Here is a 56,569-nt window from a genome sequence, read left to right as displayed (position 1 = left end):
CAGCTCCGCGAGCAGGTTCGTTTCCATCTCTTGTGACTCCGGGCAGGCTCCCGGCGCGGCGACGTGCCGCGTCGGGACTGCCTGCTGTGCGTCGCAGAGATGGACCCGTTACTCCCCTCAGTCGGCGGGGCGGGCCTCGGCTGTTTGGGCCGCCGAAAGCCTGGCTGGGTCGGCGGCTGGTGGCGCCGACAAGACACATGATGCAACAAGCCGGCGCGCGAATATGCCAACGTTTGTGCGGTCGCCCCGGTGAGTCCAGGAGGTCCGGTCAGGTACAGGCGGCTCAGTGCCAAGGCGGACGCGTCCGGACGCGACATGGGCCAATCTGGGAATCGTCGTGGTCCACAAACTCAGTACCGAAGGCCTGTGGTGATTTGACAACCGACGCACATCGCTTTCATCGGCTTGTGTGATTCCGCAGGGGCGGTTAGCCTCATTGCATGAACGCACATGCTCAGAATGACGACGGATTGGATCCCACTGAAAAGAAGTTCCTCGGCGCAATCCGCCACCATCTCGCGGGATGGCGGACCAAGATCGAAAAGGACTTTGGAAAAGAAGCTTACGATGAGGAGCTCTCGAAGCTTGCTGGCGACCCGGTCTATTCAAAGTTTGCGTTCGACTGCCCTGAATATGTACTCGTCCGCTTGATGGGTCGCATGAGCATCAGTGTGGGTCGGCGACTAGGCGAGATTTACGACAAGATCCCCCGGTTCGTGGCGTCTGCGCGTTTTGACGTCGCGCCTGAAAATGTCGCTGAAAAGTTCAACGGACTTGAACTTGACATCGGCCTTCGATATGAGCTTCTTTCCGACGAAGATAAGGCCCATTTGTCCGCCGTGCTGGCCAAATATGGCGCCGACGGATCTGAGACTGGTGTAGGGATTGAGATACGGTACAACTTCAATCCCAATGACAGCGCCCGACTGCGCAAAGATGTGGATATGGCTGGGTACGTGCAAGCCGAGGGCCTATTTCCTCTCTACCTCATCTACTCCGCAATCAGCCCGCGCGACGAAGCGATCGCACGGCTAACTAGAGCTGGGTGGCACTTTCTTCAGGGCGAGGGAGCTTCTGACTTCACCACTCAGCTCTTCGGTGCGGATTTCCTGGGCATCCTCGAACGACCAGAGGTGCGAGACAGAGTGCACGTAGAGGTACGCGAACTCATGGCTAGCATCTTCACTTCGCACGCATTCGCGCAGGTTGCTCGTGAACAACCTGCGGTCGAGATTACTTCTTAGCGTAGACGATCGACTCGAAGAGATTTTTGCCGCTGTGGCGTCGGCGGAATCTGTGTACGTCAAACGTGCGGTAGCCAAGGCCCATGCGATCGACAATTTCACCTAGCATCACGTCAGTTTCGACGTAGATGCCTTTTATCCATGAGTTCCCAACCACATACGCGAGGCGAGCGTCCTTCGTAAGGATTGGCTCCATCTCTTCAATTTGCGCAGAAAGGCGATTGAAGTAGTGCATCACGTAGTTGGCCATTAGATTGTCTTGCGCCCTTATTGCCTCAGCCACGGGGCCCACAACGGCTGCAACCGCAGAATTCCTCGGCGTGAAGATCCCCTTGGACAGCTCTGAGGTCGCAGTGCCCCAAGTGCCGCCGATGGTTCTCTTATCAAGCTCCGACGCTTCCTTCGCGGTTTTCATCAACCCCAGCATAAAAAGGTGAGGCCTCGTATTCCATACGTAGCTATACCGATTCGGGTATGGCGGTGACGTAATAACCGCTGATACGCGGCGATCCAACTGTAGGTTGGACAGGTCAGTGCTGTTCTGGTGATAACAGCGGGCGCTTCCGCGCAAATGGGCTCCAGATGCGCGCAGTTCCTCAAGATCGTCAGCGATCCGGCCAACATGGCTGCTGAAAATTGCCCAAACATCAATGTCATGGTTGCTTCGGTCAATAAAGTGCAACTGCAACCGCCCGAGCGTGACATTGGTGAGGTCTGGTACGAGAACTCCTGCAAGAGCAAGCAGGAGGAGGCGCCTTAAATGAGAGTCTTCGGTCGCGAAGATGGCGCGCCGTAAGAAGAGGAGCTGAACGAGCACATCGGGTCGCCACCAACGGGTCGCATTATGTATTGGCGGAATCGAGAGCCCGTTTACCTCGAGGTCGTCGAGTGACACTCCTTCAGCTTCTGCTACGGCAGCGCTGAGACGTGGTAGTTCATTGCGCAGACGCTCAGGAGCCACCCCCCATTCGAGACTTGCTTCATTAACGAAGTGGAGCAGCGGATTGATTTCGAAGCCAACAGCGTCTCGACCCTCAAGCTTGGCCTCAATGAGAGTCGTACCGGCACCAGCGAAAGGATCTAAGACGGTCTCATTGTCACGGACTCCTAGACGCTCCATCATCGCCTGAACGAGTTCCGGTCCGAAGCTGGGCGTTAGCCTGAACCAGCGATGCACCTGGTTCGCGAGACCGTTTAGGAAAGTTGACTTGGAGACGTGAATGTCGTCGTAACTTACAAGGTCGGCAACAGCCGCTGCCTCTCGCTCGTCAGCTTGAAGGTCCAATGTCAAATTCTCATTCATTCTGTTCCGGCCTTAATACATTGTGCAGAGTAGATGTTGCTGTCGTCTCAAGCTCAGAGACAGTGGAACCATATCGCGACGCCACGAGTTAGTAAGCAACACACGTTAAAAAAGGGACAGCCTGTGGGGCTGCCCCTCCCAAATTGGTGCCGCTTGTCCGAATCGAACGGACGACCTACTGATTACAAATCAGTTGCTCTACCGACTGAGCTAAAGCGGCGATGTCGTACTTCTCTTGCTCAAACCGTGTCCGGCTTGTCCCACAGTTTACGCTCGGGCCAGTCTAAAGCCTTGCCGCGCTTAGCCTTCTGGCTCGTCACCACAACAACCGCGTCCGAGTTACAAGACAGTTGCTCTACCAACTGAGCTAAAGCGGCATGGGTGACGCACCGGCGGCAGCGCCGCGGTGGGGGGATTCTAGCGCAGTCGCGCGCATTCCAGCGACTGTTGCCGGGCGGCGCCGCTGCGCTGCTGCACCTGCGCAGGCTGTGCGGTGCCGGCCAGCTGCCCGTCCAGCCACCACTGGCCGGCATCACCGCTGGCCACCAGGCGCGGCTGGAAGCCGGCGGCCTGCACCGCAGCGATACGCCGCTCGGCGCCTTCGCGGTTGCGGTACTGGCCCAGCGCCACGGCGTTGGCATCCTCACCCTGGCTGATGATGTAGTAGTCGCCCAGGCCCGCAGCGACGATGCGCTTGACCGTGGCCTGCGCCTCTTCGCGGCTGGCGGCGGCCGGCAGCAGCACGCGGTAGCGGGCACTGCCGCTGGCGGCCGGCTGCTCGCGCAGGCGCGCCTGGCTGAGCAGCGTGCCGGCCCGGCCCTGCGCTGCGCTGGCGGCGGCACGATCGGCGAACGGACCCAACGCGATGCAGCGCGGCGGCTCGCTGGCGGCAGGCGCCTGCGCGACCGGCGGTGCGACCGGCGCCGGCGCTGGCGTCGGGCTGGAGGTTGCTTCCGCAGCCGGCGCCTTGGCCGGCTCGGCTTGCGGCGTGGCCGGCGCGGCAGGGGCAGGAGTGGACGCCACGGCGGTCGCCGCTGCGGGGTCGCGCTCCACCAGTGCTGGCGCCGGTGCCTCCGACGATGCCTGCGCGGCCACCGCCGCATCGGTGCCGCCGGGCACCCAGCGCAGTTCCGCCACGCCGGCGGGCCGCGGTGGCGGCGCAGGCTTCTGCGGCGCATCGCGCAGCAGCCACCAGCAGGCAACGCCAAGATTGAGGATGGCCAGAACGACGATCAGGGCACGGGTGAGCATGCGCGGATACTAGCCTGCAGGCTGGTGCACCGCCCAGCGGGCGAGGCCGTCCAGCACCAGCGAGGGGTGGTAGTCGGCGCCGTCCAGCAATGGCATCAGCGCGGGCGCGCCGCCACCGTGCACCAGCAGCGACGGCATCACACCCAGCAGTGCCTGCGCCTGCTGCGCACTGCGCTCGACCAGCGCCACCGCAGCACCATCGCAACCGGAGGCGAGTGCGTCGGCGGTGTCATTGGCAAACTCGCTGTAATCGCCGCCACTGGCGGGCAGCTGCACGGCGCGCGCATGCAGTGCTTCGCGCATGGTGGTGGGTGATGCGGCGATGCGGCCGCCGTGATGCTGGCCACGGGCATCGAGCAGGTCGATGGTCAGCGCCGTGCCCACGCCCACCACCAGCACCGGGCGCTGCGCCTTGGCGGCGGCCAGCAGGGCAAGGAAGCGATCCACGCCGAACTTCTCCGGGCGCGCGTAGGCGATGCGCACGCCTGCGCATTCGGCGCTGGTGCGCACCACATGCACGTGGTCGAACCGCCGCTGCAGCTGGTCCAGCATGGCGCTGGTCAGCGAAGGTGCGGCCACGCTGGCGACGAACGCCGTCGCGCCGCTGGGCAGGCTGTGCGGCGGCTGCCCGGCCATGCCTTCGGCGCCATGCGCCCAGGCCTGTACGTCGCCCGCGCGATCCCCCTGCAACGGCGCGAACTTGAAGCGCGAATTGCCAAGATCGAACAACCAGTCGCTCATGCCGCCCTCACCGTGACTTCGCCGGCATGCAGGCGGCGCTCGCAGCCGTCGATGCTCACGCGCAGCGCGCCGTCATCGGCCAGGCCCAGTGCGGTGCCGTGCTGCCACTGCCCCTCCAGCTCGACGCGTACCTCGCGGCCGGCCAGCATGTCGAAGGCGGCGTAGCGCGGCAGGAACGGGGCCAGCCCTTCGCGGTCGAATTCCTCCAGCGCCGGCAGCAGCCGTGCAAGCACGGCGGCGACAACGATGTTGCGGTCGACCGGCGCGCCGGCCAGTGTGTCCAGATCCACCCAGGGCTGGGTGATCTGCTCGGCGAACGAGGGCGGCATGTGCGTGTTGATGCCGATGCCGATCACCGCGCGGGCCGGACCGGCGTATTCGCCGCCGCCCTCGGCGAGCAGGCCGACCAGCTTGCGACGGCCATCGACGATCAGATCATTCGGCCACTTCAGCTGCGCCTGGGTGAAACCCAGATCGTGCAGCGCTTCGGCCACGGCAATGCCGGCAACCAGGCTCAGCCCCGCCAGCCGGCCAAGGCCCCCGGAGAACAGGCGCAGCACCGACAGATAGACGTGGGCCGCCAGCGGCGAGGCCCAGGTGCGGCCGCGCCGCCCCCGCCCTCCGGTCTGGCGTTCGGCCAGCAGGACGCTGACCCCGCGCTGGGGCGCGCTGCACCGCAGCAATTCGGCATTGGTGGAATCCACCGTCCAGGCCACCTGCAGGTCATGCAGCAGGGACAGGGCATCGGCCGGCAGGGCGGCACGGATGGTCGCCGGGTCCAGCAGCTCGACCGGGCGGGTCAGGCCATAGCCTTCGCCGGCACGGCCCTCGATATCGACACCTGCGGCCCTAAGCCCTTGAATGCGCTTCCAAATTGCCGCCCGGGTCTGGCCCAGCTCACGAGCCAGGGCGTCGCCGGACAGGCGACCGGCAGCGAGTTTGGCCAGCAATTGGCGATCGTCCACGGCAGCTTCCACGAAGTCAGGACGGAATTATGCGGGAAAGCCGCCAGCGACGCCCGCGACGGGGCCGGCAGCGAGCTTCCAATCCGGCGCCGGGTTCGGGCTAGAATCGGGAACTCACCTTCCCTTAACGTGGATGTCGTCAATGCGCCGTTATGCCCATTGCCTGATCCTGCTGACGATGCCCTTCGCGGCGTCGGCCACAGCAGCACTGGATGACAGCCGCGGCGCCTGTGTGTCCTCCAACGGCGATGCCGCCTCGCAGCGCGCACCGACGGCGTCGACCACCACGGCCAAGCCTGCTCCGGCACGCCCGGCGGCCAGCAGCGCCACCAGCACCGGCGGTGGCGGCAGCGATGAGGACATGCTGCAGCGGCTGCGTGCGCCGAAGTGGCACAGCTACCTGCCGGGAATGTTCCGCTGATCAAGTCGTTGCTGCAGTGGCTGCGGCCCGCACCGCGGCCGATCGAAGACGCATACTGGGATGAGGCCTGCCGCCGTGCGGCATGGCTGCAGGGGCTTTCCGACGAACGACGCGCCCGGCTGCGCACGCTGGCGGCGCGCTTCCTGCATGAGAAGACCATCACCCCGATCGGCAACCTGCAGCTGCAGGCCGCCGACGGCGTGCTGCTGGCGGCCCTGTGCTGCCTGCCACTGCTCGAGTTCGGCGAGGTGGGGCTGCAGGGCTGGTCGCAGCTGATCGTGTACCCCGACGCATTCCGCGTGCATCGCAGCCACATGGATGCGGCGGGCGTGCTGCACGAATGGGACGACGAGCTGATCGGCGAATCGTGGGACAGCGGGCCGTTGATCCTGTCCTGGGCCGACGTGCAGGCCGATCTGGCCGCACCGCACGAGGGCTACTGCGTGGCCGTGCACGAGATGGTGCACAAGCTCGATGCGCTTGACGGCGCGATGGACGGCACACCGCCGCTGCCGCGTGCTTGGCAACGTGAGTGGGCTGCTGTCTTCCAGCAGTCCTACGATGCGTTCTGCGCGCAGGTGGATGCCGGCCAGGAGACGCTGATCGACCCGTATGCCGCCGAAGCACCGGAGGAGTTCTTCGCGGTCGCCAGCGAGTACCACTTCTCCGCCCCGGACGTGCTGGCCGAAGCGCTGCCCGATGTTGCCGCACATCTGCGGCGCTTCTACGGTGAACCGCCGGCGCGGGGCGGCTGAGTCATGTCATCGGTTCGCCGGGCATGGCTCGGCGCTACCCGCATTCGCCTCGACCGGCGGATCGAAGCAGGCCCGCCCTACGGGCCCGGCGGCAGACGCACTTCGAAGCGGGCGCCTTCCAGTTCGCTGGAACGGCCGACCGCCAGTTCGCCGCGGTAATCCTTGATCAGGTCCTGCACGATCGACAGGCCGATGCCGTGGCCCTGCACGCGTTCGTCGCCACGTACGCCACGCTGCAGCACCTTGCCGATATCGTCCGGCGCGATGCCCGGGCCGTCATCGTCCACGGCCAGCAGCAGGCCGGCGCGGCGTGCATTCGGTGCCGGCAGGGGCTGCGCGGTCAGCAGGACACGGCGCTTGGCCCACTTGAAGGCGTTTTCCAGCAGATTGCCCAGCAGTTCCTGCAGGTCACCCGGCTCGCCATGGAAGCGCGCGGCCGGATCGATGTCGAACTCGCACAGCACGCCCTTGGCCGCATAGACCTTTTCCAGGCCCCGCACGATCTCTTCGGCGTTGGACTCGATCGGCAACGGTGCGGAGAACAGCTTGTGGCCCGACGACGCAGCGCGCGCCAGCTGATAGGACACCAGGTTGTTCATGCGTTGCAGCTGCACGTCCAGCTCTTCGCGCAGCGCGCCATCACCGGCACCGCTGTCCATCTGCGTGCGCAGCACCGCGATCGGCGTTTTCAGGCTGTGCGCAAGATCCGCCAGGGTGTTGCGCTGGCGTTCGAGGTTCTCGCGCTCACTCTCGATGAAGGCATTGATGCTGTCGGTCAGCGGTTCCAGCTCGCGCGGGTGGCGCTCGCTCATGCGCTCGGTCTCGCCGCGCTGCACCTTGGTCAGCTCGGTGATCACGCGACGCAGCGGACGCAGGCTCCACTGCAGGATGACGGTCTGCAGCAGCAGCAGGATCAGGCCGATGCCACCCAGGTAGAACCAGACACGGCTGCGGAACACCCGCAGCTGCGCACCGAGCGCGCGCGAGTCTTCCATCACGTAGATGGTGTACGGGAACTCGGTGGCGGGATCGGCATCGGCGTCCCACACCAGGCCCAGGCCGTAGCGGTACACCGAGCCCTGGCTGCCGTCGATCTGGATCATCGGCAGCGGGCCTTCGAATACCTCCTGGCGTGGCGCAAGCAGACCGCCGCCGACGGTGGGCAGCATCGGGCCTTCGGCCGACATTGAATTGCCCTTGCCGTCCGGCATCACCACCTGCAGGTAGAGACCGCTGCCGGGCACGTCGAAGCGCGGGTCCGGTGGCTGCTCGCGGATGTACAGCGAACGATCGCGGGTGAAGTCGATGCCGGCCGCATAGGCGGTGGCGTAGTTCTTCAGGCGCTCACGCAGGTTGGCCCTCGCCGTATCGGCGAAGGCGGCGTCGAGCGCGTAACCGGCCAGGGCCAGGAACGCGACCAGACCCACGGACGCGGCGAACAGCTGGCGCGCCTGCAGGGAGCGCGGCCGCCAGCGTCGGAAGAACCACAGACGGCCGGACATCGTGCAATCGCCAGGGTGAGCCGGCTCAGCCCTCGTTGCGCGGGATCGCGAAACGGTAGCCGCGGCCGCGCACGGTCTCGATCGGCTTCAGCTCGCCGTCCGGGTCCAGCTTCTTGCGCAGGCGGCCGATGAACACTTCCAGCACGTTCGAGTCGCGGTCGAAGTCCTGCTGGTAGATGTGCTCGGTGAGGTCGGCCTTGGAGACCAGTTCACCGGCATGCATCATCAGGTACTCCAGCACCTTGTACTCGTAGCTGGTCAGGTCGACATTGCTGCCGGAAACGCTGACCGTCTGCGCGGCAAGATCCAGTGCGACCGGGCCGCATTCCAGCGTCGGCTTGCTCCAGCCGGCGGCGCGGCGCAGGAGCGCGTTGACGCGGGCCAGCAGCTCTTCGACGTGGAACGGCTTGACCAGGTAATCGTCGGCGCCCTGCTTCAGGCCCTCGACCTTGTCCTGCCAGCTCGACCGCGCGGTCAGGATCAGCACCGGGAACTTCTTGCCCTCGTCACGCAGCGCCTTGATCAGCTCCATGCCCGACATCTTGGGCAGGCCGAGGTCGATGATGCCGACGTCGAACGGGACTTCGCGCCCCATGTAGAGGCCTTCCTCGCCGTCCTGCGCAGCATCGACGGCAAAGCCTTCGCGCTTGAGCCGGGCTGCCAGGGTCTCACGCAGCGGGGCTTCGTCTTCGACCAGAAGGATACGCATGAACTCTCCCTAGTGTCCTGGGTGTGGCCCGGAGGCCAGTGGGGTACGGGTTGATAGCGACAACTATCCCTGTTCAGGGGTTATCGCCGCGTAGTGAAGACATATCCGACCGCGGCGTGCGCGGCTGTGAACGCGACGGGGCGGGGTCGTCCATGTAGCGGACCCGGCCCCGGTCGTCCATGTACTTGACCCGGTTGATGTCACGACCATCGAACGGCACCCGTTCGGCGCCCAGGATGTGGCCACCGGTGGTGCGCTGCACGCGGCGCACGGCATCGGACAGCGAGCGCTCGTCGCCACGGCCACCCCGCTCGCTCCGCTCCATCATCTCCGCCCGGCCGTGTTCCGCACGCGGGGGCTGCTGTGCCATTGCCGACGACAGCGGCGCAGCCGCCAGCACCACGCAGGTGGCCAGGGCAATGCGGCAATGGAGGGGAGCGGAAGACATCGATGCGATCCTAGCCGAGCACGGCGATTCGTTCAAAAGTCGTAAATCCGGGAACCGGGTGCGGGACCCGGTCTTTACAATTCCTTTGCAAATTCTTGGTTTGGGGCAGTGAATCCGATCTGAACTTTTCCGGGCGAACCGCAGGTTTGTTCATCTAAGTGAACATTCGGGACGAATCGGCCGGCGTTGTCAAGTCAGGAATGTGACGGACGTCACGCAGCGGCACGGTCAGCGTCGCGCTCGGTGACGGCAAGGGCCTGTTCGACCAATGTCCAGTCGGCGCCTGGACGGTGCGCACCCTCGCTCAATACCTGGCGGAACGCGCGCCCACCGGGCTGCCCATGGAACAGGCCGAGCAGGTGACGGGTGATGTGCTTCAGGGCCATGCCCTCGCCCAGACGGGCCTCGACATACGGGCGCAGCGCGCGCAGCAGGTCCGCGCGCGACCGCAGCGGCGTACCGGTGTGCAGCGCTTCCAGCTGATGCAGCAGATAGGGATCGTGGTACGCGGCCCGGCCCAGCATCACGCCATCGACATGGCCGGCCTGGGCCTGCACGGCTTCGAGGCTGGCCAGGCCACCGTTGAGCACCACCGGCAGTGCGGGCCGCTCCTGCTTCAGGCGGTAGGCCCAGTCGTACTTCAGCGGCGGAACCTCACGGTTCTCCTTGGGCGACAGGCCCTTCAGCCAGGCATTGCGCGCGTGCACCACCACCATCGCTGCACCGGCAGCGACCTGGCGATCGACGAAGCTGGCGAACGCCTCGTACTCGTTGTCCTCATCCACGCCCAGACGGCACTTCACGGTCACCGGGATGTCGACCGCATGGACCATCGCGGCCACGCATTCGGCCACCAGCGCCGGCTCGCGCATCAGGCAGGCGCCGAAGCGGCCCGCCTGCACGCGATCGGACGGGCAGCCGCAGTTGAGGTTGACCTCGTCGTAGCCCCAGTCCGCGGCGATGCGCGCGGCCTGCGCCAGCAGGGCCGGATCGCTGCCACCCAGCTGCAGGGCCAGCGGCTGTTCGCTGCGGTCGAAGCCGAGCAGGCGCTCGCGGTCACCATGGATGACCGCGTTGGCGTGCACCATCTCCGTGTACAGCCGCGCCCCGGGAGCCAGCACGCGGTGGAACACGCGGCAATGGCGGTCCGTCCAGTCCATCATCGGGGCGACGGACAGGCGCAGGGAATCGGCGTAACGGGCGGTGGCGGACGTCATCGGGGCGTTGATCGTGGAGACTGGCATTGCCAGTGAGATCAATAGTTTACACCGGGTTGCTGAATGGCACCGGAGATCAGCCGATCGGCGGATTCGCCCGCAGCGCCCGCCCTATCCACCCGCGGGTCAGGACCCGACGGTACGTACCAGACCCTCGCCGCGGCGAATCCGCGCACCGGACAGCGCATGGCTCCGCTCTACAATCGGGTCATGGCTACCGATCGCCCCCACTTCTTCGACCCCACCACCGAACAGGGGGTGCTGCGCCTGTCGATCGCCGGCGCACTGCTGCTGGCGCTGACTGCGGTGGTGTTCGGCCTGCTGGCCAATTCCTCGCTCATCATCTTCGATGGCATCTACGGGCTGATCGATGTGGTGATGACCTGGCTGTCGCTGCTGGTCGCGCGCCTGATCGCGCTGTCGACCAATACCGATGCGCTGCAGTCGCGCCTCAACCAGCGCTTCACAATGGGCTTCTGGCACCTGGAACCGATCGTGCTGGGCGTGAGCGGCACGCTGATGATCGGTGCGGCGCTGTATGCACTGGTCAATGCCGTGGACGCGCTGATGTCCGGCGGCCGCCACATCGCGCTGGGGCCGGCGATGATCTTCGCCGCGCTGTCCCTGCTGGCCGAGGCAGCGCTGGGCGTGTTCGTGCTGCGCGCCAACCGCCGCATCGGGTCGGAGTTCATCGCGCTGGACGCGAAGAACTGGATGATCGCGGCCAGCATGTCGGCCTGTTATCTGGTCGCCTTCCTGGGCGGCGCGCTGGTGCGTGGCACTGCGTGGGACTGGATCGGGCCGTACATCGACCCGGCCATCCTCGCCTTCGTCTGCGTACTGGTGATGATCGCGCCGCTGGGCACGGTGCGGCGGGCATTGGCCGGCATCCTGCTGGTGACCCCACCGGAGCTGCAGGCCCACGTGGACGCAGTGGCGCGCACGATCGTCGCCAGGCATGGCTTCGTCGAACACCGAAGCTATGTGGCGCAGGTGGGACGTGGCGAGCAGATCGAGCTGTTCTTCGTGGTCCCGGCCGACGATCCGCCGCGGCCCCTGCGGGAGTGGGACCAACTGCGTGACGAGATCGGCGATGCACTGGGCGAAGCCTCGCCGGACCGGTGGCTGACCATCATGTTCACCACCGATCGGGAATGGACGATCTAGACAGGCAGGACGATCGGTCAAATTTCTCGGACGGTCTGTCACCCATCGTCCTTGGAAAGCGGGCAAAGTAGGCTCCAACGCACTACCACCCACTGACCAGGAGCATCCCGATGTCCATCGAAAAGGTTCTGTACACCGCCCAGGCGACCTCCACCGGCGGCCGTGAAGGCCGTTCCGTCTCCTCCGACAACGTGCTCGACATCCAGCTGTCGACCCCGCGCGAGCTGGGCGGCGCGGGCGGCCCGGGCACCAACCCGGAGCAGCTGTTCGCCGCCGGCTACTCGGCCTGCTTCCTGGGCGCGCTGAAGTTCGTGGCCGGCCAGGCCAAGGTCGCGCTGCCGGCCGACACCACCGTGACCGGCAAGGTGGGCATCGGCCAGATCCCGACCGGCTTCGGCATCGAGGCCGAGCTGACCATCAACGTGCCGGGCGTGCCGCGCGAGCAGGTTGAAGCGCTTGTGCAGAAGGCGCACATCGTGTGCCCGTACTCGAATGCCACCCGCGGCAACATCGACGTGACGCTGATCGTCGCCTGACCGCAAAAAAATGGGCGGATACCGGTCGAAACCAGGCATCCGCCCATCCCACCCCGGGTGGGCCCCGGCACGCGGCCGGGGACGCATTCGCTTACTTCTCGCTGGTGATGAGCTGTACGACGCTGGAGAAATCCAGCTTGCCGCGCCCGGCCTGATGATTCATCGAATACAGGTTGCGGGCCACTTCACCCAGCGGGATCGAGGCGCCGACACTCATCGCCGCTTCCACTGCCAGGCCCATGTCCTTGAGCATGAGGTCGCTGCCGAAGCCGCCGCTGTAGCCACGCGAGGCTGGCGCATTCTCCAGCACGCCCGGCCACGGATTGCACACTTCGGTGGCCCAGCTGCGGCCGGTGCTCACCGCCATCATCTGCGACAGCACCTTCGGGTCCAGACCGTGCGCCACGCCCAGTGCGATGGCCTCGCCGGTGACGGCCATGATCACGCCCAGCGCCATGTTGTTGCACAGCTTGGCCACCTGGCCGGCACCACTGGCGCCAACGTGGAAGATGTTCCTGCCCATCGCCTGCAGCACCGGGCGCGCACGCTCCAGTGCATCCTCTTCACCACCGACGATGAAGGTGAGGGTGCCGGCCTGGGCACCGGCCGTGCCGCCGGAAACCGGCGCATCGATCATCTGCAGGCCGCGTGCAGCCGCCGCTTCGGACACCTTGCGGGCGCTGGCCGGAGCGATCGTGCTGCAGTCGATGACCAGCGCGCCGGCCGGAATCGCGGCGAGAATGCCGTCATCGCCGAGGTACAGGCCTTCGACGTGGCGACTGGCCGGCAGCATCGAGATCACCACCTCGGCGTCGGCCAGGGTGTCACGTGCTGACGACGCGGCACCGGCACCGGCGTCGACGGCGGCCTGCACGGCGGCCGGCACCAGATCGAACACGCGCACGGTGTGGCCGTTCTTGACCAGATTGGCGGCCATCGGGCCACCCATGTTGCCCAACCCAATGAATGCAATGCGGCTCATGCCAGGCTCCTTTCAGCGGCAGGGGTACCCAGGTCGGCCAGCGGATGCGCGGCATCGGCCCAGGGCGAAGCGAAGAACGTATCGGCCCACAGGGCGCTGGCTTCGGCCAGCGTGGCCGGGTTCCACGACGGCGTGCGGTCCTTGTCGATCAGCAGCGCACGGATGCCTTCGGCGAAATCGCCGTGGGCAGCGCAGTGCAGGGCGACGATGTACTCCAGGCGGTAGACCGCAGCCAGATCCTGGCCCGCACTGCGGCGCTGCAGCTCGAACGCCAGCCGCGCCGAACCGGGCGCGCCGGCCGCGAGGGTCTTCTGGGCGGCCTGCAGCCAGGCATCCTCGGTCTGCAGGTGGGCGATGCCTTCGACGATGGCATCGAGGTCATCGCCGTCGCACAGTGCGTCGACCTTCGCCGCGTTGGCCAGCAGCGGACCGGTCGCGGCATCGCTGGCATACGATTGCAGCAGGTGACCCAGGCGCTCGTGGTTGCTCGCGGCGTCGCGCGACCAGGCCACCTGCAGCAGTGCATCGAACACATCGCTGCGGCGCGCTTCGGCCACGTGCACGTCGGCCAGGCCGGCATAGATCGCATCGCCCGGGTTGAGCAGTGCACCGGTCAAGGCCAGGAACAGGCCACCCTTGCCCGGCACGCGCGGCAGCAGCCAGCTGCCACCCACGTCCGGGAACAGACCGACGGTGATCTCCGGGAACGCGAGCTTGGAGCGCTCGCTGACCACGCGGTGGCTGGCACCGGACATCAGGCCGATGCCCCCTCCCATGACGATGCCATGGCCCCAGCACAGGATCGGCTTGGCATAGGTGTGGATGAGGTAATCCACGCGGTACTCGACGTCGAAGAACTCGGCCGCGTAGTCGTTGTCGCGGATATCGCTGCGGCCGGCCTCGCGGAATGCACGCATGCTCTGGTACAGGCTGTGCAGGTCACCGCCGGCGCAGAACGCCTTTTCACCGGCGCCCTGCAGCACCACCATCGCGATGCCGTCGTCGTCGGCCCAGGCATTGAGCTGCTTCAGCAGCAGGTGCGCCATCGGCAGCGAGAAGCCATTGAGCGTGCGCGGCGCGTTCAGCGTGGCGATGCCGATGCGCGCGCCATTGCCGGCCACGCGCTCTTCGAACAGGACCGGCGCTTCGTCGGCGACCGTGGTCATGCGTTCTTCCACTGCGCGGCGCGCTTTTCCAGGAAGGCGTTCACGCCCTCGACCTGGTCGGCGGTATCGAACAGATCGACGAAGGCCTCGCGTTCGGCCACCAGCGCCGAGGCGTGGGTGCCGGTGCGGGTGGACTGCACCAGCGTCTTGCAGGCCGCGATGCTGGTCGGGCTCTGCTTGCCGGCCTTCTTCGCCCATTCCAGCGCCAGCGCCTTGGACTCGCCCTTGCCGACCTTCTCCTCGGCCAGGCCGATGCGCAGCGCGGTCTCGGCATTGATGCGCTCGCCCAGCAGGATCATGCGCTTGGCCCAGCCCTCGCCCACCAGCCGTGGCAGGTTCTGGGTACCACCGGCGCACGGCAGCAGGCCGACGGTGGCCTCCGGCAGCGCGACCTGGGCGTGGTCTTCGATGATGCGCAGGTCGCAGGCCAGCGCGCATTCCAGCCCGCCGCCCATCGCATAGCCGTTGATTGCGGCGATCGACACGCCGCGGAAGCCGGACAGCGCCTCGAAGGCTTCGCCGAAGCGGCGTGCGGCCTCGCGCGCGGCGGCCTTGTCGCCGGAGGCGAACTGGTTCAGATCTGCGCCGGCGGAGAAGAACTTTTCGCCGTCACCGGTAATCACCAGCGCGTAGATGTCGCGGTCCGCATTGAGCGCAGCCACCAGGTCGCGCAGCGCGGACAGGCTGTGCACGGTCCAGGTATGCGCCGGCGGGTTGTGCAGGGTGACCACGGCGGTGTGGCCATCGGCCTCGACCTTCAGGCCCACGTGCTCCTGGGTACGCCAATCCTTCATCGCAGTTCCTCTTCGGTGTTGAGCAGGTGACGGGCAACGATCACCCGCATGATCTCGTTGGTGCCTTCCAAGATCTGGTGCACGCGGCAGTCACGCAGCAGGCGTTCGATCGGGTATTCGCGGATGTAGCCGTAGCCGCCGTGGATCTGCAGCGCTTCGTTGCAGACAGTGAAACCGGCATCGGTGGCGAAGCGCTTGGCCATTGCGCACCACACGTTGGCGTCGCTGGCGCCGGCATCGAGCTTGCGCGCGGCGGTATGCACCATCTGCCGGGCGGCCACCAGCTGGGTGACCATGTCGGCCAACTTGAACTGCAGTGCCTGGAACTCGGCCAGCGCCTTGCCGAACTGGCGACGCTCGCCCATGTAGCGGCGTGCGGCATCCAGCGCGCCCTGCGCGGCACCCAGCGAACAGGCGGCGATGTTGATGCGGCCGCCATCGAGTCCCTTCATCGCCAGCTTGAAGCCACCGCCTTCCTCTCCCAGAAGGTGGCTGACCGGCACGCGGACGTTCTCGAAGGTGATGCCCCGGGTGGGCTGGCTGTTCCAGCCCATCTTCTCTTCCTTGCGGCCGAAGCTGATGCCCGGCAGATCCGACGGCACCGCGATGGCGCTGACGCCGCCGGCACCGGCACCGCCGGTGCGCGCCATCACCACCAGCAGTTCGGTGGCGCCGGCGCCGGAGATGAAGGCCTTGGCGCCGTTCAGCACGAAGTGGTCGCCATCGCGCACGGCGGTGGTTTTCAGCGAGGCGGCATCGGAACCGGCGCCCGGTTCGGTCAGGCAGTACGAGGCCAGCTTGATGCCCGCCGCCAGATCGTTGCCCCACGCGTCGCGCAGTGCCGGCTGACCCCACTTGGACACCATCCACGAGGCCATGTTGTGGATGCTGATGTAGGCCGCCGTCGAGGGGTCGACACTGGCGAGCTCCTCGATGACGACGGCGGCGTCCAGCCGGCTCAGGCCGCTGCCGCCCACTTCCGGGTCCATGTACAGACCGCAGAAGCCCAGTTCACCGGCCTTGGCGATCGCCTCGCGCGGAAAGATGCCCTCCGCATCCCATCGCGCGGCGTGCGGCGCCAGTTCGGCCAGTGCGAAGTCGCGGGCGGCCTCGCGGTAGGCCTGCTGCGCTTCTTCCAGTTCCGTCGTCATCGAGTGGCTCATGGCTGCTCCTGCCGTTACTTCAGGCTGATCGTGGTGTTGACGCCGTGGCTCAGCGTCTCGTCATCGAACCAGCGCGCGGTGACGGTCTTGGTCTGGGTGTAGAACAGCACCACCTGCTTGCCGTACGGGCCCAGGTCACCCAGCTTGGAGGCGCGCGAACCGGTGAAGGAGAACAGCGGCACCGGCACCGGGATCGGCACGTTGATGCCGACCTGGCCGACGTCGATGTCTTCCTGGAACCTGCGCGCGGCGGCGCCGGACTGGGTGAAGAGTGCGGTGCCGTTGCCGTTCGGGTTGCTGTTGACCATCGCGATGGCGTCTTCCAGCGTTTCCGCTTCCAGGATCACCAGCACCGGCCCGAAGATTTCTTCCTGGTAGATGCGCATGTCGGTGGTGACACCGGCAAAGATGGTCGGGCCGACGAAGTTGCCCTTCTCGAAGCCATCGACCTGCGGATTGCGGCCATCGAGCACCAGCTGCGCGCCCTGCTCCACGCCCGAGGCGATCAGGCCTTCCACGCGCTCGCGCGCGCTGCAGGAAATCACCGGGCCGACATCGGTACCGGACACGGTGCCACCGCTGACCTTCAGGGTCTTGGCCTTGGCCACCAGATCCTGCACCCAGCCGCGCGCTTCACCCACCAGCACCAGCGTAGAGGCCGCCATGCAGCGCTGGCCGGCGGCACCGAAGGCGGCACCGACCATCGCATTGAGGGTCTGCTCCTTGTTGGCATCCGGCAGCACCACGGCGTGGTTCTTGGCGCCCATCATGCACTGCACGCGCTTGCCGGCCAGCGACGCACGGTTGTACACGTGGGTACCCACGCGGGTGGAACCCACGAAGGAGACCGCCTTGATGTCCGGGTGGTCGCAGATCGCGTTGACCACTTCCTCGCCACCGTGGACCACATTCAGCACGCCCTTCGGAATGCCGGCTTCCAGCGCCAGTTCAACCAGGCGCATGGTGACCATCGGGTCCTGCTCGGACGGCTTGAGAATGAAGGTGTTGCCGGTGGCGATGGCCATCGGGAACATCCACAGCGGAATCATCGCCGGGAAGTTGAACGGGGTGATGCCGGCGCACACGCCCAGCGGCTGCATGATCGTGTAGGTATCCACGCCGTTGGCCACGTTGTTGGCCAGCTCGCCCAGCTGCAGGTTGCCGATGGCGGCGGCGTGCTCGACCACTTCCAGGCCGCGGAACACATCGCCTTCGGCATCCGGCAGGGTCTTGCCCTGTTCGGCGGTGAGGATGTGCGCCAGCTCGCTCATGTTCTCGCGGATCAGCTGCTGGTACTTCAGGAAGATGCGCGCACGGGTGCCTATCGGGGTCTTGCGCCAGGTCTTGAACGCTTCCTTGGCGGCGGCCACGGCAGCGTCCACTTCAGCGGTGGTGGCGAACGGGACCTGGGCCAGCACGTCCTGGGTGGCCGGGTTGATCACGTCCTGCCAGTGGGAGGTCGCCGATTCGACGAACTGGCCATCGATCAGCATGCGGATACGGGGCGCTGCAACAGTCATGACGACATCCAGGGGTGCGAAAGATGCTTGGCATTATTCACAGCCGCCGCCTCGATTTCCGGCCTGAATCCGCTTAATCTGGCCAACACCCCTCACGATTCCTGTTAATTCTGTGAATCTACCATCCTCACAGCGCCAGCTGGGCCTGCGCCTGCTGCGCCTGCGCGAGCAGCGCGGCTACAGCCAGATCGACCTGGCCCGCGCCCTGGGCCTGTCTGCCAGCTACCTGAACCAGATCGAGCGCAACAAGCGCCCGTTGACGCCCGCCGTGCAGAAGAAGCTGGGGGAGGTGTTGGGCGACGTTTCCGCCCTGTTCGACGAGGATGAACCCGCGGCATTGCAGGAATCATTGGCCGAAACCCTGCGGGACCTGGGGCTGGCCGACGTCAGTGCCACCGAGCTGCGGGCACTGGCCGGCAACCTGCCGCAGGTGAGCCGGGCGCTGCTGGACCTGCATCGCCGCCACCTGGCGTTGCGGGAACATGCCGCCGCACTGGAGTTCCAGCTGGGCGAACCCGGTGCCGGCAGCACCCTGCCGGCGGGCGACCAGGTGCGCGAGTTCTTCAACCGCATGCACAACCACATCCCGGAGCTGGATGAGCTGGCCGAGCGGTTATTCGCCGAATGGGGACTGTCGCCGGGGCACGTCGCCCCGCGCCTGCGCCAGTTGCTGGCTGATCGCCACGGCGTGCTGGTGGAAGTGACTGCCTTGCAGGCCGGGCGCGAGAAGCGCCACTACGATGCCGGTGCCCGCCGGCTGTGGCTGCCGGACTATTTGGAGCCGGGCCAGCAGGCCTTCCAGATGGCCGCCGAACTTGCACTGCACGGCTACCTGCCGCAGATCGATACGGTGATTGCCCGCGCCGGATTCAGCGACGAGGCGCGCATCGCGCAGGCGCGCATCGGCCTGTCGAACTATTTCGCCGGGGCCCTGGTAATGCCCTACCTGCGCTTCCTGCGTGCGGCCGAAGCCAGCAGCTACGACATCGAGCTGCTGGCGCACCAGTTCGGTGTCGGCTTCGAAGCAGTCTGCCACCGGCTGAGCACGCTGGCCCGCCGCAGCGCGCCCGGCCTGCCGTTCTTCTTCATCCGTGTGGACCGCGCCGGCAACGTCTCCAAGCGTCACTCGGCCACCGACTTCCACTTCTCGCAGGTGGGTGGCTCATGCCCGCTGTGGATCGTCTACGAGGCGTTCAACCAGCCCGGCCGCATCCTGACCCAGACCGCGCGCATGCCCGATGGGCGGCGCCACTTCTGGCTGGCCCGGCAGGTCAGCAGCGGCCCGGTTGGTCACGGCCAACCACGCAAGACCTTCGCAGTAGCGCTGGGCTGCGACCTGCAGCATGCCGAGCGGCTGGTGTATTCGCTGGGGCTGGATGTGCAGAGCCCGGGCAATTCGGTGTCGATCGGCCCGGGTTGCCGGGTGTGCCCGCGCGAGGACTGCATGCAGCGCGCGTTCGCGCAGCTGCCGGGGCGATAGGGTTGGTTCGGCAGGGCTGCGCCCTGCACCTGCACAGGCCGAAGCAACGGCAACGGCAAAAGCTGGCATTCCGTGGGATGGCGGGGCGGGTCCGGTTGCGGGGGACGGCGCAAGTACGTCCATGTAGCCTCGGTCGCGCCATCCATGGCGCTCACGCCCCCGCAACCGGACCCACCCCGCCTTCGACAGATCTCCGCAAGCTGTCAGAACGACGCATTGCCCTGGTGGGTGTCGACCTTGGTCGACACGGTTGAATCCTGGCGATGAGCCACCGCAGGGATCAGATCGTGCCGACCAAGGTCGGCACCCGCCGGAACAGTTCAATCGGCTGCGGCAGCGGTCAGTAGATCGGCGTCACCTTCATCTGCGGCAGCGGCCGTGGTGCGCCGTCGGTGAGGTCCGGGCCAAGATCCTCCCAGCTGCGGCCCTGCTCCACCATCAGCCCCCACAACTGCTGTGACGCCAGCCGCTTGTCCTCCGAGCCCAGCTTGTACGACGGTGGCGACGGCACGCCGGCAGCCACCATCGTGTACGCCGCCCGATAGGCCAGCACCTGCTGCGCGGGATCGTCGGTACGCGCCACTTCCAGCGTGTAACGCTGGTAGGCCGAGGCCAGGTTGCGCCAGCGGATCCAGTAGTGATTCTCGAAGGAGAACGCGCAGAAGCGCGCACCGGCCAGGCTGCCCTTGTCGGCGATGCGGGTCAGCACCTCCTGCGGCATGTCCAGGTTCATGCCGCCCTCATCACCCTGCAGGGTCACGTGCACGATGCGGTCGCGATAGCCCGGAGCACGCGCCTGCAGCAGGTCGCGCCAGTTCTGCATGGTTGCCACCACCGCGAACAGGAAACGGCCAAGCTCGCCGGCGGCCACCGGCGCGGCGATGGACTGGTAGGTGCGTTGCCAGCCATGACGGTTTTCGCTGGGCAGGAACACCGATCGCTCCAGCGCCTGCCGTGCATTGCCGCCGGAGCTGACCTCCTCCGCATGTTGCGGATAGACCAGGTTGATGGCGAAGGTCGGCCAGCGCGGAAGCGCCGCGTCGAACAGATGGATCGGGAAGTTGCTGCTGATGCCCCCATCGGAGAACCAGCAGATCCGGAAGGCGGTGATCACCGGGCCGCAGGCCTGGCCGGCACTGGTCAGCCCCTCCATGCTGTCGGCCACGTTGTGTTCCGGATCGGAGGCGGTCGCTCCAGGCTCGCAGCGGCGCTCGCGGCGCGAGGGCTCATGCAGCGGCACTGCGCTGATCAGCAACGGGAAACTCAGGCTCATCCGCGTTGCCACCAGTACCGGCAGCTGCGGCCCCTGCGGCAGGCGGTAATAGAGTCGTCCATCCACGCCCAGCGGCGGACCCGCATGGTTGACCAGCCACTGCACCACGCTGGCCGGGAACAGCTGGTCGAACTCTTCGCGCAGGAACCAGAACTGCGCGCCGCCCAGCGGCAGCGTGCGGGGTTCGTTGTGCGATACGCAGGTGGTGATCATCTGCAGGGTGATGGCATGCGGGCTGTCCGGCTCGTCTGCATAGCGCGGCGCATCGTGCAGGTCGGCAAAGGTAAGCGGCACATCGGCCGGCTTGCCTGACAGCTGCTGCAGGCAGCTGTGCAGCCATTCCGTCAACGCCGGCCGGCGCGCGTCGCTGCCGAGGCCGCTGCACAGGCCCAGCAGATTGCGTCGTGCCACCCGCGCGACCCGCAGCGCGGCCCCGGCCACGCCAGCGCCGTAGGCGCACAGCAGGGACGGCAGCAATGTTGCCGCCACTCCACTCCAGCCGCCGCCCCACGCGCCCAGCGCGAGCAGCAATGCCAGCGACACCAGCACTTCCAGCGGCGCGATCTGGAACACGGCGATGGCCAGGCACAGCAGCTTGCGGGGCCAGCCTGCATTGCTGGTCAGCACCACCAGCAGCCGATAGGCTGCACGCGCGCCGCGCGCCGGCTGGAACAGACCGTAGATGAACCCGCGCCGCGACAGCTGCGCCGACACCGCCGACAATCCACCGTACCCGGCATCGCCGGGCAGCGGCTCGCCCGCCTGCTGGCGGCGATCACCATAGGCCGCCGCCGCAGCCACCGCGGCGGCGATGGCGCCTGCCGAGGTGCCACCGATGCTCTTGAAGCGATACTCGCGCGCCAGCGCCAGTACCGCATTGGGGTACACGATGCCGCTGGTGATGCCACCTTTCATGACCAGATCGCAGTACTTCGCCGCCACACGTCACCTCCCGTCCGTCGGTTGCCAGTATCGCAAGCCGGCCTCTCACTGCCTGAGAAAGGCGCCACATCCCGGTGGTGTGATCCCGGGCCTTGACCATTGCTGCCAACCGGCCTACCTTGTGCACGCCGAAGGTATTCATCTCTTCATGCGAATGAAGGGATGAATTTAAACGGGAATCCGGTGAAGGCGCTTCGCGCGCCCATTCCGGAGCTGCCCCGCAGCGGTGAATGGAAACGAATCCTGCCAACAGCACTGGGCTCGCACCTGGGAAGCGGCAGGTAGTAGGTGGGCTGCGGCCCGCGTCCAACAGCCCGAATACCGGCCCCGGCCGGGGGACACGACCGTCCCCTGACTCGACCTGGAATCTCCGCGGGGAGGTTGCCGGGGCCGTCGTCGTCCTGCGCCTGCAGGGTGCGCGGCCACGTGCGTCCTTTTCACGGCATCCGGTTCGCCCGCGGGGGCGAAGGTCGCTGGCAAGACGCCCGTGGGCCGGCAACGGCACGCGTCGTCCTGCGGTTCCTTCGTTCCTCAATGCCGATATGCAATGAGGACACGCTGCAATGACCACTGTTACCAACCTGGGCTTTCCCCGCATCGGCGCCAAGCGCGAACTGAAGCGGGCGCTCGAACGCCACTGGGCCGGCGAGGACGACGCCGCCACCCTGCAGGCCACCGCCGCGGCGCTGCGTGCCCGGCACTGGCAGCTGCAGATCGAGGCCGGCGTCGATGTACCGCCGAGCAACGACTTCAGCCTGTACGACCAGGTGCTCGACACCGCATGGCTGTTCGATGCCATTCCCGAACGCTACCGCGAACTGGCCGCGCACGATCCACTGGCCGCCTACTTCGCCACGGCCCGTGGCCTGCAGCGCGATGGCATCGACCTGCGCGCGCTGGAGATGACCAAGTGGTTCGACACCAACTATCACTATCTGGTGCCGGAACTGCACGCGGGCCAGGCCTTCGCCCTGCGCGGTGACAAGCCGCTGGCCGAGTTCAACGAGGCCAGGGCGCTGGGCATCCACACCCGTCCGGTGCTGCTGGGGCCGGTGAGCTTCCTGCTGCTGTCCAAGACCACCGACGGCAGCGCCGCACTGGACCTGCTGGATGCCCTGCTGCCGGCCTATGTGCAGCTGCTCGGCCAGCTGGCCGACGCCGGTGCGGATTGGGTGCAGCTGGATGAGCCGCTGCTGGTGCAGGATCTCGACGCCGATGCGCAGGCAGCCTATGAGCGCGCCTATGCCCGGTTGGCCACGGCACGGCGTCCGAAACTGCTGGTCGCGACCTATTTCGGTGCGCTCGAGGACAACCTGGCGTTGGCCACCGGCCTGCCGGTGGACGGACTGCACGTGGACTTGGTGCGCGCGCCGGAGCAGCTGGACGCCGTGTTGAAGGCGCTGCCGGCCGAGCGCGTGCTGTCGGCCGGCCTGGTCAACGGCCGCAACATCTGGCGCACCCATCTGGACAACGCACTGATCCTGGCCCGGTTTGCCCAGGTGGACCGCGGCGCCGACCGGCTCTGGCTGGCACCGTCCTGTTCCCTGCTGCACACGCCCGTGGATCTTGCGCTGGAAAAGAAGCTGGATGACGAACTGAAGGGCTGGCTGGCGTTCTCCCGGCAGAAGCTGCAGGAACTGCGCCTGCTGGCCGACGCGCTCGATGGCAGGGTGGATGCGGAAGCGGGCCTGGCTGCCAACCGCGCTGCACTGGAGGGGCGTCGTCGCTCGCCACGCGTGCACAACCCGGCCGTGGCCGCACGCCTGGCCGCGCTGACCGTGGCCGATGCGCAGCGGCACACCGCCTACCCGCAGCGCCGCGCCGCGCAGCATGCGGCGCTGCAGCTGCCGCTGCTGCCCACCACCACGATCGGTTCCTTCCCGCAGACGCTGGAGGTGCGCGAGGCACGGGCCCGGCACAAGTCCGGCAAGCTGGGCCTGGCCGAGTACGAGGCCTTCCTGGAACAGCAGACCGCGCATGCGGTACGCGTGCAGGAAGCGCTGGGCCTGGACGTGCTGGTCCACGGCGAATTCGAGCGCAACGACATGGTCGAGTACTTCGGCGAGCAGCTGGAAGGCTTCGCCTTTACCGGCAACGGCTGGGTGCAGAGCTATGGCTCGCGCTGCGTCAAACCGCCGGTGATCTTCGGCGACGTCAGCCGCCCGCAGCCGATGACGGTGCGCTGGTCCAGTTACGCGCAATCGCTCACCGACAAGCCGATGAAGGGCATGCTGACCGGTCCGGTGACGGTACTGCAGTGGTCGTTCGTGCGCGACGACCAGGAACGCGATGTGACCTGCCGGCAGATCGCGCTGGCCCTGCGGGACGAAGTGCAGGACCTGGAAGCAGCCGGCATCGGCGTGATCCAGGTGGACGAGCCGGCCATCCGCGAGGGGTTGCCGTTGCGCCGCGCCCACTGGCGCGCCTACCTGGACTGGGCGGTGGAATCGTTCCGCATCAGTACCAGCGGCGTGCGCGATGCCACCCAGATCCACACCCACATGTGCTATTCGGAGTTCAACGACATCATCCACTCGGTCGCAGCGATGGACGCGGACGTGATCTCGATCGAGACCTCACGCTCGCGCATGGAACTGCTGGATGCCTTCGTGAAGTTCAACTATCCCAATGAGATCGGCCCGGGCGTGTATGACATCCACTCCCCGCGCGTGCCGGACAAGGCGGAGATGGTGGACCTGCTGCGCAAGGCGCTGGCCGTGCTGAAGCCGGAGCAGCTGTGGGTCAACCCGGACTGCGGGCTGAAGACCCGTGGCTGGCCGGAAACCCGCGCTGCACTGCAGGCACTGGTTGCCGCCGCAGTGGAACTGCGTGCCGAGCACACCGACGCCCGCGTCGCCTGACCTGTCTCTCCACCCCGATGCACGGGCCGCCGCCGTTGCCGGCGGTCCGTGCGGTACCTGATGATGACCGAGCTCCAACGCCCCACCCTGTCCCTGCCCGCCGACGGCAAGCGCCTGCTGCTGCATTCGTGCTGTGCGCCCTGCTCCGGCGAAGTGATGGAGGCGATCACCGCCTCCGGGATCGACTACGCGATCTTCTTCTACAACCCCAACATCCATCCGGTGAAGGAATACGAGCTTCGCAAGCAGGAGAACATCCGCTTCGCCGAGCAGCATGGCATCCCCTTCATCGACTGCGACTACGACACCGACAACTGGTTCAGCCGCGCGCGCGGCATGGAGAACGAACCCGAGCGCGGCATCCGCTGCACGATGTGCTTCGACATGCGCTTCGAGCGCACGGCGCTGTACGCGCATGAGCACGGCTACGACACCATCAGCTCGTCGCTGGGCATCTCGCGCTGGAAGAACATGGCGCAGATCAATGACTGCGGCATCCGCGCCGCGGCGCGCTACGAGGGCCTGCAGTACTGGGATTACAACTGGCGCAAGGGCGGTGGTGCCAGCCGCATGATCGAGATCAGCAAGCGCGAGCGGTTCTACCAGCAGGAGTACTGTGGCTGCGTGTACTCGCTGCGCGATGCCAACCGGCACCGCCGGGAGACCGGCCGCGAGCGGATCCGGATCGGGCTGCTGTATTACGGCCAGGACAACGAAACGCCGCAGGGCGATTGACGTGTGGCGAGGGGGCGGCCACGCTGGTCGCCTCTTCCGCCGCGCTGGAACGTCCATGCCCACCCTGCCCGCCACTGTCGCCCTGCTGGTGATCGATCTGCAGCCGGACTTCATGCCCGGGGGCGCGCTGGCCTGCGACCGTGGCGATGCGCTGGTCGCGCCGATCGCGCAGCTGCTGGCGCAGCGCCGCTACCGCACCGTAGTGGCCACCCAGGACTGGCATCCCGCGGACCATGCTTCGTTCGCCAGCCAGCACCCCGGCCATCGTCCGTTCGAAACGATCCTGCTGCATGCGCAACCGCAGACCCTGTGGCCGGACCACTGCGTGCAGGGCAGCGCCGGTGCCGCCCTGCATCCGCAGGTGGACTGGAACATGGCCGACCTGATCCTGCGCAAGGGCACCCGCCAGCAGGTGGATTCCTACAGCGCCTTCCGCGAGAACCACGGCCCCGATGGCGGACGCCCCGCCACTGGCCTGGCCGGCTGGCTGCATGAGCGCGGCATCGACGAGGTGCACGTCTGTGGCCTGGCCCGCGACTACTGCGTGCTGTGGAGCGCGCAGGACGCAGCCACGTCCGGCTTCAGGGTGAAATTCCTCTGGGACCTGACCCGGCCGGTGACCGAGGCCAACGACGGGATGGTGCGCGAAGCACTGGGCACTGCGGGGATCGGGATCCTCTGACGCACGTCCGGCCGGGCAGGTATCAGCGGAACACCACCGTGCGGTGCCCGTTGAGCAGGATGCGGTGCTCCACATGGCGGCGCACGGCACGCGCCAGCACCTGCGATTCGGTATCGCTGCCCAGGCGTACCAGGTCGCGCGGCGTCATCGCATGATCGACCCGGGCCACGTCCTGTTCGATGATCGGACCTTCGTCCAGATCCTCGGTGACATAGTGCGCGGTGGCGCCGATGATCTTGACCCCGCGCGCGTGCGCCTGGTGATAGGGCTGCGCGCCCTTGAAGCTGGGCAGGAAGCTGTGATGGATGTTGATCGCCCGGCCGGCCAGCGCGCGGCACAGGGTGGGTGAAAGAATCTGCATGTAGCGCGCCAGCACCACCAGGTCGATACGCTCGTGTTCGACCAGATCGATGATCTGCTGCTCCTGCACCGCACGCGTATCCGCGTTCACCGGCAGATGGTGGAACGGCACGCCGTAGGACGCAGCCAGCGGTGCGAAATCGGCATGGTTGGACACCACTGCCGCGATATCCACTTTCAGCTGCCCGCTGTGCGCGCGGAACAGCAGGTCATTCAGGCAGTGGCCCTGCTTGCTGACCAGCACCAGCAGGCGCGCACGACGCCGACCGTCCTGCAGCTGCCAGTCCATGCCGAACTCGCGGGCCAGTGCCGCCATGGACGCATGTACCGTGTCCAGGGGCAGGCTGGCGTCGCGGTCGAAATGCACGCGCAGGAAGAAGCGGCCGCTTTCCTCGTCGCCGAACTGCTGGGCGTCGAGGATGTTGCAGCCATGATCGAACAACAGGCCCGACACGCGGTAGACGATGCCGGTACGGTCGGGGCAGGACAGGGTGAGGATGGAATCGGGTCGCATCCTGCAAGTGTAGGGCAGCACCCCGCCCGCGTGATCCATTGTCACCGATGCAACGAACCACTTCGGACAGTTCCAGGTGATCGTGGCGGGCTTTCGTGGCACGCTGGCGGGTCATGAACCTGTTGCAGCTGATCCGCAGCTTCACCCGCACCGCAGACACCGGCAGCATTGCCGCTGCGGCCCGCAGCCTTGGCATCAGCGCCACCGCCGTCGGCCAGAACATCCATCGCCTGGAGGCACACCTGGGCGTGCGCCTGCTGAACCGCAGCACGCGCCAGCTGGCGCTGAGCGAGGCCGGTGCGCTGTACCTGGCGCAGGTGCGCCACATCGAAACCGATCTGGCGCGGGCGCAGGCCCTGGTCACCAGCGGTGACATCGAGCCGGCCGGGCCATTGCGCATCGCCAGCAGCCGCGCGTTCGGCCGCCACGTGCTGGCGCCCCTGCTGCCTTCACTGCAGCAACGCTATCCGCAGCTGCAGCTGGAACTGCGGCTGTCCGACCGGGCCGTGCAGCATGGTCCGGAGGCGGTCGATGCCAGCATCCGCATCGATGCGCAGCTGGAGGACGGCGTCGTGGCGCGGCCGCTGGCACGCATTCCCTTCGTCTTCTGCGCCTCGCCTGCCTACCTGCAGGCGCATGGCTGGCCACAGGAGCCGTCCGATCTGCGCGGCCATCGGGGTGTGCTGCATCGTTTCCCCACCGATGGGCGGCCTCTGCGCTGGGGCCTGCGCAAGGGCGACCAGCGCGCGGATGCGCCGCTGCCGCCCGGCATGGTGTGCGATGACATCGACGCGCTGGCCGAACTGGCCGCGGCCGGTGCCGGCATCACCCGGCTGGCGGCCTTCGTGGCCGATCCCTTTCTGCGCGATGGCCGGTTGCAGGCGGTGTTCGGCGCGGACAGCGCATGGCGCCCGGAACCGATGGAGGTCTATTTCTGCGTCAGCGACCGCCGCGACTTCACCGCCAGGATCCGTGCGCTGTTCGATCACCTGCAGGCCGGCCTGCCGCCGGCCTGGCGGGCATGACCTTCAGCGCGGGGTGAACACGCCGCGTGCCTCACGCGGCTCGCAGCGCAGGTACTGCGCGGCCGGCACCACGCTGTCGCCCAGCGCGGCTGCCGCGTGCCAGGGCCAGCGCGGGTCGTAGAGGATGCCGCGGGCCAGGGCGATGGCATCGGCGTGGCGATGACGCAGGATCGATTCGGCCTGCTCCGGTTCGGTGATCATCCCCACCGCGATGACCGGCATGCGCACCTTGGCCTTGATCGCGGCCGCGAACGGCACCTGGTAGCCCGGCCCGACGCTGATCTTCTGGCGCTCATCCAGGCCGCCGCTGGAGACGTGCAGGAAATCGCAGCCACGCGCGTCCAGCACCTGGGACAGCGCTTCGCTCTGCAGCAGATCCCAGCCACCGTCGACCCAGTCGCTGGCGGAGATGCGCACGCCGACGGCCACCTTGTCGGACACTGCCGCGCGCACGGCATCGAATACCTCTACCAGCAGGCGCAGGCGATTGGGCAGCGAACCCCCGTAGCCATCGGTGCGCCGGTTGCTCAGCGGTGACAGGAACTGGTGCAGCAGATAGCCGTGCGCGGCATGCACTTCGATCAGTTCGAAGCCCAGGCGTTCGGCGCGCACCGCGCTGGCGGCGAAGGCAGCAACGATTCCCGCGATGCCCGCCTCATCCAGTTCCTGCGGCGCGGGATCGGCAGCATGGAACGGCAGCGCTGACGGCGCCACCGTGGTCCAGCCACGTGCATCATCGGCCGGCAGCTGGCCACCGCCGTCCCAGGGACGCTGTACCGAGGCCTTGCGGCCGGCATGGCCCAGCTGGATGCCCAGCGGCATCGGCGACCAGCGCCGCACGCTGGCCAGCACGTGTGCCAGCGCAGCTTCGGTACCGTCATCCCACAGGCCGAGGTCGGCCCAGCTGATGCGTCCACGCGGCTCAACCGCCGTCGCTTCCAGGATCAGCAGGCCGGCACCGGATTGCGCCAGGTTGCCCAGATGCATGGCATGCCAATCGCTGGCGCGCCCGTCTTCGGCGGAATACTGGCACATCGGCGCGATGACGATGCGGTTGGACAGGGTCAGGCGGCCGAAGGTGATCGGCGAGAACAGCTGGCTCACGAGGGGTGCAGGGACGGGCAGAGGGGGGTGCGTATTGCACCGCTGCAAGGGCGGCGAATCAACCATGTGGATGGATCGCTGTTTCGCGGTGGCGCTGCATGCTCGCCGGGCATGGCCTGGCGCTACCCGATGACGAACCCGGCCAGCGCTTCAGCGCAATCGCGCTCGTCCTTGAACTGCAGCAGGTCGTCGGCACGGGTGCGGCCACGGTTCACGGCAGCCACCGGCAATCCGGCCTTTGCTGCGGCCTGCACGAAACGAAAGCCGGAATAGACCATCAGCGAGGACCCCACCACCAGCACGGCATCGGCCTGCTGCAGGTGCTCATGCACTGCCGCCACGCGTTCACGCGGCACGTTCTCGCCGAAGAACACCACGTCCGGCTTCAGCAGGCCGCCACAGGACGGACAGTCGGGCACCACGAAGGAGGAAAAATCGGTCTCCAGATCAGCGTCGCCGTCGGGGGCGATGCCGGCCTCGAGCGTGTCCCAGCCGGGATTGGCGTCCAGCAGGCGCTGCTGGAACGCCTGGCGACCGCTGCGGCGCTCGCAGCCCATGCAGCGCACCAGGTCCAGCCGCCCATGCAGGTCGATCACGTTCCGGCTGCCGGCGCGCTGGTGCAGGCCATCCACGTTCTGGGTCAGCAGCAACTGCACCTTGCCTTGCTTCTCCAGCGCGGCCAGCGCCTGGTGGGTGCCGTTGGGCTGGGCCAGGCCGAAGCGCGGCCAGCCCAGCAGGCTGCGTGCCCAGTAGCGCTGGCGGGTGGCGGCCTCGCCCATGAATGCCTGGTAGGTGACCGGCGGCGTGCGTTTCCATTGGCCATCGGTATCCCGGTAATCGGGGATTCCCGAGGCCGTGCTGCAGCCAGCGCCGGTCAGCACGAACAGGCGCTGGGCGCGGTCGATGAAGTCGGTCAGCGGCGGGGTCATGCCGACCAGATGGGGGCAGCACGGCGCCCCCACAAGCGCCGGCTCAGGGCGCCGGCAGCGGCGGCACCGCGATCGGCTGGCCCGCCTCGTCCAGCGCGATCATCACGAAGTGGCCGCGGGTGCAGAGCCTGCGCTCGCCGCTGTGCAGGTCTTCGGCAATCAGTTCCACCTCGACCTTCATCGAGCTGCGGCCGACCTCGACGATGCGGCCGATCGTTTCCACCATCTGGCCGATGCGGATCGGCAGCTTGAAGTCGACCTGGTCGCTGCGCGCGGTCACCACGGTGCGGCGCGAGTAGCGGGCGGCGGCGAGGAAGGCGGCCTTGTCCATCCACGCCAGCGCCTGGCCACCAAACAGCGTGCCCATATGGTTGGTATGGTTGGGAAAGACGATTTCGGCCATGCGCACTTCGATCGGTGGCACGGTTTCAGGGATCGGGGTCATGGGTAGGGCTTCGGTGTGGGGTGCGGCAATGTTAAGCCAGGCCCCGTACAGGCAGCGCTACACTGCGCCACGCCCACTGCCAGGACTGCCCATGCCCGCGACCTCCGATCTGCTGGCGTTCGCCCTCATCTCGCTGGGCATGGTGCTCACGCCCGGGCCGAACATGATCTACCTGGTCTCGCGCTCGATCTGCCAGGGCCGCCGCGCCGGCCTGGTCTCGCTGGGTGGGGTGGTGCTGGGTTTCGTGTTCTACATGCTGTGCGCGGCGCTGGGCATCACCGCCCTGCTGATGACGGTGCCGTTCGCCTACGACGCGCTGCGCATCGGGGGGGCGTTCTACCTGCTGTACCTGGCCTGGCAGGCGCTCAAACCCGGTGGCCGCTCGCCGTTCGCGGTGCGCGACCTGCCGCAGGACACCCCACGCAGATTGTTTGCGATGGGCTTTCTGACCAATCTGCTGAACCCGAAGATCGCGGTGATGTACCTGTCCCTGCTGCCGCAGTTCCTGCATCCGGACGGACACGGCAGCGTGCTGATGCAGTCGCTGGTCCTGGGTGCTACCCAGATCGTGGTGAGCCTGAGCGTGAACGCGGTGATCGTGGTGCTGGCCGGCAGCATCGCTGCATTTCTCGCCGCGCGCCCCACCTGGCAGGCGGCACAGCGCTGGTTGATGGGCACGGTCCTGGCCGGGCTGGCGGTGCGCATGGCGGCGGAAGGGCGGCGGTAATACGCCGGGTAGCGCCGGGCCATGCCCGGCGGGCGCGCAGCGCGGTCGACGCTGCGCGCAGCCCCGGGCGGTACACGCCGGGCATGGCCCGGCGCCACCCACAAAAAACCCCGGCATCGGCCGGGGTTTTCGCTGCGACAGGCCTGACCGGACGGGTCAGAAGTTCATGTCGAAGGCAACTTCGCCCTGCACGCCGACCTGGTAGGCCGAAACACGGCGTTCGAAGAAGTTGGTCAGCTCCTGCACGTCCTGCAGTTCCATGAACGGCAGCGGGTTGCGCACGTTGTACTTCTTTTCCATGCCCAGCTTGGCGAAGTGCTGGTCGGCGCAGTGCTGCAGGTACTGGCGCATGTCGCGCGTGGAGATGCCCGCCACGCCGCCGGACAGCACGTCCTCGGCGAACTGCACTTCGCACTCGATCGCTTCGGCCAGCATGTCGTACACCTGCTGCTTCATCTCCTCATCGAACAGGTCCGGCTCTTCCTCGCGGACCACGCGCACCGACTCGAACGCGAACTCCATGTGGGCGCTTTCGTCGCGGAACACCCAGTTGGTGCCCGAGGCCAGGCCCGGCAGCAGGCCGCGCGAACGGAAGTAGTACACGTAGGCGAACGCAGCAAAGAAGAACAGGCCTTCGATGCAGGCGGCGAAGCAGATCTGGTTGAGCAGGAACTGGCGGCGCTGTTCGCGGGTCTCGATGCGGGTCAGGTCCTGGATCGAGTCGATCCACTTGAAGCAGAAATCGGCCTTCTTCTTGATCGAGTCGATGTTCTCCACCGCCGAGAACGCCTTGGCGCGCTCTTCCGGGTCCGGCAGGTAGTTGTCGAGCAGGGTCAGGTAGAACTGCACGTGCAGCGCTTCTTCATACAGCTGGCGCGACAGGTACATGCGCGCTTCCGGCGCATTGAGGTGCTGGTACAGGTTCAGCACCAGGTTGTTGGACACGATCGAATCGCCGGTGGCGAAGAACGCGACCAGGCGATGGATCAGGTGGCGCTCACCCGGCGACATCTTGCTGTGCAGGTCGGTGATGTCGATCTGGAAATTGATCTCTTCCACCGTCCAGGTGTTCTTGATCGCATTCCGGTACATGTCATAGAACTGCGGGTAGCGCATCGGGCGCAACGTCAGTTCAAAACCGGGATCGAGCAGCATCTGCTTGGGCTTGTCGGCCATGGGTGTTTCCTTGTCTTCTCGGGTCAAAACGCCGGGCATGGCCCGGCGCTACCTTGTCATTGCGCAGCCGGGCCGAGCCCGGCTCCATCTACGGCACAGCGCGCGATTACTGGCAGGCCTCGCAGGCTTCCGGGTTCTCCAGCGAGCAGGCGATGGCTTCGTCCGGGCTGAACACCTTGGCCGGGGCCGCGTTGCTGACCGTGGTCTTGGCGATCTTGGTGGCCGGACGCGAGCGCAGGTAGTAGGTGGTCTTGATGCCCTGCTTCCACGCGTACATGTACATGGACGACATCGCGCCGATGTTCGGGCTTTCCATGAACAGGTTGAGCGAGGCCGACTGGTCGATGAAGGCGCCACGCTCGGCGGCCATGTCGATCAGCGAACGCATCGGCAGTTCCCACGCGGTGCGGTAGACCTCACGCAGGGTTTCCGGAATCTGCGTCAGGCCGGCGATGGAACCTTCGGCCAGCTTGATGGCATCGCGCATGTCGGCGGTCCACAGGCCCAGCTTCTTCAGCTCGTTCACCAGGTAGCGGTTGACCTGCAGGAAGTCACCGGACAGGGTTTCGCGCTTGAACAGGTTGGACACCTGCGGCTCGACGCACTCGTAGCAGCCGGCGATGGAGGCGATGGTCGCGGTCGGGGCGATCGCGATCATCAGCGAGTTGCGCAGGCCGTGCTCCTTGATGCGGGCACGCAGGGCATCCCAGCGCGCGGTGTCTTCCGGCACCACGTTCCAGGCGTCGAACTGCAGTTCGCCACTGGCGGCACGGGTGTCGTTGAACGACGGGTGCTTGCCGCGTTCCTGGGCCAGCTCGGTCGAGGTTTCCAGCGCGTGGAAGTAGATCGTCTCGGCGATCTTCTTCGACAGGGCACGGGCTTCGGCGCTGTCGAACGGCAGGCGCTTGCGGAAGAACACGTCCTGCAGGCCCATGCAGCCCAGGCCGACCGGGCGCCAGCGCAGGTTGGCGCGGCGGGCGGTTTCGATCGGGTAGAAGTTCAGGTCGATGACACGGTCGAGCTGGCGCACGGCCAGGCGCACGGTCTCGGCCAGCTTCTCGAAGTCGAACTCGTTGTGCTCGTCGAAGTGGTTGCCCAGGTTGATCGAACCCAGGTTGCACACCGCGGTTTCATCGTTGGAGGTGACCTCCAGGATTTCCGTGCACAGGTTGGACAGGTGGATCACGTTGCCCGGACGCAGGGTCTGGTTGCTGGCGCGGTTGCACTTGTCCTTGAAGGTCATCCAGCCGTTGCCGGTCTCGGCCAGCGTACGCATCATGCGGGCGTACAGCTTGCGGGCGGAGATGGTGCGGTTGGCCTTGCCCTGGGCTTCGGCCTGCAGATAGGCCTGCTCGAAGGCTTCGCCGAACAGATCGGTGAACTCCGGCACGACGCGCGGATCGAACAGCGACCATTCCTGGTCGGCCTCGACGCGCTTCATGAACAGGTCCGGCACCCAGTTGGCCAGGTTCAGGTTGTGGGTACGGCGGGCTTCATCACCGGTGTTGTCACGCAGCTCGAGGAAATCCTCGATGTCGGCGTGCCAGGTTTCCAGGTACACGCAGGCCGCGCCCTTGCGCTTGCCGCCCTGGTTCACCGCCGCCACGGACGAGTCCATGGTCTTCAGCCACGGCACGATGCCGTTGGAATGGCCGTTGGTGGACTTGATGAGCGAACCACGCGAACGCACGCGGGTGTAGCTGACGCCGATGCCGCCGGAGAACTTCGACAGCTGGGCGATGTCGCCGTACTTGGAGTAGATCGACTCCAGCGAGTCCTGCGGCGAATCGAGCAGGAAGCACGAGGACAGCTGCTCGTGGGTGGTGCCGGAGTTGAACAGGGTCGGGCTGGACGGCAGGTAGTCCAGGTTGCCCATGCGCTTGTACAGCGCCAGGGTCTCGGACACGTCCTCGCTCAGCGCGCTGGCGATGCGCAGGAAGAACTGCTGCGGGGTCTCGATCACCTTGCGGGTGTGCGGATGGCGCAGCAGGTAGCGGTCGTACAGGGTACGCAGGCCGAAGTAATCGAAGTTCAGGTCCAGCGAGATGTCGATCGCATCGTTGAGCTTGCGCGCGTTGGTCTGCACGAAGTTCAGCAGGCGGTCGTTGATCAGGCCGACTTCATGGCCACGGCTGACCGACTGCGAGAAGGCATAGATTTCCTGGCCCGACACTTCCTTGGCGATGTAGTTGGCCAGCAGGCGCGCGGCCAGACGGCCGTACTCGGGTTCTTCACCGATCAGCAGGGCGGCGGTGCGGATGGACAGCTCGTCCAGCTCGCGGGTGGTGGCGCCGTTGTACAGGCCGGAAATGGTGCGGGTGGCCACGCGCATCGGATCGACGGCGTGCAGGCCTTCGGAGGAACGCTGCACCGCACGCACGATCTTGTTCAGGTCCACCAGTTCGGTCGTGCCATTGCGCTTGGTCACACTCATCGCGTTGGCCGTCGGCGGCGACGTCAACAGGAACTCGCTTTCCTTTTCGATGGTGGCGCTGGTTTCGGTGGTCACGGCGTGTGTCCTCTTGGCGTGATGGGGTAGTTGCAGGTGCATCGGTGGCGCGGCCCAGGACATGACGGTCCAGGATGGCAGCTGGGCGTCGCAGGAGGTGAGACCTGCGCCTGCCGCTGCCGTGACGGTCGCCGACGGGTATCGCTGTGGACGGGGGTGCCGCGTGGCTCCCGCCTCTGCGCCTTCCCCGTTGTCCTTGCGACGTGGGGTCGCTGCGACCGATGGCCACAAGATAGTGGGGGTGGTGGGGTCCGTCAACGCCAAATGTAGTGAAATTCGGCAATCCCTTGCGCCGCAAGGATCGTGCCATCGGCGCCCGGATCGGACGCTTTGGACCTGCCGGAACGGGCCGCGCAGTCAAGACCGGAACGCGTCATTCCGGCGGTACAACGGAGTGCGGAAACAGAACAATGACAGCTTCACATGACAGTAACGGAATGACCAAGGGACAACCCTGTGGATAGAAGGTGGGCAGCCGGTGGACGGCGTGACTTTCGGCCGATGACGGACAGGCCGGAGAGGCGGACGCTGGGCTCTGGCGACTGGAAAAGGACTGTCCAATGGACCTGCGACTGCCTGCCCTGGCAGTGCTGTCGGCGCTGTGCATCATGCCGGCGCAGGCGGCCGACGCGCCGAAGCTGCACGCGGACCAGTGTGGCATCCGCACGGACTATGACGTGCTGGTGGACAGCGGCGGCATCTGGCTGCGACACGGCCCACAGGCGCCGCACGAGGTGGTGTTCCACGATGGTGTGCTGAGCCTGGATGACACGATCGTGCCGGTCAGCGACGCCGATGCCGCCCGCCTGCGCCAGCTGGAGGCCGGCGCGCGCCGGTTGATGCCCGCCGCCACGGCATTGGCGCGCGATGTCAGCCAGCTGAGCTTCGACGCGCTCGATGGCGTCTACGAGAGCCTGACCGGCACCGCCAACAGCCGCAAGGTCAGGCGCCTGCGGCGGCAGGCGGATGACTGGATCGAGGGGACGCTCGGAAAGGGCTACTGGGAACAGGCGACCTTCGGTCCCGGATTCGAGGCGAAGGTGCAGGACATGGCCGAGACGCTGTCCGGCTCGATCGCCCGCAGCGTGCTCTGGCAGGTCTTCACCGGTCGCAGCGACGCCATGGAGGAACGTGCCGAGCGCCTGGATGCCGAGCTGGACCGGCGCCTGGAAGCCGGTGCCCAGCGTGTGGAGGCCAGCGCGATGGCGTTGTGCCCGCTGGTGCGTGCGCTGGCCGATACCCACGATGCGCTGGAAGTGCGTTACCAGGGCCAGCCGCTGCGGCTGCTGGAGCGCAGCGACAACGGCCTGCAGGTGTCGACCGGGCCGGAGGAGCGGCCGCAAGGCAACGCACTGGCGCCCAGCCGGTAACGTCGAGCTGCCGCTGCAGCGCCTGCGCGCGGCTGCCCTTCCGGCAGATCGTGCAGCTCCCGGGCCCTCACGCCCGGTGCGGGGTACCCAGGTATTCAGCGCTCTGCATCTCGATCAGGCGCGAGGCGGTGCGCTCGAACGCGCCCTGCAGGCGCTGGCCGGTGTACAGCTCGACCGGCGAGGTGCTGGCGGTGCAGACCAGGTTGACGTGGCGGTCGTACAGTTCGTCGATCAGGTTGACGAAGCGGCGCGCGGCGTCCTCGTTCAGGCGATCGAAGGCGGGAATGCCGCCCAGCAGCACCGTATTGAACTCGTGTGCGATCTCGATGTAGTCCGATGGGCCGCGCGGGCCTTCGCACAGGGCGGCGAAGTCGAACCAGGCGATGCTCTTGCCCCGGCCGCGGACCGGAATCTTGCGGCCTTCGATCTCGATGTTGCCGGCCTTGGCGGGCTGACCACCACTCAGTTCGTTCCAGCGCGTGGCGAGCCAGTCGTCGCTATCGGCGGCCAGCGGCGCGCGGTACACCGGCGAGCGGGTCAGCGCGCGCATCCGGTAATCCTCCGTGCCTTCGGCGTACAGCTCGACGCAGAAGCGCTGCAGCAGGCTGATGGCGGGAAGGAAGCTCTCGCGCTGCAGGCCATTGAGATACAGGTTCTCCACCGCCGTATTGGAGGTGGTGACCAGGGTCACGCCCTCGGCGAACAGGCGTTCGAGCAGGCGCGCCAGCAGCATGGCGTCGCCGATGTCGGTGACGAAGAATTCGTCCAGCACCAGCACGCGCAGGTTGCTGCGCCATTCCTGGGCGATCTTCGCCAACGGGTCGCTCTGGCCCTGGTGCTCGCGCAGGCGCTCGTGGACGCTGCGCATGAAACGATGGAAGTGGGTGCGGTACTTCTGCTTGATCGGCAGCCCGTCGTAGAACAGATCCACCAGGAAGGTCTTGCCGCGGCCGACACCCCCCCAGAAATACAGCCCCTTGACCGGCTCGGGCTTCTTCCAGAACGAGGACAACCGGTCCAGCCAGCCGTCGTCGGCGTTGTCCAGCAGGCCCACGTGGATGCGGTCCAGCTCGGCCAGCGCCGCGTGCTGGGCGGGGTCGTCCTGCCAGTCACCCCGGGCAACCCCGGCCGCATACCGCTGCGACGGGGTCAACTCGACTGCACTCATGCCGCTGCGCCCAGCCAGTGCTTGACGCCGTGGGTCAACGCACCACGCAGGTCGATCAGCTTGCGATGGAAGAAGTGGCTGGTGTCGGGCATCCGCACCAGCTCATGCGGAGCCTGCAGCGCGTCCAGCCACTGATAGACCGCCTGCGGGTCGACGATCTCGTCCTGCTCGCCCTGGATCACCAGCCAGCGGGCCGGTGGCTGCACGCCGTCGAAATCCCAGCGGCCGGCCGGCGGCGCGATCGAGATCAGCGCCTCCGGCTGCAGCGTGGCGGCCGCCTTCAGCGAAACGAACGCACCAAAGCTGAAGCCGGCCAGCCACAGGCGGTCGTCGGGGCGCTGGCTGCGCACCCAGGCGGTCACGGTCTTCAGGTCATCCTGCTCGCCCACGCCGCCATCGAAGGTGCCCGCCGAACCACCGACGCTGCGGAAGTTGAAGCGCACCGTGGCGATGCCCAGCTCGCGCAGGGTGCTGGCGGTCATGGTGACCACCTTGTTGTGCAGGGTGCCGCCCTCGGTGGACAGCGGATGGCAGACGATGGCCACGATCGGCTGCACCGGCACATCGGCCTTGGGCAGGTCGACGACCACTTCCAGCGGGCCGGCCGGGCCGTCCAGTTCGAGGCAGGCGGTTTCGCCAAGGGCGACGGGGAACGAAGGCTTGTGCATGGCACCATGATACCGTCCCCCGCCCCTGCCCTGTGCCCGCCCCATGCTCTACCTGTCTTTGGCCGTGATCTGCAGCGTGCTGGTTTCGGTGTTGTTGAAGGTGGCCGGACGCCGCCAACTGGATGTTGCGCAGATGGTCACCTGGAACTATCTGGTGGCTGCGACCCTGACCGCCGTGGTGCTGCAGCCGCCGCTGGATGCGCTGCGCGCGCCGCATGCCCCGTGGCCGTCGTTGCTGGCGCTGGCGGTGGTGCTGCCCTCGATCTTCCTGGTGCTGGGCCGCGCGGTGGCGGTGGCCGGCATCGTCCGCAGCGACGTGGCGCAGCGGCTGTCGCTGCTGCTGTCACTGGCGGCGGCGTTCCTGTTCTTCGGCCAGACCGCCACGCCGTGGAAGCTGGCCGGGCTCGGCCTGGGCCTGCTGGCGATGGTGGCCATCAGCCTGCGCCCGCGCGGCCCGGCGGTGGCGTCCTCGCCCGGTGGCTGGGGCTGGCTGCTGGGCGTGTGGGGCGGCTTCGCGGTGGTGGACGTGCTGCTCAAGCAGGTGGCGCTGTCCGGCACGCCGTCGATGGCGGCGGTGCTGGCCAGCTTCAGCGTGGCCTTCGTACTGATGCTGGCATTGCAGCTGTGGCGGCACTTCAGCGGTCGCAGCCGGCTGGCCTGGCACAACCTCGGCGCGGGTGCGCTGCTGGGCCTGCTCAACGGCGGCAACATCCTGTTCTATGTGCACGCGCACCAGGCGATGCCGGACAGCCCGGCCACGGTGTTCGCCGGCATGAACATCGGCGTGGTGGTACTGGGCGCGCTGGTGGGCGTGTTTGCATTTGGCGAACCAACCACGAAGTGGAACCGGGCCGGCCTGGCGCTGGCGGTGCTGGCGATCGGATTGATCGCCTGGGGGTGAGTACGGCCCGGGGGTCGGATCCCATTCCAACGGAATGGGCTCTGACCCCACGTGCGGCCCACGCGTTCATGGCCCGGCGATGCATCGGGGGTCAGAGCCCATTCCGTTGGAATGGGATCCGACCCCGGCGTTGGGCATTACTTGTCGAAGCCCAGCAGCAGCGGGTCGTGGTCGGAACTGCGCCATGGGCCGGGCACATTGCGCCCCTGGTAGCCGCTGGCGTCCTGCTCGTCGGCATTGCTGTGCCATTCGGCGGCGCCCGCCAGGCGGCGGGCCATGGACGGACTCAGCAGCGCGTGGTCGAGGCGGCCGCTGTAGCCGTTGTAGACGTAGCTGTAGGGATGTTCGACCTTGGCCACCTTGAAGGCGTCCTGCCAGCCCAGCGTGTGCAGCGTGCGGATCGGATCCTCCATCGCATAGGCGTTGAAATCGCCCAGCATCACCACATCCTTCACCTTCAGGCGCGCGGCTTCGGCCTGCACCCACTGGTTGAGCTGGCGGGCCGATTCGACGCGCGTCGCATTCCAGCAGCCCTGGCCATCGTTGCGGTCGGCGTCGGCGCCGCTGGCGTCGCGGCACCCCTTGGACTTGAAGTGGTTGGCGACCACCATGAACGGTGCGCCCTTGCCCTGGAAAGCCTGTGCCAGCGGTGCGCGGCTGTGCTCGGCAAACGGGCCGTCAAGCTTGGTCAACGGCGGGCCCAATGTCTTGAACGCACCGCGCTTGTAGATGATGCCGACGCGGATGGGATTGGTGCCGGGGCCTTCGCCCGGATCGACCGCCACCCATGCGTCGTCCGGCCCGGCGTGTGGCCGGTCATTGAGCGCGGCCAGCAGCTCGGCAATGGCCGACTGCGGTCCGTAGCCATCGTTCTCCAGCTCCATGAGGGCGGCGATGTGGGTATCGAGCGCATTGATGGTGGCGACCAGCTTGGCCACCTGGGCCTTGTGCTCCTCCAGCGTGCGGGCACCGCGCAGCGTCGGGAAGCCGCCGCCCTGGCCGTCGCCATTGAAGTAGTTTTCCAGGTTGAACGCCGCGATACGCAGGCTGCCAGGCACCTCCGGCACCGCCGGCCGCTGCAGTGCGGGCAGGCTCAGCGTGCCTTCGACCCGCAGCTGGGGGCGGCCCTGCGCGTCCACGCGGACAGTGCCTTCCACATTGCGCAGCAGCATGCCGGTGCGCAGCACCGGGTTGCCCGGCAGGTAGGCCACGCTGCCCGGATCACGCACGTCGCTGCCATCGTCCAGGACCAGGCGGCGGCGCAGGTTGTCAGCCATCACCTGTTCGATGCCGGCGGTGCCTGGCGCGGCCACTTCGGTCGGCTGCCACAGGCGACCGCCGAAGGCGACCGTCAGCTGGCCGGAGCGTTCCAGAGCGTCGGTGCCGGCCAGGGTCAGCGGCGCAGCGATGCGCACACGCTGGCCGTCCAGCGCGCGCCAGTCGGCCGGCGCGGTGGCCAGTACAACGGTGGAGTTGCGCGGGGTGGACGTCGCCGGGGCCGGCATGGCCTGCGGCTGGGCCTGGGCAAAGGCAGGTGCCGGCAGCAGCAGGGACAGGGCGAGAACAAGGGAACGGCGGCGCATCGACGGGCGACTCCACGGAATGGGGGCACAGACTAACCCCGAAATACGAACGCCCGACTGCAGCCCGGCGATCGGCCCGGGTGGGCAAAGCCCCGGGGGCCGTCGACGACGGGATGGCAGCGCCGGGCCCATGTCCGGCAGCCGCCCGCGCAGGTGGCGCAGAGGCTGCCGAGGGCAGGCCCGGCGCTGCGGAAAGGTCCTACTTCAGGTTGCCCAGCATCCAGTCCACGGTGGCGTGGATCTGTTCCTCGGTCAGCGCCGGGTTGCCGCCCTTGGGTGGCATGATGCCGCCGTCCGGGCCGGTGTACCCCTCGATGGCGTGCTTGTAGAGCGTGTCCTTGCCCTGCGTGATGCGCTGGTCCCAGTGCGCGCGGTCCAGGGTCGGCGCCTGGCCCACGCCGGTGGTGTGGCAGGCGGTGCACAGGTTGTCGAAGATGACCTTGCCATCGGTGGTGCCGCCGTACGCCACCTGCGAGGCGGCCTTGGCCAGCGCGGCCGCCTTGGCGGCCGCCTGCGCGGCCGCACCGGTACTGCCGGCGTACACGGCTCCGGTCGGCGCGATGCGCTGTTCGGTGCGTTTGGCCGCAGTGGGCGACACCTCGGGCGGAATCCGGGTGTGCAGGAAGGCGGCAAGGAAGATCAGACCCAGAGTGATGGCCATCAACAGCGCGATCACCATGGAGAAGCGTTTCAGGAACTCCAGATCGTAATTCCGCACTCTTCGTTACCCCTGGCTGGTAGTCGTTGGACCACGGCTGAGCGACTGCGTGATGGGCCGAGTATAGAACGCGTCCTGCGCGCGACAACAGGCGTCAATGCTGGTGCGGCGCAACATGCCGGGGGCTGGGGTCAGATCCCTTTTGCGCCGCAAAAGGGATCTGACCCCAGCAACACAAGCCACCAGGCATGGCCCGGCGCTACCGATTTACCGGTGCGCCGATGGCACGCAGGCAGAAGCTGCAGATGGCGTCGACCAGCGCATCCTCGTCGCGATGCGCTTCACGGCTGGGCGCAGTCGGGCCAACCATCGCTTCGGTGAAGGCGCCGACCAGGCACGCGGCCGCCACATGCGCATCCTGCGCAGGCAGTTCGCCGGCGGCCACGCCTTCCTCCACCAGGCGCAGGAACACATCGCCGAAGGCACGGCGGCCGCGCATGCGCTCGGCTTCCACGTCCGGATCGACCGGTTCGACGATGAAGGCGTGGGCCAGCCCCGGACCCGCCAGGGCGCGGCGCACGAAGGCGGCGATGGCCAGCCGCAGGCGCTCGCTGGCCGCCTCCGGGCCGCTGGCGATGCGTTCCATGATCGCCACTTCATGGGCCACCGCCGCGTTGAGCACCTCCACGAACAGGTCGGCCTTGGAGGGGAAATGACGGTAGATCAGGCCGGTGGAGACCCCCGCCTGGGTTGCCACGGCGGTCACCGGGGCGTTTCGCCAGCCGCCGGTGGCGACCCGTTCACGGGTTGCCAGCAGGATCCGCTCGCGGGCCCCGGCCAGGCGTTCTTCCATCAGTGCAGAGCGTTTGTAGGCCATGTTTTGATTCTGGTTTCAATTTTTGAATTTGTGTTCACTTCTTTCCCGAACCCCGTTACGCTGGGGCCTCGCCCGTGCCGGCGCGGTCCTGGAAACCATTGCCGGCAAGCCCTGGGTGCGTCCATCCCCCACTTTGCCGCCGTGGAGCCGCTGTAATGCACGTGCCGTCCCTGAACTTCGATCTCGGTGAAGAGATCGACCTGCTGCGCCAGAGCGTGGCCCATTTTGCCGCCGCCGAGATCGCGCCGCTGGCGGCCGAGGCCGATGCGACCAACCAGTTCCCGCAGGCACTGTGGCCGAAACTGGGCGAACAGGGCCTGCTCGGCCTTACCGTCGAGGAAGAATACGGCGGTACCGGCATGGGCTACCTGGCCCACGTGGTGGCGATGGAAGAGGTCTCGCGCGCCTCCGGCGGCATCGGCCTGTCCTATGGCGCGCACTCCAACCTGTGCGTGAACCAGCTGCGCAAGAACGGCAGCGAGGCGCAGAAGCAGCGCTTCCTGCCCGACCTGTGCAGCGGCGCCAAGGTGGGCGCACTGGCGATGAGCGAACCCGGCGCCGGTTCGGACGTGGTATCGATGAAGCTGCGCGCCGACAAGCGTGGCGATCGCTATGTCCTCAACGGCAACAAGATGTGGATCACCAACGGCCCGGACGCCGATGTGCTGGTGGTCTATGCCAAAACCGACATGGACGCCGGCGCCAGGGGCATCACCGCCTTCCTGGTTGAAAAGGGCATGCCGGGTTTCTCCACCGCGCAGAAGCTGGACAAGCTGGGCATGCGCTCCTCGCCGACCTGCGAACTGGTGTTCCAGGACTGCGAGATTCCCGAAGAGAACGTGCTCGGCAGCGTCGGCGGTGGCGTGCGCGTGCTGATGTCCGGCCTGGACTACGAGCGCGTGGTGCTGTCCGGCGGCCCGCTGGGGCTGATGGCTGCGGCCATGGACGTGGTGATGCCGTACGTGCACGAACGCCACCAGTTCGGCGAAGCGATCGGCAGCTTCCAGCTGATCCAGGCCAAGATCGCCGACATGTACGTGGGCCTGGGCGCCTGCCGCGCCTACGTGTACGCCGTGGCACGCGCCTGCGACCAGGGCCGTACCACCCGCCAGGACGCGGCCGGTGCGATCCTGTACGCCGCCGAGAAGGCCACCTGGCTGACCGGGCAGGCGATCCAGATCCTCGGTGGCAACGGCTACATCAACGAGTACCCGACCGGCCGCCTGTGGCGCGACGCCAAGCTGTACGAGATCGGTGCGGGCACGTCGGAGATCCGCCGCATGCTGATCGGCCGTGAATTGTTCCAGCGCACTCTGTAAGGCCACCCCATGACCGTCCTGAACAGCCAGCTGCAACCGGGCAGCGACACGTTTGAAAGCAACCGCGCGGCGATGCAGGCCGTGGTCGACGATCTGCACGCCACCCTCGCCCGCACTGCCCTGGGCGGCAGCGAGGCGGCACGCGCCAAGCACACCGCGCGCGGAAAGCTGCTGGTACGCGACCGCATCGACGCCCTGCTCGATGCCGGCAGTGCCTTCCTGGAAATCGCGCCGCTGGCTGCTCATGGCATGTACGACGACGCTGTGCCGGCAGCCGGCGTGGTCGCCGGCATCGGCCGGGTCAGCGGCGTGGAGTGCGTGATCGTGGCCAACGATGCCACGGTCAAGGGCGGCACCTATTACCCGATGACGGTGAAGAAGCACCTGCGTGCACAGGAGATCGCCGAGCAGAACCACCTGCCGTGCATCTATCTGGTCGACTCCGGTGGCGCCTTCCTGCCGCTGCAGGACGAGGTGTTCCCCGATCGCGACCACTTCGGCCGCATCTTCTACAACCAGGCCAACCTGTCCGCGCAGGGCATCCCGCAGATCGCCTGCGTCATGGGCAGCTGCACCGCCGGTGGGGCCTACGTGCCGGCGATGAGCGATGAAACGGTGATCGTGCGCGAGCAGGGCACCATCTTCCTCGGCGGCCCGCCGCTGGTGAAGGCGGCCACCGGTGAAGTGGTGACGGCCGAGGAACTGGGCGGCGCGGACGTGCACACGCGCATTTCCGGCGTGGCCGACCACATGGCCGACAACGACCTGCAGGCGCTGGCACGGGTCCGCGCGATCATCGCCCAGCTGAACTGGCGCAAGCCGGAACCGGCGATGGCGATGCAGCCGCCGGAGGAACCGTTGCTGCCGGCGCACGAACTGTACGGCGTGATCCCGGCCGATACGCGCAAGCCCTACGACGTGCGCGAGGTGATCGCACGCCTGGTCGATGGCTCGCGCTTCGATGAGTTCAAGCCGCGCTATGGCGCCACCCTGGTCACCGGCTTCGCCCATCTGAACGGCTACCCGATCGGCATCATCGCCAACAACGGCATCCTGTTCTCCGAGTCCGCGCTGAAGGGCGCGCACTTCATCGAGCTGTGCACCCAGCGCGGCATCCCGCTGCTGTTCCTGCAGAACATCACCGGCTTCATGGTCGGGCGCAAGTACGAACAGGGCGGTATCGCCAAGGACGGTGCCAAGCTGGTGATGGCGGTCGCCTGCGCGAAGGTGCCCAAGTTCACCGTGGTGATCGGCGGCTCGTTCGGCGCCGGCAACTACGGCATGTGTGGGCGGGCCTATTCGCCGAATTTCCTGTGGATGTGGCCCAACGCACGCATCGGCGTGATGGGTGGCGAACAGGCCGCCAGCGTGCTGGCCACGGTGCGTCGCGATGGCATCGAAGCCAAGGGCGGGCAATGGCCCGCTGCGGAAGAGGACGCGTTCAAGGCGCCGATCCGCGAGCAGTTCGAGCAGCAGGGCCACCCGTACTACGCCAGCGCGCGCCTGTGGGACGACGGCGTGATCGATCCGGCCGATACCCGCCGGGTGTTGGCCCTGGCGCTGTCGGCCAGCCTCAACGCCGCCCCGCAGCAGACGCGCTTCGGCGTGTTCCGCATGTAACCCGCGCCATGACCGAGCCTGTCGCCATGTTCACCAAAGTCCTGATCGCCAACCGTGGCGAAATCGCCTGCCGCGTCATCGCCACCTGCCGCCGCCTCGGCATCGCCACCGTGGCCGTGTATTCCGATGCGGACCGCAACGCCCGCCACGTGCGCCTGGCCGACGAGGCCATCCACATCGGGCCGGCCGCCGCACGCGAAAGCTATCTGCGCGGCGAGGCCCTGCTCGACGCCGCACGCCGGAGCGGCGCGCAGGCGATCCATCCCGGATACGGCTTCCTGTCCGAGAACGCCGACTTCGCCGATGCCTGTGCCGCCGCCGGCATCACCTTCATCGGGCCGCCGGCCAGCGCGATCCGCGCGATGGGTGACAAGAGCGCGGCCAAGGCCTTGATGGCCAAAGCCGGCGTGCCGCTGACGCCGGGTTATCACGGTAACCAGCAGGCGCCGGACTTCCTGCGCGCGCAGGCCGATACGATCGGCTATCCGGTGCTGATCAAGGCCAGCGCCGGCGGTGGCGGCAAGGGCATGCGCAAGGTCGAACGCAGCGAGGACTTCATCGATGCGCTGGCCAGCTGCCAGCGCGAAGCCGCCTCGGCGTTCGGCAACGACCACGTGCTGGTCGAGAAGTATGTCGAGCGCCCGCGCCATATCGAGATCCAGGTGTTCGGCGACAGCCACGGTGATGCGGTCTACCTGTTCGAGCGTGACTGCTCGGTGCAACGCCGGCACCAGAAGGTGTTGGAAGAAGCCCCGGCACCGGGCATGAGTGCCGAGCGCCGCGCAGCGATGGGCCAGGCGGCGGTCGACGCTGCACGCGCCGTGGGCTACGTCGGTGCGGGCACGGTGGAGTTCATCGCCGGCCCGGACGGTGATTTCTACTTCATGGAAATGAACACCCGCCTGCAGGTCGAGCATCCGGTCACCGAGTTCGTCACCGGTACCGACCTGGTGGAATGGCAGCTGCGCGTGGCCTGTGGCCAGCCACTGCCGCTGCGCCAGGACCAGCTGGCCATCCAAGGCCACGCGATCGAAGCACGGCTGTACGCCGAAGATGCCGACCGCGGCTTCCTGCCGTCCACCGGTACCCTGCGCCGCCTGCGCCTGCCGGCTGCTTCGGCCAACGTGCGCGTGGATACCGGCGTGGAGGAAGGCGACGCCATCACGCCGTATTACGACCCGATGATCGCCAAGCTGATCGTCTGGGATGTGGACCGCGACAGCGCATTGCGGCGCATGAGCCAGGCGCTGGCTGACTGCCAGGTGGTGGGCGTGACCACCAATGCCGGTTTCCTGCGCCGGCTGGTCCACACCGATTCATTCGCGCACGCCCGGCTGGATACCGCACTGATCGAACGCGAGCAGGCCGCCCTGAGTGCCGTCGGTGACAGCGACGATGCACTGTGGCAGCTGGCCGCGGTCGCCGCGGTTGCCAGCACGGCCGACGCCGGCAGCGACCCGCGCGATCCCCATTCACCCTGGCGCGCACAGGATGGCTGGCGCCTGGGTGCGCCCGCGCCCCGCGTGCTGCCGCTGCAGCAGGGAGAGCGCCGGCACGTGCTGAAGGTGTGGGCACAGGCCGATGGCTGGCGTGTGCAATGTGATGATGCGGCCCCGCAGTCGGTGCTCGGTCGCCTCGACAGCCAGCACCTGACGGTGCAGCTGGACGGCCGTCGCTGGTCACTGCAGCTGCTGCGCGAGGGTGACCAGCTGTATCTGTTCGGCGCCGATGGCCAGCACCGCTTCACCCTGCACGACCCGGTCGGCGAGTCGGAGCATGCGGTGGCCGATGCAGGCAGCCTGCTGGCGCCGATGCCCGGCAGGATCGTGGCCACGCTGGTCGAGGCCGGTGCCCAGGTCAAGCGCGGCACGCCGCTGGTGGTACTCGAGGCGATGAAGATGGAGCACACCCTGCAGGCACCGGCCGACGGCACAGTGAAGGGTTACCGGGCGAAGGCCGGCGACCAGGTCGGCGACGGCGCGGTGCTGGTCGACTTCGAAGCGGCCTGAGCCACGCTACGGCGTGATCCTGGCGGGCCACACACGGCCTGCCGGGTCCATCTCCGAGGTCTGCATCGTTGCCGCGCGCCAGCCGAAGCCGCATACCGCCAGCGCGCCTTCCGCCATCGGCTGCAGGGCAAGCGCACGCGCGGCCTCGGCCTCGTTGATGGCCGCCGTGACGAACGCGCCCAGGCCCTGTGCGGTGGCCGCGCTGTAGAACGCCTGCGAGATGTGCCCGGCGTCGAGCATGACCGCACGGTAGGCCTTGGCGTGGTTGCGGTACTTCCAGAAGGTGCGCTCGAAGCGGCACACCAGTACCAGCAGCACGTGGGCATCGGCGAACCAGTGCTGGCCCGCCAGCAGGCGCAGGCGGAACCCTGCGGGATCGTCGGGCTGCACCGGCAGCGGGGCCAGTTCATGCGCGACTGCGTGGTAATGGTAGAGCCCCGGCGCCAGGCCCTGCACGTCGCGCACCATCAGATAGGCTTCCAGCGGATGCAGGCTGCCGGCCGAGGGCACGTTCTTCTTCAGGAACCGCACGTCCGGATCGGTTTCCACCTGTCCCTGCGCCATCAGCACCTGCTGCAGCAGCCGTGCCAGCAACGACAGCGGCAGCGCGCGGGTCGCGTCGAAGTTCCGGCAGGTGGCACGCGCCTGCAGCAGTTCCTGCATCGGATCATCATCGCAGCGGGGCAGCGCAAGCGCGCCGGGCTGGCGTGGCGGCGCCTCCGGCGGCGGATTGCCGAAGCTGCGGACCAGGTCGCGCGCGGTCACCAGCTGCTGACGCTGCATGTCCGCGCTGCTGTCCACGCCATCCCAGCAGGATTGCTGGTAGTGCAGCGCCGACAGCGGCCACCAGTGGCTGTCGCGCACGCGCTGCTCGGCCGCACAGGCCTCGGCATGGGCCGGATCGTCGCTCACCAGCAGTCCCTGCTGCAGCAGCGCCAGTACGCGGCGGCGGCAGGCCGCATCCTCCGGCATCGGCTGCCAATGCTCGGCGCTGCAGGCCAACAGCCAGGCGCAGCTGTCGGCATCGATCTCGCATGCCGAAGGCAGGTGGGCGGTACGCACCTGCAGCCGCTGCTCGAAGGTCACCCCGGTGCCGCCGGCCATCAGGTCGGCCAATGCAAAGGCCGGGCGTTCGACCGGCTCGACGAACAGTGTCCGGCAACGGCGGAATCTCATCGGCGTGCAATCGAAAGGCCTGCGGGGGCGCCGATCATAGCGCGATGCACGTGCCTGCCATCAACTTCGCACGATCGCCGCCGATACTTCCATTTTCCCAGCCCGTCGGTTGCACGCCATGTCTTCTTCACCGCTTCCCACCCACGTCGTCCAGCAGCTGCTGGAACGCCTGTCCAGCGACGATGACTTCCGCAAGGCTTTCGCCGCTGATCCGGGCCAGGCACTGCTCGATCTGGGCGCCGATGAAGACTGCGTGCGCGCCTGCCATACGCCACTGGCCACGCTGGGCAGCAAGGCCGAGTTCGCCAAGGCAGCTCCGCGCCTGCGGGAGCTGCTGGACGCGCGTGCCTCGTTCACCGTGCCGTTCCTGTTCGAGGATGGCCTGCCCGGCCTGGATCGATAGATCGGCCTCAGGGCGCGGCCACCGTGCCCTTGTCAGGCATCACTGCGGCGGCGCGGCCTGCCGCCAGCCGCTGCACATCCATCGCGTTCAGTGGCAACAGAGCGTAGTCACCGGTGTCTTCAGCAAATGCCAGGCCGGCGTGGCGCTGCAGCCACGCCGCCTGCCGTGCGACCGCGGCCTGGTCGCCGCGCGCGGTCACCAGATCCAGCTGCAGCACCCGCCACTGGAACAGGTTCGCCGACGGCTGCTGCGCCAGCAGGTCCTGCGCCTGGTCCAGGTCACCCTGGTCGAAGGCCATGCGGGCACGCAGCAGGTTCCAGAGCTCGCGCAGACGCGGATCCGCGTCGCGCTCGGGCAGGGCCTGCAGCGGGTCCCTGCGCTGCATCACCACCGAGGCGTGGCCTGCGCGCGCGGCATGATAGGCCGCCGCCAGGGCGATGAATGCATTGCGGCGCGCTGGCGCAGGATGGCGACGGTCGACCGCGGCCAGCGCCCGGTCCAGCACACGCAGGTATTCCTGTGCCGTCACGTGGTCGCCTTCCTGTTCGCGCCAGGCCAGTGCCTGCAGCGCGTAGATGTCGCACAGCCCACCGACCGTCGTGCACTGGGCAGCCACCTGCCGCATGTCGGTGGCTGCCTCGTGCGCGCGCTCCTGCATGGCCAGCACCGCCGCGCGCAGCATGCGCGTCCCCGGCCCCGATACGGGCATCGCCGCAAAGCCGGCATTGGCGGCCTCGAAATCACCGGCCAGCGCGGCGATCACCGGCTCCATGCCATCGCCATTCCAGCCCGGATGAAGGCGTGCGCCGCGCAGCGCCGCTTCGGCTGCGGCAACTTCGCCACGGGCCAGCTGCACCCGCGCCACGAACACCAGCACCAGTGCACGCCGAGAATGCTGGCGGGCCAGCAGCGGCTGTGTTGCGGCCAGGGCGCCGTCATAGTCGCCCTGGGTGTACAGGATCTTGGCGTAGTTCATCCAACCGGCCGGGTCGTCCGGGTACAGCTCGGTCAGCAGGCGCCACTTGTCGGCGATGCGCATGGGCGGTGCACCTGCGAAATCCGCTGCCCACGCGTCAAGGTACAGCTGGTCGCGTGCGGTCAGGTGGGCACGCTGGCTGACCGCCTTTCGGTACAGCACGGCGGCCTGCTCCAGGTTGCCCTTGGCGTGCTGGATGGTCATCTGCCCCACATAGGCAAAGGCGAATGCGGGATCGAGCCGGGTGGCCTGCTCGTAGAACATCAGTGCGTCGTCGTAGCGGGCGGCCGCCGTGGCATCGACGCCCTTGGCGTAGGCATGCAGGGCATCGAGATTGGCCGTCGCCACGGTGGGCAGTGGTCGCTGATCGCGACCGACATCACGCAACGCTTCGCCCAGGTCGGCGCGCAGCGCTGCCACCACGTGGTCGGTGGAGGTCAGGATCGATTCCAGGCCTCGACCATCGGCGTAGCGCGTATAGACGGTCTGGCCGCTGTGCGGATCGACCACTTCGACACTGACCCGCACCTTGCCGTTGAGCTCGAGCACGCTCGGTACCAGCACCGCGCGTGCGCCGTCGCGCAGGGCCACCTCGATGGCCAGGCCTCGGTCGAGCCGTGCCTGTGGCGAGCGCTGCATCAGCTGCAGGGTGTCGCGCACCTTCAACTCGCTGAGGATGTTGACGAAGCGTGACTGACCCAGGCTGATGTACAGCGCCTGCTCCAGGCTGCTGTCCAGCTGCGGATAGGCGGTGGTGTTCTGCACCGCGGCCAGGATCACCCAGTCCCGTTCGGCGAAGGCGATGGCCGGCGCCGGGCGCAGCAGCATCCACAGCAGCACGCCCAGCGTCACCGCCAGCGCGGCCTCGGTGACCACGGCCGCGGGACGCCGCCACAAGGGTAGATCGCGCCATGCCTTCTCGCCCGAGCGCGGTCGACGCAGCGGCGCACTGCCACGCAGGCCGATCTCGAACACATCCTGGCGCTCGGTGATGCCCTTGAAGCGCCAGCGCCCATGGTGCTTCCAGCGCAGCGCCTCGCTGGCCCAGGGCAGCGTGGAGGTAGCGCGCCGTGCCATCTGCTCGGCGGTGGCCGACAGCAGCACCTGGCCCGGCCAGGCCAGCTGCATCAACCGCGCCGCCATCGGCTTGGCCAGGCCCTCCACCTCCACCGGCTTGGCGCCATGGGCCATTGCTTCGGCACTGTTGTTCCACAACAGCACGTCACCGACATGCAGGCCCGCACGCGCGCGCAGCACGATGCCGCGCTCACGCCCCAGCGCCTCCACCGCAGTCTGGTAGGCCAGGGCAAAACCGACGCCATCGATGGTGCGCTCGAACAGTACGAACAGGCCGTCGGAACGGTCGATCAGCTGCCCGTTCCAGCGCTGCTGCAGACCCAGCACCAGACGGTCATGCTGCTGGAACAGCTCGGCCGCCGCCACATCACCGATCCGCTCAACCAGCTGCAGCGAATCGCACAGGTCGGTGAACAGCAGCGCGCGCAGCTGCTGGTTGTGTGGCGCCGACGTTCCTTTGTCGCCCTTCATCACCGGTGTCTCCGCTCTAGTGCCCGTCCGGCGCGTCCACCCAGCGCAGGCAGTTGCCGCCATCGCGCTTGGCCTGGTACAGCGCGCGGTCCGCACGCGCATACCACTCGCTCCAGTCCGCATCCGGCGCCAGCAGGCTGGCGCCGATGCTCACCAGGCTCACATGGGGCGTGCCATGGCTGCGTTCGAGTAGACCATGCACCGCGCTGAGGATGAACTCGGCGGCATGCTGCACGATTTCGTGGGTGCCGCGCCGCAGGATGAGGCAGAACTCATCGCCGCCCAGGCGGCAGGCCAGGTCGTGTTCGCCGGCCATCGAGCGCAGGATGTTGCCCATGCTCTGCAGCACCCGGTCGCCGGCCTGGTGGCCGTGCCGGTCGTTGATCTGCTTGAAGCGATCACAATCGATCAGCAGCAGGCCCTGCGGTGCGCCCTGCCCATCGGCCCGGCACTCCTGCAGGTACAGGGTCAGCCCGCGGCGGTTGTGCAGCCCGGTCAGTTCGTCGGTACGCACCAGCTCGCGGGTGTGCGTGAGCTGGTGGGTGGTGATGTACAGATTGTCGAGCGCCGTTTCCAGATCGTGGTTGCGGCGCCGCAGCTGGCTGATCAGGGCCTGCTCGTTGGTCAGCACGCGCATGATCGTACGGCGCAGGAAGTAGGCCACCAGCCCTGGATCGGCATCGACCAGACGCTGGAAATCGGCCGGCCCCAGTTCCAGCACCTGGCAATCGACCAGCGCACGTGCACCGGCACTGCGCAGGTGATCGCCGACCAGCAGGCCCAGCTCGCCGAAGAACTCCTGGTGGCCGAGGACCTTGATCACCAGATCCTCGCCGAAATCCAGTTCGATCCGGCCTTCCAGGATCACGTACATGCGCTCGCCACGATGGCCGCGCTGGAACAGCCACTGCCCGGCTTCGAGCCGGCGCGGCCGGCCGAATCTGGCGAACAATGCGACCTCGGCATCGGACAGCAGCGCATGCACGATCTCGGCCATCGCCACATGGGCGATACCGGTCGTTGCATCAGTGTTCTCGGCCGCACCCCTGCCGGTCATTCCCTGCACCCGCCGCCAGCGTCCCCTGGTGAGCCGCGGAGCATAGCACCGCTTTAAAGTGTGCGCCCTATCTCATTTTTACGAATCGACAGCCGGTAGGTGCGTGGAGACCGGGGGCTGCACCTTGGGAGCACGACTGTCCGTAAAAATTCCTGCCGGATCAAGCTGATGCCCGTCTTCACAGGGTTTGGGCCAAGTTGCGTGGCGAGGCGTGCGCCCGATTGACGCGGATGCCATGCGGGACCGGGCCGAGGGGATACAACAACGCCGGCAGGTCCCCCGACCGGCCGGCGTTGTCTGGCCCTTCCCTGGCCACCCTGAGCGGTGTCGGCAGCCGATCGCACGGCCACCGTTGGATCAGGCCGCGCGTTCGCTGTGGAACTGCTCTTCTTCGGTCGAACCGGTCAGCGCGGTGGTGGAGGACTGTCCCTGCTGGATCGCCTGGGTGACCGCGTCGAAGTAACCGGTGCCGACCTCGCGCTGGTGCTTGACCGCGGTGAAGCCGCGCTCGGCCGCTTCGAACTCCGCCTCCTGCAGCTCGACGAAGGCGCTCATCTGCCGGCGCGCGTAACCGTGGGCCAGGTTGAACATGCCGTAGTTCAGCGCGTGGAAACCGGCCAGGGTGATGAACTGGAACTTGTAGCCATAGCTGCCCAGCTCCTTCTGGAACTTGGCGATGGTGGCGTCGTCCAGGTTCTTCTTCCAGTTGAAGCTCGGCGAGCAGTTGTAGGCCAGCAGCTTGCCGGGGAACTTCGCATGGATGGCTTCGGCGAACCTGCGCGCGAACTCCAGGTCCGGCTTGCCGGTCTCGCACCACACCAGATCGGCATACGGTGCATAGGCCAGGCCGCGGCTGATGGCCTGTTCCAGGCCGTTGCGGGTCTTGTAGAAGCCTTCGACGGTGCGCTCGCCGGTGGTGAACGGCTTATCGTTGCCGTCGATGTCACTGGTCAGCAGGTCGGCCGCTTCTGCGTCGGTGCGCGCCACCAGCAGGGTCGGCACACCCAGCACATCGGCCGCCAGCCGCGCCGCGTTGAGCTTCTCGATGGCCTCGCGGGTCGGCACCAGCACCTTGCCGCCCATGTGGCCGCACTTCTTCACCGATGCCAGCTGGTCCTCGAAATGCACGCCCGCGGCGCCGGCTTCGATCATCGCCTTCATCAGTTCGAACGCATTGAGCACGCCACCGAAGCCGGCCTCGGCATCGGCTACGATCGGCTGCAGGAAATCGATGTCGTCCTTGCCTTCAGCGTGATGCAGCTGGTCGGCGCGCAGCAGCGTGTTGTTGATGCGCTTGACCACCGCAGGCACAGAATCGGCCGGATACAGCGACTGGTCCGGATACATCTGCCCGGCCAGGTTGGCATCGGCCGCCACCTGCCAGCCGGACAGGTAGATCGCCTTCAGGCCGGCCTTGACCTGCTGCATGGCCTGGTTGCCGGTCAGTGCGCCCAGCGCGTTGACGAACTCGCGCTCGTGCAGCGATTTCCACAGCTTCTCCGCGCCCAGCCGGGCCAGCGAATGCTCGATATGGACAGTGCCGCGCAGGCGCACCACGTCGGCGGCGCTGTAGTTGCGCTGGATGCCTTCCCAGCGCGGGTTGGTATCCCAGTCGTGCTGGATCTGTTCGGCAGTGGGCAGGGTGCTCATGTCTTTCTCCAGTTCAGTGGTGCGTGCAGCGGGAAGGGAAGCGGCGTGGAAACGGGCGCGGGGATCAGTCGATGCGCGCGTAGGCCGGCAGGGTCAGGAAGTCGGTCAGTTCATCGTTGCGGCTCAGTTCGCCAAGCAGGGCGATGGCTTCGCCGATGCGCGCGCCGCCGGGCAGCGCGGTGGTATCACCCAGGCGTGCGGGCAGCTGCGCCAGGGTGGTGTCGAGCAGTGCCAGGTCGATGGCAGTGCCGTCGTCCAGCTGCTGGCCCGGGGTATGCAACCACTGCCACAACTGGCTGCGGCTGATCTCGGCGGTGGCCGCGTCTTCCATCAGGTGATGGATGGGCACGCAACCGTTGCCGTCCAGCCACGCGGCCAGGTAGCGCACGCAGACTTCGACATTGCCCTCGAAGCCGGCGCGGGTGATGGTGCCCGGCGGACGCGCGATCAGTTCGTCGCGGCCCACGCGCACGTCCTGACGCAGGACGTGGTGCTGGTTGGGCGCAGGCATGTGCTCGTCGAAGATCGCCATCGCCACCGGAATCAGCGCCGGATGCGCGACCCAGGTGCCGTCATGGCCTGCACTCACCTCGCGCAGCTTGTCGGCACGCACACGCGCCATCGCCTGCTCGTTGGCAGCGGCGTCGTTGTTGATCGGAATCTGCGCCGCCATGCCGCCCATCGCATGTGCCCCCCGGCGGTGGCACGTCTGGATCAGCAGTTCCGAATACGCCTTCAGGAACGGCTGGGTCATGGTCACCTGGCCGCGCTCGGGCAGCACGCGGTCGGCGTGGCGGCGGAAGGTCTTCAGGTAAGAGAAGATGTAGTCCCAGCGCCCGCAGTTCAGGCCGACGATGCGGTCGCGCAGCGCGTGCAGGATCTCGTCCATCTCGAACACCGCCGGCAGCGTTTCGATCAGCACGGTCACCTTGATCTGCCCGTGCGGCAGGCCCAGCATGCCTTCGATGTGCGACAGCGCGGTCTCCCACAGGGCCGCCTCTTCCATGCTCTGCAGCTTGGGCAGGTAGAAGTACGGGCCACGATCCTTGCGCTGCAGCGTGCGGGCGTTGTGGAAGGCGAACACCGCCGCGTCGAACAGGCCACCGGCCAGGAACTGGCCATCGATGCGGACGTGCTTCTCGTCCAGATGCCAGCCACGCGGGCGCACGATCAGCACGGCCTGCTCGTCGTACGGGCGCAGGGTGTAGTGCTTGCCATTGGCCGCGGTGTACTCCAGGTCACCACGCACCGCAGCGGCCAGCGACTGCTGCCCGGCCAGCAGGTTGCGCCAGGTCGGCGAGGTCGAATCCTCGAAGTCGGCCATGAACACCTTGGCGCCGGAGTTCAGCGCGTTGATGACCATCTTCGGATCGGTCGGGCCGGTGATCTCGACGCGGCGGTCCTGCAGCGCGGCCGGCAGCGGTGCGACGGTCCAGTCGCCGCTGCGGATCGCGGCGGTGTCCTCACGGAAGTCCGGCAGGCCGCCGCGGTCGAAGAACGCCTGGCGCTCACGGCGGGCCTGCAGCCGCGCCTGCCGGCCCGGCTCCACCGCCCGGTGCAGCGACACCAGTAGGGCCAGCAGCGGCGCCGGCAGCAGGGTGTCCTGGCCGGCCACCCGGGTCGCCAGGGCGATGCCGGGCGTGGCCTTGGCGGCGGGGGAGGGAACAGCGGAAGCGACGGCGGACATGGGACGACTCCAGCAGTGGGGAACATCTCCACCGTGCCGCTGGCGCTCAGTATTTGGCAAAACAGTTTTTGCAATGCTTTACATAAATTGTGCTAATACTCGTTACGCCATGACCACGCGCAGCTCGCCAAGTCCTCGTTTTTCCTACAAATCCGACCGCCTGAAGCCCTTGCGTGCGTTCTGCCAGACCGTGCGTCTGGGTTCAGTCTCACGGGCGGCTGAGGCGCTTTTCGTCAGCCAGCCGGCCATCAGCCTGCAGTTGCAGGCGCTGGAGCGGGAGCTGGGCGTACCGCTGTTCGAGCGCAGCGGCCGCCGCCTGGTGCCCAGCCGCGAGGGCCAGCTGCTGTACGAAATGGCGCAACCGCTGGTGGAGAGCCTGGACGGGCTGGAGGCGCGCTTCCGCGACAAGGTGCGCGGGCTGGATGCGGGCGAACTGAACATCGCGGCCAACAGTTCGACCATCCTGTACCTGCTGCCGAAGATCGTCGAGCGCTTCCGCATGCATCACCCGGATGTGCGCCTGACCCTGCACAACGCGATCAGCGCGGACGGTACCGACCTGCTGCGCGAGGACGCCGCTGACCTGGCCATCGGCTCGATGACCGACGTGCCCGCCGACCTCAGCTACGCCCCGGCCTATCGTTTCGAGCAGGTGCTGATCGCGCCGCATGACCATCCGCTGGCCCGGGGCGCGGAGCTGGAGCTGGCCGACATCGCCCGCTATCCGCTGGTGCTGCCGCCGAAGCGGCAGATCACCTACCGTCTGGTCGACCAGGTGTTCCAGCGCCATCGCATCGCGTACACCGTCGCCCTCGAGGTGGGCGGCTGGGAAGTAATCAAGCAGTACGTGGCGATGGGCATGGGTATTTCCATCGTGCCGGCGCTGTGCCTGAACGAGGCCGACCACGAGCGGCTGGCGGCGCGGTCGATGAAGCGCTGGTTCCCGGAGCGCAGCTATGGCGTGATCGTGCGCCGCGGCAAGGCGCTGTCGGCGCAGGCACGAGCGTTCATCGAGCTGATCCAGCCGGAACTGTTCAGCCCGCGCGATTACGACCAGAGCGGGCATTCCGAGCGGTGAGGGGGTTCTGGTTTGCAGGGCTGCCGCCCTGCACCTGCCGAAGCCTCAAGCCGAAGCAACGGCAACAGCGGGCCATGTGTGGGACGGCGGGGTGGGGGGGGGGGGGGGGGGGGGCGGGCCTCCCGCCCACCGGGGGGGGGGTGGGGCGGCACGCCACCGCGCGCCCCACCCCCCC

Annotated in this window: 48 protein-coding genes, 1 tRNA gene, 1 pseudogene and 1 riboswitch (1 of these 51 cut by a window edge); of the genes and pseudogenes, 18 read left to right on the top strand and 32 right to left on the bottom strand. The window is 67.4% G+C overall.

Going from position 1 to position 56,569, the window contains the following annotated elements; genetic code table 11:
- Positions 1-27, bottom strand: partial view of a helix-turn-helix domain-containing protein gene (locus ABE543_RS10475; protein WP_197600113.1) — the 5' portion only. The gene continues 267 nt to the left of window position 1, outside the view; 27 of the gene's 294 nt are visible here — the first part of the coding sequence; its start codon is at positions 25-27; its stop codon lies beyond the left edge, outside the window.
- Positions 28-440: 413 nt separating this feature from the next.
- Between ABE543_RS10475 and ABE543_RS10470 the strand changes: the two genes are divergently transcribed.
- Complete coding sequence (locus ABE543_RS10470; RefSeq protein ID WP_197600114.1) at positions 441-1,244, top strand: hypothetical protein; 804 nt, start codon at positions 441-443, stop codon at positions 1,242-1,244.
- Between the two features lie 1,000 nt (positions 1,245-2,244).
- Here the strand turns inward: ABE543_RS10470 and ABE543_RS10465 are convergent.
- The 5 genes and pseudogenes from ABE543_RS10465 to birA form a co-directional block, all read right to left on the bottom strand.
- A pseudogene (locus ABE543_RS10465) lies at positions 2,245-2,547 on the bottom strand (DNA methyltransferase); the annotation flags it as partial.
- A 144-nt stretch (positions 2,548-2,691) separates the two neighbouring features.
- Positions 2,692-2,767 (bottom strand) — tRNA-Thr (locus ABE543_RS10460).
- A gap of 197 nt (positions 2,768-2,964) precedes the next feature.
- The gene (locus tag ABE543_RS10455; RefSeq protein WP_346475660.1) at positions 2,965-3,798 is read right to left on the bottom strand and encodes an SPOR domain-containing protein; all 834 of its coding nucleotides are present in this window, start codon (positions 3,796-3,798) and stop codon (positions 2,965-2,967) included.
- A 9-nt stretch (positions 3,799-3,807) separates the two neighbouring features.
- The gene (locus ABE543_RS10450; protein ID WP_053520152.1) at positions 3,808-4,539 is read right to left on the bottom strand and encodes a type III pantothenate kinase; all 732 of its coding nucleotides are present in this window, start codon (positions 4,537-4,539) and stop codon (positions 3,808-3,810) included.
- A complete protein-coding gene (gene birA / locus ABE543_RS10445; protein ID WP_053520153.1) occupies positions 4,536-5,504 on the bottom strand; it encodes a bifunctional biotin--[acetyl-CoA-carboxylase] ligase/biotin operon repressor BirA in 969 nt (322 codons plus the stop codon). Before birA ends, ABE543_RS10450 begins: the two co-directional genes overlap by 4 nt.
- Before the next feature lie 142 nt (positions 5,505-5,646).
- Here birA and ABE543_RS10440 point away from each other — a divergent pair, with 142 nt between their 5' ends.
- Both ABE543_RS10440 and ABE543_RS10435 read left to right on the top strand, forming a co-directional pair.
- A complete protein-coding gene (locus ABE543_RS10440) occupies positions 5,647-5,925 on the top strand; it encodes a hypothetical protein (RefSeq protein WP_053520154.1) in 279 nt (92 codons plus the stop codon).
- Complete coding sequence (locus tag ABE543_RS10435) at positions 5,892-6,680, top strand: M90 family metallopeptidase (protein ID WP_193395749.1); 789 nt, start codon at positions 5,892-5,894, stop codon at positions 6,678-6,680. Before ABE543_RS10440 ends, ABE543_RS10435 begins: the two co-directional genes overlap by 34 nt.
- 77 nt (positions 6,681-6,757) lie before the next feature.
- Here the strand turns inward: ABE543_RS10435 and ABE543_RS10430 are convergent, their stop codons facing one another.
- From ABE543_RS10430 to dusA, 4 genes are all read right to left on the bottom strand, one after another.
- On the bottom strand, positions 6,758-8,182 hold the full coding sequence (locus ABE543_RS10430) for a sensor histidine kinase (RefSeq protein WP_279942181.1): 1,425 nt from the start codon (positions 8,180-8,182) through the stop codon (positions 6,758-6,760).
- Between the two features lie 25 nt (positions 8,183-8,207).
- A complete protein-coding gene (locus tag ABE543_RS10425) occupies positions 8,208-8,891 on the bottom strand; it encodes a response regulator transcription factor (protein WP_053520384.1) in 684 nt (227 codons plus the stop codon).
- A gap of 73 nt (positions 8,892-8,964) precedes the next feature.
- Positions 8,965-9,339, bottom strand: coding sequence for a hypothetical protein (locus ABE543_RS10420; RefSeq protein ID WP_053520383.1), 375 nt, complete (start codon positions 9,337-9,339; stop codon positions 8,965-8,967).
- 212 nt (positions 9,340-9,551) lie between these two features.
- Positions 9,552-10,583: a tRNA dihydrouridine(20/20a) synthase DusA gene (gene dusA, locus ABE543_RS10415; RefSeq protein ID WP_346475659.1), complete on the bottom strand. Its 1,032-nt coding sequence runs from the start codon at positions 10,581-10,583 to the stop codon at positions 9,552-9,554.
- Positions 10,584-10,742: 159 nt separating this feature from the next.
- On the opposite strand from dusA, the gene ABE543_RS10410 reads away from it, so the two are divergent.
- On the top strand, positions 10,743-11,723 hold the full coding sequence (locus ABE543_RS10410; RefSeq protein ID WP_053520135.1) for a cation transporter: 981 nt from the start codon (positions 10,743-10,745) through the stop codon (positions 11,721-11,723).
- 110 nt (positions 11,724-11,833) lie between these two features.
- A complete protein-coding gene (locus tag ABE543_RS10405; RefSeq protein WP_049464150.1) occupies positions 11,834-12,259 on the top strand; it encodes an organic hydroperoxide resistance protein in 426 nt (141 codons plus the stop codon).
- A gap of 91 nt (positions 12,260-12,350) precedes the next feature.
- Here ABE543_RS10405 and mmsB read toward each other — a convergent pair whose 3' ends face one another.
- The 5 genes from mmsB to ABE543_RS10380 are packed head-to-tail and all read right to left on the bottom strand — an operon-like array spanning position 12,351 to position 17,884.
- Positions 12,351-13,241, bottom strand: a complete 891-nt coding sequence (gene mmsB / locus ABE543_RS10400; protein WP_065174196.1) for a 3-hydroxyisobutyrate dehydrogenase — start codon at positions 13,239-13,241, stop codon at positions 12,351-12,353.
- On the bottom strand, positions 13,238-14,407 hold the full coding sequence (locus ABE543_RS10395) for an enoyl-CoA hydratase/isomerase family protein (RefSeq protein WP_065174195.1): 1,170 nt from the start codon (positions 14,405-14,407) through the stop codon (positions 13,238-13,240). The genes mmsB and ABE543_RS10395 overlap by 4 nt, the downstream gene beginning before the upstream one ends.
- Entirely contained in the window at positions 14,404-15,201 is a 798-nt protein-coding gene (locus ABE543_RS10390; RefSeq protein ID WP_053520138.1) for an enoyl-CoA hydratase, read from the bottom strand. Before ABE543_RS10390 ends, ABE543_RS10395 begins: the two co-directional genes overlap by 4 nt.
- Positions 15,198-16,364: an acyl-CoA dehydrogenase family protein gene (locus ABE543_RS10385; RefSeq protein ID WP_065174194.1), complete on the bottom strand. Its 1,167-nt coding sequence runs from the start codon at positions 16,362-16,364 to the stop codon at positions 15,198-15,200. Before ABE543_RS10385 ends, ABE543_RS10390 begins: the two co-directional genes overlap by 4 nt.
- 14 nt (positions 16,365-16,378) lie before the next feature.
- On the bottom strand, positions 16,379-17,884 hold the full coding sequence (locus tag ABE543_RS10380; protein WP_053520140.1) for a CoA-acylating methylmalonate-semialdehyde dehydrogenase: 1,506 nt from the start codon (positions 17,882-17,884) through the stop codon (positions 16,379-16,381).
- A 112-nt stretch (positions 17,885-17,996) separates the two neighbouring features.
- On the opposite strand from ABE543_RS10380, the gene ABE543_RS10375 reads away from it, so the two are divergent.
- Positions 17,997-19,364, top strand: coding sequence for a short-chain fatty acyl-CoA regulator family protein (locus tag ABE543_RS10375; RefSeq protein ID WP_262218887.1), 1,368 nt, complete (start codon positions 17,997-17,999; stop codon positions 19,362-19,364).
- Between the two features lie 340 nt (positions 19,365-19,704).
- Here the strand turns inward: ABE543_RS10375 and ABE543_RS10370 are convergent, their stop codons facing one another.
- Positions 19,705-21,552, bottom strand: coding sequence for a patatin-like phospholipase family protein (locus ABE543_RS10370; protein ID WP_262218886.1), 1,848 nt, complete (start codon positions 21,550-21,552; stop codon positions 19,705-19,707).
- Between the two features lie 142 nt (positions 21,553-21,694).
- Positions 21,695-21,924: riboswitch (cobalamin riboswitch) on the top strand.
- Between the two features lie 218 nt (positions 21,925-22,142).
- Between ABE543_RS10370 and metE the strand changes: the two genes are divergently transcribed.
- The 3 genes from metE (at position 22,143) to pncA (ending at position 25,857) form a co-directional block, all read left to right on the top strand.
- The gene (metE, locus tag ABE543_RS10365) at positions 22,143-24,440 is read left to right on the top strand and encodes a 5-methyltetrahydropteroyltriglutamate--homocysteine S-methyltransferase (RefSeq protein ID WP_346475658.1); all 2,298 of its coding nucleotides are present in this window, start codon (positions 22,143-22,145) and stop codon (positions 24,438-24,440) included.
- A 63-nt stretch (positions 24,441-24,503) separates the two neighbouring features.
- Positions 24,504-25,175, top strand: coding sequence for an epoxyqueuosine reductase QueH (locus ABE543_RS10360; RefSeq protein ID WP_065174192.1), 672 nt, complete (start codon positions 24,504-24,506; stop codon positions 25,173-25,175).
- 55 nt (positions 25,176-25,230) lie between these two features.
- A complete protein-coding gene (pncA, locus tag ABE543_RS10355; RefSeq protein ID WP_065174191.1) occupies positions 25,231-25,857 on the top strand; it encodes a bifunctional nicotinamidase/pyrazinamidase in 627 nt (208 codons plus the stop codon).
- 22 nt (positions 25,858-25,879) lie between these two features.
- Here the strand turns inward: pncA and purU are convergent, their stop codons facing one another.
- Positions 25,880-26,731, bottom strand: coding sequence for a formyltetrahydrofolate deformylase (gene purU / locus ABE543_RS10350; protein WP_053518573.1), 852 nt, complete (start codon positions 26,729-26,731; stop codon positions 25,880-25,882).
- Positions 26,732-26,844: 113 nt separating this feature from the next.
- Here purU and ABE543_RS10345 point away from each other — a divergent pair, with 113 nt between their 5' ends.
- The gene (locus tag ABE543_RS10345) at positions 26,845-27,756 is read left to right on the top strand and encodes a LysR family transcriptional regulator (RefSeq protein WP_111186534.1); all 912 of its coding nucleotides are present in this window, start codon (positions 26,845-26,847) and stop codon (positions 27,754-27,756) included.
- Positions 27,757-27,759: 3 nt separating this feature from the next.
- Here ABE543_RS10345 and ABE543_RS10340 read toward each other — a convergent pair whose 3' ends face one another.
- The 3 genes from ABE543_RS10340 to ABE543_RS10330 all read right to left on the bottom strand — a co-directional run bounded on the left by ABE543_RS10340 (position 27,760) and on the right by ABE543_RS10330 (position 30,234).
- Positions 27,760-28,860: an NADH:flavin oxidoreductase/NADH oxidase gene (locus ABE543_RS10340; RefSeq protein ID WP_080375304.1), complete on the bottom strand. Its 1,101-nt coding sequence runs from the start codon at positions 28,858-28,860 to the stop codon at positions 27,760-27,762.
- Positions 28,861-28,982: 122 nt separating this feature from the next.
- Complete coding sequence (locus ABE543_RS10335) at positions 28,983-29,789, bottom strand: NAD-dependent protein deacetylase (protein WP_065174189.1); 807 nt, start codon at positions 29,787-29,789, stop codon at positions 28,983-28,985.
- A gap of 43 nt (positions 29,790-29,832) precedes the next feature.
- Positions 29,833-30,234 carry an acyl-CoA thioesterase gene (locus tag ABE543_RS10330; protein WP_053518579.1) on the bottom strand — a complete coding sequence of 134 codons (402 nt, stop codon included), beginning with the start codon at positions 30,232-30,234 and terminating at the stop codon, positions 29,833-29,835.
- Between the two features lie 91 nt (positions 30,235-30,325).
- Between ABE543_RS10330 and ABE543_RS10325 the strand changes: the two genes are divergently transcribed.
- Positions 30,326-30,961, top strand: a complete 636-nt coding sequence (locus ABE543_RS10325) for a LysE family translocator (RefSeq protein ID WP_111186533.1) — start codon at positions 30,326-30,328, stop codon at positions 30,959-30,961.
- A gap of 156 nt (positions 30,962-31,117) precedes the next feature.
- On the opposite strand, the gene ABE543_RS10320 is transcribed toward ABE543_RS10325, so the two are convergent.
- Positions 31,118-32,137, bottom strand: a complete 1,020-nt coding sequence (locus ABE543_RS10320; protein WP_019661865.1) for a ribonucleotide-diphosphate reductase subunit beta — start codon at positions 32,135-32,137, stop codon at positions 31,118-31,120.
- 106 nt (positions 32,138-32,243) lie between these two features.
- Positions 32,244-34,646: a ribonucleoside-diphosphate reductase subunit alpha gene (locus ABE543_RS10315; RefSeq protein ID WP_053518585.1), complete on the bottom strand. Its 2,403-nt coding sequence runs from the start codon at positions 34,644-34,646 to the stop codon at positions 32,244-32,246.
- A gap of 560 nt (positions 34,647-35,206) precedes the next feature.
- Between ABE543_RS10315 and ABE543_RS10310 the strand changes: the two genes are divergently transcribed.
- Complete coding sequence (locus ABE543_RS10310; RefSeq protein WP_053518587.1) at positions 35,207-36,016, top strand: DUF2884 family protein; 810 nt, start codon at positions 35,207-35,209, stop codon at positions 36,014-36,016.
- 67 nt (positions 36,017-36,083) lie between these two features.
- On the opposite strand, the gene zapE is transcribed toward ABE543_RS10310, so the two are convergent.
- Together zapE and ABE543_RS10300 are read right to left on the bottom strand one after the other, a co-directional pair.
- On the bottom strand, positions 36,084-37,184 hold the full coding sequence (gene zapE / locus ABE543_RS10305; RefSeq protein WP_053518589.1) for a cell division protein ZapE: 1,101 nt from the start codon (positions 37,182-37,184) through the stop codon (positions 36,084-36,086).
- Positions 37,181-37,852, bottom strand: coding sequence for a CocE/NonD family hydrolase (locus tag ABE543_RS10300; protein ID WP_346475657.1), 672 nt, complete (start codon positions 37,850-37,852; stop codon positions 37,181-37,183). The genes zapE and ABE543_RS10300 overlap by 4 nt, the downstream gene beginning before the upstream one ends.
- A 43-nt stretch (positions 37,853-37,895) precedes the next feature.
- Here ABE543_RS10300 and ABE543_RS10295 point away from each other — a divergent pair, with 43 nt between their 5' ends.
- Positions 37,896-38,753, top strand: a complete 858-nt coding sequence (locus tag ABE543_RS10295; RefSeq protein WP_053518593.1) for a hypothetical protein — start codon at positions 37,896-37,898, stop codon at positions 38,751-38,753.
- A gap of 137 nt (positions 38,754-38,890) precedes the next feature.
- Here ABE543_RS10295 and ABE543_RS10290 read toward each other — a convergent pair whose 3' ends face one another.
- From ABE543_RS10290 to ABE543_RS10280, 3 genes are all read right to left on the bottom strand, one after another.
- The gene (locus ABE543_RS10290) at positions 38,891-40,336 is read right to left on the bottom strand and encodes an ExeM/NucH family extracellular endonuclease (protein WP_346475656.1); all 1,446 of its coding nucleotides are present in this window, start codon (positions 40,334-40,336) and stop codon (positions 38,891-38,893) included.
- 199 nt (positions 40,337-40,535) lie between these two features.
- The gene (locus ABE543_RS10285; RefSeq protein ID WP_053518595.1) at positions 40,536-41,054 is read right to left on the bottom strand and encodes a c-type cytochrome; all 519 of its coding nucleotides are present in this window, start codon (positions 41,052-41,054) and stop codon (positions 40,536-40,538) included.
- A gap of 199 nt (positions 41,055-41,253) precedes the next feature.
- Complete coding sequence (locus ABE543_RS10280) at positions 41,254-41,871, bottom strand: TetR/AcrR family transcriptional regulator (protein ID WP_053518597.1); 618 nt, start codon at positions 41,869-41,871, stop codon at positions 41,254-41,256.
- Between the two features lie 155 nt (positions 41,872-42,026).
- Here ABE543_RS10280 and ABE543_RS10275 point away from each other — a divergent pair, with 155 nt between their 5' ends.
- From ABE543_RS10275 to ABE543_RS10265, 3 genes are read left to right on the top strand one after another with little or no spacing between them, the layout of a single operon-like run.
- Complete coding sequence (locus ABE543_RS10275; protein WP_053518598.1) at positions 42,027-43,190, top strand: isovaleryl-CoA dehydrogenase; 1,164 nt, start codon at positions 42,027-42,029, stop codon at positions 43,188-43,190.
- A gap of 9 nt (positions 43,191-43,199) precedes the next feature.
- Positions 43,200-44,810 (top strand): carboxyl transferase domain-containing protein, encoded by a 1,611-nt coding sequence (locus ABE543_RS10270; protein ID WP_065174183.1) that lies wholly within the window; start codon positions 43,200-43,202, stop codon positions 44,808-44,810.
- A gap of 26 nt (positions 44,811-44,836) precedes the next feature.
- The gene (locus tag ABE543_RS10265) at positions 44,837-46,819 is read left to right on the top strand and encodes an acetyl/propionyl/methylcrotonyl-CoA carboxylase subunit alpha (RefSeq protein WP_346475673.1); all 1,983 of its coding nucleotides are present in this window, start codon (positions 44,837-44,839) and stop codon (positions 46,817-46,819) included.
- 6 nt (positions 46,820-46,825) lie between these two features.
- Here ABE543_RS10265 and ABE543_RS10260 read toward each other — a convergent pair whose 3' ends face one another.
- The gene (locus ABE543_RS10260; protein WP_346475655.1) at positions 46,826-47,995 is read right to left on the bottom strand and encodes a putative peptide maturation dehydrogenase; all 1,170 of its coding nucleotides are present in this window, start codon (positions 47,993-47,995) and stop codon (positions 46,826-46,828) included.
- Between the two features lie 118 nt (positions 47,996-48,113).
- Here ABE543_RS10260 and ABE543_RS10255 point away from each other — a divergent pair, with 118 nt between their 5' ends.
- Complete coding sequence (locus ABE543_RS10255; RefSeq protein WP_053518604.1) at positions 48,114-48,398, top strand: NHLP-related RiPP peptide; 285 nt, start codon at positions 48,114-48,116, stop codon at positions 48,396-48,398.
- Between the two features lie 7 nt (positions 48,399-48,405).
- On the opposite strand, the gene ABE543_RS10250 is transcribed toward ABE543_RS10255, so the two are convergent.
- The 4 genes from ABE543_RS10250 to aceB all read right to left on the bottom strand — a co-directional run bounded on the left by ABE543_RS10250 (position 48,406) and on the right by aceB (position 55,316).
- Positions 48,406-50,922 (bottom strand): putative peptide modification system cyclase, encoded by a 2,517-nt coding sequence (locus tag ABE543_RS10250; protein ID WP_164151113.1) that lies wholly within the window; start codon positions 50,920-50,922, stop codon positions 48,406-48,408.
- A gap of 16 nt (positions 50,923-50,938) precedes the next feature.
- Positions 50,939-51,979, bottom strand: a complete 1,041-nt coding sequence (locus ABE543_RS10245; protein ID WP_053518607.1) for a GGDEF domain-containing protein — start codon at positions 51,977-51,979, stop codon at positions 50,939-50,941.
- A gap of 357 nt (positions 51,980-52,336) precedes the next feature.
- Positions 52,337-53,629, bottom strand: a complete 1,293-nt coding sequence (gene aceA, locus ABE543_RS10240) for an isocitrate lyase (protein ID WP_053518608.1) — start codon at positions 53,627-53,629, stop codon at positions 52,337-52,339.
- A 64-nt stretch (positions 53,630-53,693) separates the two neighbouring features.
- A complete protein-coding gene (gene aceB / locus ABE543_RS10235; protein ID WP_053518609.1) occupies positions 53,694-55,316 on the bottom strand; it encodes a malate synthase A in 1,623 nt (540 codons plus the stop codon).
- Between the two features lie 109 nt (positions 55,317-55,425).
- Here aceB and ABE543_RS10230 point away from each other — a divergent pair, with 109 nt between their 5' ends.
- Complete coding sequence (locus ABE543_RS10230) at positions 55,426-56,394, top strand: LysR family transcriptional regulator (RefSeq protein WP_164151111.1); 969 nt, start codon at positions 55,426-55,428, stop codon at positions 56,392-56,394.
- Positions 56,395-56,569 lie beyond the last annotated feature (175 nt).

Origin of the sequence: Stenotrophomonas sp. TWI169 (assembly GCF_039674705.1) — a bacterium.
GTDB lineage: Bacteria > Pseudomonadota > Gammaproteobacteria > Xanthomonadales > Xanthomonadaceae > Stenotrophomonas > Stenotrophomonas maltophilia_P.
This window is presented reverse-complemented; position numbering and strand designations above follow the sequence as displayed.

Excerpts from the sequence above, each read along its gene's own strand:
- ABE543_RS10290 (WP_346475656.1), bottom strand. The coding sequence starts at position 40,336 with ATGCGCCGCCGTTCCCTTGTTCTCGCCCTGTCCCTGCTGCTGCCGGCA.
- ABE543_RS10450 (WP_053520152.1), bottom strand. The coding sequence starts at position 4,539 with ATGAGCGACTGGTTGTTCGATCTTGGCAATTCGCGCTTCAAGTTCGCG.
- aceB (WP_053518609.1), bottom strand. The coding sequence starts at position 55,316 with ATGTCCGCCGTCGCTTCCGCTGTTCCCTCCCCCGCCGCCAAGGCCACG.
- ABE543_RS10390 (WP_053520138.1), bottom strand. The coding sequence starts at position 15,201 with ATGAAGGATTGGCGTACCCAGGAGCACGTGGGCCTGAAGGTCGAGGCC.
- ABE543_RS10275 (WP_053518598.1), top strand. The coding sequence starts at position 42,027 with ATGCACGTGCCGTCCCTGAACTTCGATCTCGGTGAAGAGATCGACCTG.
- pncA (WP_065174191.1), top strand. The coding sequence starts at position 25,231 with ATGCCCACCCTGCCCGCCACTGTCGCCCTGCTGGTGATCGATCTGCAG.
- ABE543_RS10300 (WP_346475657.1), bottom strand. The coding sequence starts at position 37,852 with ATGCACAAGCCTTCGTTCCCCGTCGCCCTTGGCGAAACCGCCTGCCTC.
- dusA (WP_346475659.1), bottom strand. The coding sequence starts at position 10,583 with ATGCCAGTCTCCACGATCAACGCCCCGATGACGTCCGCCACCGCCCGT.
- ABE543_RS10230 (WP_164151111.1), top strand. The coding sequence starts at position 55,426 with ATGACCACGCGCAGCTCGCCAAGTCCTCGTTTTTCCTACAAATCCGAC.
- zapE (WP_053518589.1), bottom strand. The coding sequence starts at position 37,184 with ATGAGTGCAGTCGAGTTGACCCCGTCGCAGCGGTATGCGGCCGGGGTT.
- ABE543_RS10360 (WP_065174192.1), top strand. The coding sequence starts at position 24,504 with ATGACCGAGCTCCAACGCCCCACCCTGTCCCTGCCCGCCGACGGCAAG.
- ABE543_RS10455 (WP_346475660.1), bottom strand. The coding sequence starts at position 3,798 with ATGCTCACCCGTGCCCTGATCGTCGTTCTGGCCATCCTCAATCTTGGC.
- ABE543_RS10410 (WP_053520135.1), top strand. The coding sequence starts at position 10,743 with ATGGCTCCGCTCTACAATCGGGTCATGGCTACCGATCGCCCCCACTTC.
- ABE543_RS10295 (WP_053518593.1), top strand. The coding sequence starts at position 37,896 with ATGCTCTACCTGTCTTTGGCCGTGATCTGCAGCGTGCTGGTTTCGGTG.
- ABE543_RS10280 (WP_053518597.1), bottom strand. The coding sequence starts at position 41,871 with ATGGCCTACAAACGCTCTGCACTGATGGAAGAACGCCTGGCCGGGGCC.
- ABE543_RS10440 (WP_053520154.1), top strand. The coding sequence starts at position 5,647 with ATGCGCCGTTATGCCCATTGCCTGATCCTGCTGACGATGCCCTTCGCG.
- ABE543_RS10325 (WP_111186533.1), top strand. The coding sequence starts at position 30,326 with ATGCCCGCGACCTCCGATCTGCTGGCGTTCGCCCTCATCTCGCTGGGC.
- ABE543_RS10430 (WP_279942181.1), bottom strand. The coding sequence starts at position 8,182 with ATGTCCGGCCGTCTGTGGTTCTTCCGACGCTGGCGGCCGCGCTCCCTG.
- purU (WP_053518573.1), bottom strand. The coding sequence starts at position 26,731 with ATGCGACCCGATTCCATCCTCACCCTGTCCTGCCCCGACCGTACCGGC.
- ABE543_RS10250 (WP_164151113.1), bottom strand. The coding sequence starts at position 50,922 with ATGAAGGGCGACAAAGGAACGTCGGCGCCACACAACCAGCAGCTGCGC.
- ABE543_RS10370 (WP_262218886.1), bottom strand. The coding sequence starts at position 21,552 with ATGAAAGGTGGCATCACCAGCGGCATCGTGTACCCCAATGCGGTACTG.
- ABE543_RS10425 (WP_053520384.1), bottom strand. The coding sequence starts at position 8,891 with ATGCGTATCCTTCTGGTCGAAGACGAAGCCCCGCTGCGTGAGACCCTG.
- ABE543_RS10345 (WP_111186534.1), top strand. The coding sequence starts at position 26,845 with ATGAACCTGTTGCAGCTGATCCGCAGCTTCACCCGCACCGCAGACACC.
- ABE543_RS10265 (WP_346475673.1), top strand. The coding sequence starts at position 44,837 with ATGTTCACCAAAGTCCTGATCGCCAACCGTGGCGAAATCGCCTGCCGC.
- aceA (WP_053518608.1), bottom strand. The coding sequence starts at position 53,629 with ATGAGCACCCTGCCCACTGCCGAACAGATCCAGCACGACTGGGATACC.
- ABE543_RS10330 (WP_053518579.1), bottom strand. The coding sequence starts at position 30,234 with ATGACCCCGATCCCTGAAACCGTGCCACCGATCGAAGTGCGCATGGCC.
- ABE543_RS10405 (WP_049464150.1), top strand. The coding sequence starts at position 11,834 with ATGTCCATCGAAAAGGTTCTGTACACCGCCCAGGCGACCTCCACCGGC.
- ABE543_RS10255 (WP_053518604.1), top strand. The coding sequence starts at position 48,114 with ATGTCTTCTTCACCGCTTCCCACCCACGTCGTCCAGCAGCTGCTGGAA.
- ABE543_RS10245 (WP_053518607.1), bottom strand. The coding sequence starts at position 51,979 with ATGACCGGCAGGGGTGCGGCCGAGAACACTGATGCAACGACCGGTATC.
- ABE543_RS10270 (WP_065174183.1), top strand. The coding sequence starts at position 43,200 with ATGACCGTCCTGAACAGCCAGCTGCAACCGGGCAGCGACACGTTTGAA.
- ABE543_RS10260 (WP_346475655.1), bottom strand. The coding sequence starts at position 47,995 with ATGAGATTCCGCCGTTGCCGGACACTGTTCGTCGAGCCGGTCGAACGC.
- ABE543_RS10320 (WP_019661865.1), bottom strand. The coding sequence starts at position 32,137 with ATGGCCGACAAGCCCAAGCAGATGCTGCTCGATCCCGGTTTTGAACTG.
- ABE543_RS10420 (WP_053520383.1), bottom strand. The coding sequence starts at position 9,339 with ATGTCTTCCGCTCCCCTCCATTGCCGCATTGCCCTGGCCACCTGCGTG.
- ABE543_RS10470 (WP_197600114.1), top strand. The coding sequence starts at position 441 with ATGAACGCACATGCTCAGAATGACGACGGATTGGATCCCACTGAAAAG.
- ABE543_RS10310 (WP_053518587.1), top strand. The coding sequence starts at position 35,207 with ATGGACCTGCGACTGCCTGCCCTGGCAGTGCTGTCGGCGCTGTGCATC.
- ABE543_RS10335 (WP_065174189.1), bottom strand. The coding sequence starts at position 29,789 with ATGACCCCGCCGCTGACCGACTTCATCGACCGCGCCCAGCGCCTGTTC.
- metE (WP_346475658.1), top strand. The coding sequence starts at position 22,143 with ATGACCACTGTTACCAACCTGGGCTTTCCCCGCATCGGCGCCAAGCGC.
- mmsB (WP_065174196.1), bottom strand. The coding sequence starts at position 13,241 with ATGAGCCGCATTGCATTCATTGGGTTGGGCAACATGGGTGGCCCGATG.
- ABE543_RS10395 (WP_065174195.1), bottom strand. The coding sequence starts at position 14,407 with ATGACCACGGTCGCCGACGAAGCGCCGGTCCTGTTCGAAGAGCGCGTG.
- ABE543_RS10385 (WP_065174194.1), bottom strand. The coding sequence starts at position 16,364 with ATGAGCCACTCGATGACGACGGAACTGGAAGAAGCGCAGCAGGCCTAC.
- ABE543_RS10380 (WP_053520140.1), bottom strand. The coding sequence starts at position 17,884 with ATGACTGTTGCAGCGCCCCGTATCCGCATGCTGATCGATGGCCAGTTC.